This is a genomic window from Marinomonas sp., assembly GCF_965225885.1.
In the GTDB taxonomy this organism is placed as follows: domain Bacteria; phylum Pseudomonadota; class Gammaproteobacteria; order Pseudomonadales; family Marinomonadaceae; genus Marinomonas.
In genome coordinates, this window is sequence record NZ_OZ245329.1 from 1,550,516 (window position 1) to 1,608,186 (window position 57,671).

The window sequence follows — 57,671 nt, forward strand, 5'->3', positions numbered from 1 at the left end:
GGCAGTGGCTCATGCTGGTTGGCGTGGGCTTTGTGCTGGCGTCTTGGAATCTACTCTGGCGCAATTTGATGAAAAAGACAGTGTTATGGTCTGGCTAGGTCCTGCTATTGGCCCCGACGCTTTTGAAGTGGGGGGCGAGGTGCGAGAGGCGTTTATATCTATCACTCCAGATGCCGAGGCGGCTTTTAAGCCAGCACGAAAAGCGGGGAAGTGGTTAGGTGATTTGTATTTATTAGCTAAACAGCGTTTAGTGACCGCAGGCGTTACGCAAATATGCGGTGGCGACTATTGCACGTTTACCGAGGAGGCGCGTTTTTATTCTTATCGGCGGGATGGTAAAACAGGGCGAATGGCCTCTGTTATTTGGATTGCTGAGTAAATAATCCTCTGTTTTATTGATGGGTGTCAAAAAAATGACACTAGTGAGCTTGAAAAGTCATTTTTAAGAGCTATTAAGCTTTTAATTGAAATATTCCATCTTATTTTACAAAGGATGTCAGATCATGCGTATAGATCGTTTAACCAGTAAATTGCAGCTAGCACTTTCCGATGCTCAATCCGTTGCACTTGGGCAAGATCACTCTTATATCGAACCACTTCACTTAATGATGGCTCTGTTAGATCAGCAGGGCGGAAGTACTCGTCCAATCCTTCAGCAGGCAGGCATTCCTGTCGCTAAATTTCGTGAAAGTTTAAATGAGCTACTAACTCGTCTTCCAAAAGTGAATGGCCATGACGGCAATGTGCAGATGTCTCCAGAGTTGGGGCGATTACTCAATTTAGCGGACAAAGAAGCGCAGAAGCGTAAAGATCAATACATCTCCTCCGAGCTAGTGTTGATGGCGATGTTTGATGGCAAAGATGACCTTGCAAAAAGTTTAAAAGCAACTGGTGTGACGAAAGCCGATATCGCTGTTGTTATTGACAGTATTCGTGGTGGGGATTCGGTTAATGATCCTGATGCAGAAGAAAATCGTCAGGCGTTAGACAAATATACTGTCGATTTAACAGCAAGAGCGGCGGAAGGTAAACTGGACCCTGTGATTGGTCGAGACGATGAAATTCGTCGGACTATACAGGTTTTGCAGCGTCGTCGTAAAAACAACCCGGTTTTGATTGGTGAGCCGGGCGTGGGTAAGACCGCCATAGTGGAAGGTTTAGCGCAGCGAATTATCAATGGCGAAGTCCCTGAGGGTTTGAAAAATAAGCGTGTTTTATCTCTTGATATGGCCGCTTTGATCGCAGGCGCTAAATATCGGGGTGAGTTTGAAGAGCGTCTAAAAGCTTTGCTTAACGAATTAGCTAAGCAAGAAGGCCAAGTGATTTTATTTATCGATGAAATCCATACCATGGTCGGTGCTGGTAAATCAGAAGGCTCAATGGATGCTGGTAACATGCTTAAGCCGGCGCTTGCTCGTGGTGAATTACATTGTGTTGGTGCAACCACACTGAATGAATATCGCCAGTTTATTGAAAAAGACGCGGCGTTGGAAAGACGGTTCCAAAAAGTGTTGGTGGAAGAGCCAAGTGTGTTGGACTCCATTGCTATTCTACGTGGTTTAAAAGAGCGCTATGAAGTCCATCATGGGATTGATATTACCGATGCTGCCATTATTGCCGCCGCGAAACTTTCTCAGCGCTACATAACAGATCGTCAATTACCGGATAAGGCAATTGATTTAATTGATGAAGCGGGTAGTCGTATTCGCATGGAGATGGATTCTAAGCCAGAAGATATGGATCGCTTAGAGCGCCGTTTGATTCAATTGAAGATCGAAAAAGAAGCGTTAAAGAAAGAAAAAGATAAAGCGTCTAAGTTGCGCTTAGCTGAGTTAGATGTCGAAATTGATGGTTTACAGAAGCAGTTTTCTGATTTAGAAGAAATCTGGAATGCCGAAAAAGCGGCGGTTCAAGGTGCTCAAAAACTTAAAGAAGAACTTGAGTCTGTCCGTCATGAGATGGAAGAAGCTCGTCGTAGCGGAAATTTGGCGAAAATGTCAGAGCTTCAGTATGGCGTGATTCCGATGCTAGAGGCTGAGATTGAAAAAGCCAGTAAAGCCGAAGAAACCACAGAAACTCGATTGTTAAAAAGACGTGTGACGGAAGAAGAAATTGCGACAGTGGTTTCGCGATGGACAGGCATTCCGGTAGATAAAATGCTTGAAGGTGAGCGAGATAAATTGTTGCGTATGGAAGATGCGTTGCATGAGTCAGTGATGGGGCAAGACGAAGCTGTTCTGGCTGTCTCTAACGCGGTTCGTCGCTCTCGTTCTGGTTTGGCTGATCCGAATAGGCCTAATGGCTCTTTTCTCTTCTTGGGCCCCACAGGTGTGGGGAAGACGGAGTTATGTAAGTCTCTAGCGCGGTTCCTTTTTGATACTGAGCAGGCCATGGTTCGAATCGACATGTCTGAGTTTATGGAAAAACATTCAGTGGCTCGTTTGATTGGCGCGCCTCCAGGTTATGTTGGTTATGAAGAAGGTGGTTATCTGACTGAGGCAGTACGCCGTCGACCATATTCAGTGTTGCTGCTTGATGAAGTTGAAAAAGCGCATCCTGATGTGTTTAATATTCTTCTACAAGTATTAGATGATGGCCGATTAACTGATGGGCAAGGTCGCACAGTAGATTTTAGAAATACCGTGATTGTTATGACTTCTAACTTAGGCTCTGATTTGATTCAAGAATATCAAGCTGCTGATCAGTATGAGGAAATAAAAGCTAAGGTGATGGAAGTGGTTGGTATGCATTTTCGTCCTGAGTTTATTAACCGTATCGATGAGACGGTTGTGTTCCATCCGTTAATGAGATCCCAGATCAAAGGTATTGCTACTATCCAGCTAGCGCATTTGAATGATCGATTGAAAGAGCTAGGAATGACGTTAGCGTTGACAGAAGCGGCTGCAGATCAGTTGGCCGAAATTGGCTATGATCCTGTTTACGGTGCTCGTCCATTGAAGCGAGCTATCCAGAAGTTGATCGAAAACCCATTGGCGAATGAACTGTTATCAGGAAAGTTTGTTGTTGGTGATCACATTGTTGCTGATGTGTCTGATGGTGTGATTGGTTTTGCAAAGGCCAATTAATAATAGCTTCACTACATTAATAGATTGCCATTGATATAAAAAAGCCCGCCGAGTAAACGCTCAGCGGGCTTTTTATTAGCAATAACTGGTGCTTAGAAATCTACGAATGCGCCAATGAATACACCTTTTGGCTCAATCTTACCTTTAGATTTAAAGTCTTCTTTTACTGTTCTGTATCCTAATTCCAATCCAGCAAAGACTAGCGGCTGGAATTTTACTTTAAATGTTGTATCAGTAATGTCTGCGTCACTGCCGCCACCAGATTTAAGCTCACCACCAACGGAGAAAACAGTGCCTGGAATATCTAAAAAAGCAGAAACATACAATAATGGATAAGTGCCGTTGATAGATGAGTTGTTGTTATCAATTTTTCTAAACGTTGCGCCAACGTCTAGATTTAATAATGTAAGTCCGTCCAGTAATTCATAATAGAGCGTGTAATCGTTAAAGGATAGATCGTTATTAAATTTGTCTTCCATCGACTGATGTTGTAGGCGGATATTTGGGATAAGAGGAATTGGGTGCTCAATTGCAATACCAAAGTAAGAGTTTAAATCTAGGTTGTTTTCTCCACTGTTTGATGCGTAAGTCCCGGCTTCAGCGGTTAAGCCAAGTATGTCAGCATGAGCTGCACTGGCCAATAAAGCAGTAGATAGTAAAAGAGCTGATTTCATAATATGCACCCATGTATCAAGTAAGATAAATTTGCGCTAATTATAGGTCGAAGAGAACGAAAAACCAATGAAATAAGGATAATAGATGGAGATTGCTGGCGGTTATTTACAATAGATGGCTGGGGTAGAAGGATTCGAACCTACGCATGACGGGATCAAAACCCGTTGCCTTACCGCTTGGCTATACCCCAATAAAGGATTTTCTTTTTTTAACTGGTGGCTATGACTAGATTCGAACTAGTGACCCCATCATTATGAGTGATGTGCTCTAACCAACTGAGCTACATAGCCTTAACAGTAATTATTACTAAAAATGTGTCGATGGCTGGGGTAGAAGGATTCGAACCTACGCATGACGGGATCAAAACCCGTTGCCTTACCGCTTGGCTATACCCCAATATCGAATTGTGGTGGCTATGACTAGATTCGAACTAGTGACCCCATCATTATGAGTGATGTGCTCTAACCAACTGAGCTACATAGCCATTCGTCTGTTGGCTGGGGTAGAAGGATTCGAACCTACGCATGACGGGATCAAAACCCGTTGCCTTACCGCTTGGCTATACCCCAACAGACTGACACAAAAACAGTTTATATAAATCGATCTACTGCCTCTGTGGCGCGATATTATTCATATAACCTGTTAATGGGTCAAGTGTTTTCTTAAAATGTTTTATTATCTATTAAACATTAAAGCGGAAATGCATTACATCGCCGTCTTTTACGATGTAATCTTTTCCTTCAAGACGCCATTTCCCGGCTTCTTTAGCGCCACTTTCACCCTTATATTGGATGAAATCGTTATAACTGATGACTTCTGCGCGGATAAAGCCTTTTTCAAAGTCCGTGTGGATCACACCAGCAGCCTGTGGGCCTGTTGCGCCTTGTTTGACTGTCCATGCACGCACTTCCTTTACGCCTGCTGTGAAGTAGGTCTGAAGGCCTAGTAACTCATAGCCGGCACGGATCACTCGATCCAAACCTGGTTCTTCCATGCCCATTTCATCAAGAAATTCCTGCATCTCTTCCGTATCCAGCTCGGAAATCTCTGCTTCGAGCTGATTACAAATTGGAACGACCATTGCGCCTTCTGCTTCTGCGATTGCACGTACTTGGTCAAGATGTGGGTTGTTTTCAAAACCATCTTCAGCAACGTTGGCAATGTACATGGTTGGTTTTGTCGTCAAGAGGTGCAATGAACGAACTTCTTTCTTCTGTTCGTCAGACATTTCCATCGAGCGAACTGGCAAACCGTTTTCTAAGTGCTCTTTGATGTTTTCTAGAAATGCTTTATGAGCAATGGCTTCTTTATTGCCGCTTTTAGCGTTTTTGGCTGTGCGGAAGATTTGTTTGTCGATTGATTCAATATCAGCAAAGATTAGCTCAAGGTTAATCACTTCAATGTCTAGTTTCGGATTCACGTGGTTTGAAACGTGAATAACATTGTCGTCTTCAAAACAACGAACAACGTGAGCAATGGCATCCGTTTCACGAATGTTAGCTAGGAACTTGTTACCAAGGCCCTCACCTTTTGACGCGCCTTCTACAAGGCCTGCAATATCAACAAATTCCATTGTGGTCGCGAGAACGCGCTCAGGTTTTACAATTTCAGCTAGTGCGTCTAGGCGAGGGTCTGGCATGGCAACAACGCCAGCATTCGGCTCAATGGTGCAGAACGGAAAGTTTTCAGCGCCAATGCCTGCTTTGGTTAATGCATTAAATAGAGTAGATTTACCAACGTTAGGTAGCCCAACGATGCCGCAATTAAAACCCATAGTGAGATTCCTAATAATTAAGTGATTATGCTTTGAAGCTGTGCAGTTGATTCATCACGGCATTCAGATTGCCGCGAACAATGTCATCCACATAGCGTAATGATTCGTCGATTGTTTGTTCTATTTTTGTGTAATCATCTGGAGCTGCTTTTTTCAGAACGTAATTGGCTACTTGGCTTGCATGTCCAGGATGTCCAATACCAATTCTGAGACGACCAAATTCTCGACTGTTCGCCAGCTTTGAAATAATGTCTTTTAATCCGTTGTGACCACCATGCCCACCGCCTTGTTTTAATTTGACGGTACCTGGGGGAATATCTAGTTCATCGTAAATGACAAGGATTTCTTCAGGAGGGATTTTATAAAACTGGCAGACGGCCTGAACCGCTTTACCGCTTAAATTCATATAGGTGGTGGGAATAAGGAGATAACACTCTTCACCAGCTATATAAACTTTGCCAAATTGGCCAAAAAACTTTTTCTCAGAACGAAGAAGGCATTGGCTCTGACGAGCCAATGCCTCAATCCACTGAGCGCCTGCATTGTGGCGAGTGTTCTCGTATTCGCTGCCTGGATTTCCCAAGCCTACTAATAATCTGAAACCTGCCACAATACTGCCTTCAATGAGATCTTAACGTTTAGACTTACCGATACGAGCGATAGGTTGGTCGTGATCTTCGCCTTTAAGCAAAGACACAAGCTCTACGCCTTCAGGAAGGATAACATCAGACAAGTGGAAGATTTGATCAAGTTGGCCTTTGATTACATCTACTGTCAATACTTCTGGAAGGTTCGCAGGTAAACAACGAACTTCAGCCAATTTAGACTCAACAGTCAAACGACCACCTTGTTTGCTAACACCATCACTTTGTGCAGCGTTGATGAAAGTTAAAGGAACACGAGTAGTGATCACTTTATCCGCTTGAGCGCGCTGAAGATCCATGTGCATTACAGCGCCAGTTGATGGGTGGCGTTGTAGAGCTTTAACAAGAACTTGTTCAGTTTTGCCTTCAACAGTTACTTCAACTAGGCCAGTTAAAAAGCCAGGAGTAGCAACAGCTTTAAGTAGCTCGTTGTCTTTGAAAGAGATAGATACTGGAGCAGTTTCACCGCCATAAATAACAGCTGGCACTAGGCCTTCGTTACGAAGGCGGCGGCTCGCACCTTTACCTTCTTGAGTACGTGCTACGGCATTAATAGATAATGACATGGTATTTTCCTAATAATTAATAAAGTTTGTGCCCAGAAATGCGACCCGTTCCGAGCGTTAGTGTTTGGCTTAGGCCCCAAACATGGCACTGATAGACTCTTCGTTGCATACACGACGAACAGCCTCCGCCATAATGTCAGACATTGACAATTGGCGTATTTGAGGGCAATTAAGCGCCTCTTGTGTTAATGGGATGGTATCAGTCACGACCAACTCATCAAGCACGGAATTTTTAATGTTTTCAATGGCTTTGCCAGACAGTACAGGGTGAGTACAGTAAGCAAGTACTTTTGCCGCACCGTGTTCTTTTAGAGCTTTTGCCGCTGCGCACAATGTGCCGCCGGTATCACACATGTCGTCCACTAGAACGCACGTTTTGCCTGCGACATCACCGATCAAGTGCATGATCTGTGCTTCGTTAGCACGAGGGCGACGCTTATCTATGATGGCTAAGTCCGCATCATCTAGTAATTTTGCAAAAGCACGAGCTCGAACAACACCACCAACATCAGGAGAAACAACCGTGATGTTTTCATGGCCTTGGCGTTGTAAATCGTCAAGCAACAATGGGGTGGCGTAGACGTTATCAACAGGGATGTCAAAAAATCCTTGGATTTGGTCTGCATGAAGATCAACCGTTAATACGCGATTGATGCCTACTGCGGAAATCATATCGGCAACAACTTTTGCTGTAATTGGAACACGTGCAGAGCGTACGCGTCGATCCTGACGAGCGTATCCAAAGTAAGGGATAACTGCTGTTACGCGAGTAGCCGAGGCGCGACGTAATGCGTCGGCCATGACGATAAGTTCCATTAAATTATCATTACTAGGTGCACAGGTAGATTGGATAATGAAAACGTCTTTACCGCGAACATTTTCATTGATCTCGACCGTAATTTCACCGTCGCTAAATTTACCTACGGTTGCATTTCCGATAGGTAGCCCTAGGCGACGAACCACCCTGCGAGCGAGTTCAGGGTTTGCATTACCGGTAAAAACCATCAACTTGGACACTGTGTATACCTTTTGTATTTTGTAGCGATGACTATTTATTAGCCAAGAAAAGACTGGCTGAGGTAGTGTTGTCTATGTGGCACACCTCTATTTTGCTCAATCCACTGGTTTAGCGCAGCGTGTGTTGGAGAAGTGTTACAGCCACGGCAAACCCAACTCTGCCATTTTTTCGGTGTAAACGATCTTACTCGCTCAGCGTCGTGCAAATTATCGAATGCTAAAAAGAGACAAGCGCCAGTTCCTGTAAGTTTTGCGTCGCCATGATTTTTCAACCATAAATATGCTTCATTGACCTCAGGATTGTGCTTTTTTACCACGTCTAAGCAATCATTATGCCCACCCAGCTTCAAGGCGTGCGATATTCTGATGGGAGGGGTGTCTCTTGTCAAATATTTATCGGTAAAAATTTGACCAGTTGAAACATGACAATTGGGCTTTATGAGCAAAAAATACGGGGTATCTAACTCGACTTTTTGCAGCTTTTCTCCTACACCTTCTGCAAAGGCCGCAAAGCCCATCACAAAAACAGGAATATCAGCACCTAATTGCACACCTAATTCGGCCAGTTTTTCTAAAGAAAGATGGCATTCCCATAATACGTTTAGAGCTAATAAAGTGGTTGCTGCGTTTGAGCTACCGCCGCCAATGCCGCCACCCATAGGTAATTGTTTTGTTAAGGTTATATCTATGCCGAAAGTGGCGTCTTTCTTGAAGGGCGTAAGCAGTTTTGCCGCTTTATATATGAGGTTATCTTCGGTAGGAAGCTCTTCAATGATGGGTGAGATTGTGACTTGGTCATTGCGAGTTAGTGAAAAATCAAGCGTGTCACATAAGTCAATAAATTGAAACAGTGTTTGTAATTCATGGTAGCCGTCTTCCCGTCGACCCGTAATGTGTAAAAATAAATTTAATTTTGCAGGAGAAGGTAATTGCATCTTAGTTACTGAATAGTCCATTGGTTAATAATTAAATTCACTCTAAATGGCGGGTTCGACACCTGCATTTTTTGCGGTAACGACAAACCATCAATCTTAGTAAAGTTGCTGTAGATAATAAGCCAGCCATCCTGTTCTATTTTATTTGGTAATTGGCTGTCTGGATTTTTGCTTACTCTAGCGGCTGAGTCTGGAGAGGCGAGTCCTCTTATCCAGTAAGTAACTTGTTTGACTGGGAATTCCCAGCCTAATTCTTGTTGTAATAAGGTTGCAGGATCATTGCCAGTGATGACTTTATCCTCATAGGATAAAGTGACTTTGCCATCAGTTGCTTGGTTTAGGTTAGTGGCGCCTTGCCCGAAAGGACCAACAATACTGAGGTCAAAAGTTTTTGCATCTTTTTGCCAATTGAAATTACCAGAAACAGCGTCATTTTGGGTTCGTATACCGACTCTGCCAGATGTTTCCCATTTTGAAATGGCACTAACGCTTTCTGGAGGCGGTGTTATGGGGCCTGTTGGCCTTGTGCTACAGGCGCTAATAAGTGCGGTAAAAGCAAGAATACAGAGTGTGCGATAAGTCATGATGGTTTATCCTGTTTTCGTTCTTCAAGTAACGACGGTGACAGTCGTTTAATAGTGTCGAGTAAAAGAGGTGTATCGGGTGATGTCTTTAAAGCCGCTTCCCATACGGCTATCGCTTCTTTGTAATGGCGTTGTTTCCATAGTGATTCGCCGTAGTGAGCTGCGATTTCAGCGTCTGGCAAAATTGACCAAGCCTTTTTTAAGTAATAAGAAGACTGTTCAAACTCTCCCTTTAGAAAAAATCCCCAGCCTAAGCTATCAATAATGGCTGGATCGCTGTCTACTTTTTCATAAGCTGACTCAATGTACTTCATTGCCTCATCTATGCGCTTGGTCTGAGAGAGTAGCGTATAACCGAGGGCATTTAGGTACTGCGGGTTGTCTGGGTCTTTTTGTAGTAAGAACTTTAATTCTTTCTCGGTGATCTCCCAGTTACCAAGCGTGTCAGCGAGTAGCGCTTTGTGATAACGCAAGGCGTCAGATTCAGGCAGTGCGATAAGGGCATCGCTGACTAGCTCGAATGATAGATCAGTGTGACCTTTTTCTTCATGAAGGCGACTAATAGTATCAACTTGCTCTGGCATATTTTCTCGCGGTGTTCTGTTGAGGACCATGTTATTGATGTCATTTTCCTTGCCTTCATCATAAAACCACAGCGCCAGTTGGTTAGTTGCATTCGTGCGTAAATTACCGTCTACTTTTTTCATCAATTCTATGGCTTGTGCTTTTTTGTCTAATTGAGCCAGAGCAATAGCCGTTAAATATTGAATCTGATTCGATAGACCGAGTTGCTTTTCAGGAAGGCTGTCAGCTGTCGATAGTGTTAATCCTGGCTGATTGTGCTCCAATAAAGTTCGCATCAGGTTAATGCCGACTTGTAGTTTTTCTGCCGTTTCTAAATCTGCTTTTTGATAAGTTTCGGTCGCAACTTGTGATTGTCCATTTTCCACAAGGAAGTCGATTAAAGGTGTGAGCACTCTTGTTTTGCTTGGGAAGTGTTTCAATGCTGTGTATAACGTTTTGATCGCATCGTCTAGTCGGCCAAGGTTTTTTTGGCTAAAGGCTAAAATGAGATAAAGCGTTTCACTTTTGTCTGCATTGGTTTTTTTTAGCAGCTGCTCTGACGTGTCAATTGCGAGCTGGTACTTACCTGAAAGTAATAAAAGATGCGCATAGCTTACTTGTATATATTGGTTATTTTTTAATTCAGGCGACAGCGCAGATATTGCCACTTCAATGGTGTTAACTTGGTCATTATCACGGACATTATCTTCAAGATAAAGTGGCAGGAACCGCAGCGAAACTTTATGTCTTATTGCATTAGTGAGTAATGTGGTGACTTCTTCTGCGCGGTTATCTTTGATAAGAACCTGTAATTTTAACGAATAGGCAGCTTCTGATGTCGGGTCAGCAGAAAGCCATAAATTTGCACTTCTTTCTATGTAAAGATAATTCTGAGAAACCACAGCAATGTGTGTCAGTCGTTCGATTAATGTGATATCGCCGGATTGGCTGGCTAATTCATAAAAAGGTTCAAAAGCTTTGTTTGGGCCTTCTCTTTGTAAGATGAATTCGGCATTGAGCAATTCTTCAATTTTGCTCTCACTGACAAAAGTATCCGTGTTAGGCGTCTCTTCACTTGATGGTAAAATATTTTGTTGAGGCGTATTTTGGCTACACGCGTTCAATAGGGGCAGGCTTAGAAGGATGAAAAGCAACCAAGCCCCTTTTGTAATGGGCTTTGGATAATCTTTATTGTTAATAGAGCCTAAAATAGCATGCATGTTATTTCTCGATGCAAAATTCATATAACCCTTATGGTATCGCTAGCGGCTCGTTATGTCAGTTATAACTATAAATTAATCCTATTACTTTTATTGATCATTTGGGGTGCGAAAAAAAGCGAATTTCTCGTATAATGTGTCTTCTTTATGTAAAGAGTCATGTTGGAGCAATGCTTGCTTCTGTCATTACCTTAAGATCTCGATCTTTGAGAAGAGTCCTGAATGCCGCTAATTACTGTAGGTGTAAATCACAAAACTGCGCCGGTCTCGATACGTGAGCGCGTGGCCTTTGCGCCTGAAAAGATGATCGATGCCTTGTCTTCTCTGATATCGGAGAATAAAGCCAATGAAGCAGTGATAGTTTCGACCTGTAATCGCACTGAGCTCTATTGTTCTGTTGAGGATTTTAGCAAGGTAGATGAGGTAATTGCTTGGCTTGGAAAATATCACGGTATTGCTTTGCCTGAATTGCAGCAATATTGCTATACGCACGCTGATGACGAGAGTGTTCGCCATGTTATGCGTGTGGCGTCAGGCTTAGATTCTTTGATTCTCGGTGAGCCTCAGATTCTTGGGCAGGTAAAATCTGCTTATGCGGTTTCGCAAGAAGGTTCTTGTATTGGTCCGGAACTAGAGTCTTTATTTCAGCGTACTTTTTCTGTCGCTAAGCGTGTACGTACGGATACTGCCATTGGTGAAAACCCGGTTTCTATTGCGTTTGCTGCAGTGAGTCTGGCACAACGTATTTTCGCCGATATCAGAAACAGTACGGCGTTATTAATTGGCGCTGGACAAACTATTGAGCTGGTAGCGCGGCATCTTAAAGAAAATGGTATTAAACGCATCATAGTAGCCAACCGAACCTTGGCGCGAGCTCAGGTTTTAGCGGATGAGCTTAATGCTGAAGCCATCATGTTGGGGGAAATTGGCGATTATTTATCACAAGCCGACATTGTTATTTCTTCTACTGCTAGCCAATTACCGATTATCGGTAAAGGCATGGTAGAGCGTGCAACGTCGCAACGTCGTCACTCGCCAATGCTATTAATTGATATTGCTGTACCTCGTGATATTGAGCCAGAAGTAGATGAAGTGAACGACGCTTACCTTTATACCGTCGATGATCTTCATTCAGTGATTGAAGAAAATGTCAGAGCAAGGCAAGATGCAGCGAAAGCGGCCGAGCAAATGATCGAGGAAGGGGTTGATTCTTACCGACGCGTGGTTGAGTCGAGAAAGGTATCTGACCTGATAGTGACCTTTAGGCAATCTGCTGAGGCCATCAAAAACACAGAACTGGAAAAAGCTTTAAAAGGTCTTGAAATGGGGCAGTCTCCTGAGCAAGTGCTTAACAAGCTTGCTCATGGCTTAATGAATAAACTCATTCATGCTCCAACGCGTTATTTACGTGATGCTGGTGCCGACGCCGATCAAGATGCATTAATCATTGCCTCAAATGTATTGGGCATTTACGAAGAAAAAGATAATTAAAAAATGAAAGAATCCATAAAGTTAAAATTAGAAAGTTTATCTGATCGTTATGATGAGTTAGCTGCGTTATTAGGCGTAGCTGAAGTTATTATGGATCAAGATTTGTTCCGTGCTTATTCCAAAGAGTACGCAGAGCTTGAGCCTGTTGTTAAGTGTTTTAATGAGTTTCAGCAAATAGATGAAAATATTGCCGAAGCAGAATTGATGATGACCGATGCGGACCCAGATATTAAAGAAATGGGGGTGGAAGAATACAAAGCTGGCCAAGCTCAAAAAGAAGAGCTTCAGCTGGTATTACAAAAATTGCTTTTGCCTAAAGACCCGAATGATTCTCGAAACGTATTTTTAGAAGTTCGTGCCGGAACCGGTGGTGATGAAGCCTCTATTTTCTCTGGCGATTTATTCCGTATGTATTCTCGTTATGCAGAGATGCAGCGTTGGAAGGTTGAAATCGTTAGTGCGAGCGATGGTGAGCATGGCGGTTATAAAGAAGTGATTGCTCGTATTGTTGGTGATGGTGCTTACTCTAAACTGAAATTTGAATCCGGTGCTCATCGAGTTCAGCGTGTTCCAGCGACGGAATCACAAGGTCGTATTCATACGTCAGCTTGTACTGTCGCGGTTATGCCTGAAATGGATGAATTGGATGACATCATTATTAACAAATCCGATTTGCGTATTGATACTTTCCGAGCCTCTGGCGCAGGTGGTCAGCACGTAAACAAAACAGACTCGGCAATTCGTTTGACGCACATTCCAACTGGTGTGGTTGTCGAGTGTCAAGAGGAGCGCTCTCAGCATAAAAACCGTGCTAAGGCGATGTCTTTATTGGCTTCTCGTTTACAAGCGGCAGAGCAAGAAAAGGCGGCAAGTGAACAATCTGAAGCACGTAAATCTTTAGTCGGTAGTGGCGATCGTTCTGAACGTATTCGTACTTACAACTATCCACAAAGCCGAGTGACTGATCACCGTATTAACCTAACTTTGTACAAGCTGGATGAAATTGTTGCTGGTGAATTAGACTCTTTGATCAACCCGCTCGTGAATGAGTTCCAAGCGGAGCAGCTTGCAGCGCTAAGTGGCGACAATTAATCTGAATAAATAAAGGCAATCATCGCATATGCGAATTGATGAACTATTAAAAGGCGCTTACGAGCGCCTTACTTTTGTCTCTGATACTGCGCAGTTAGATGCGCAGTTATTGCTTGCTCACGTCTTGGCTGTGTCAACATCGTATTTTTATACCTGGCCTGAAAAACTAGTCAGTTCGTCAAACGTTGAGCAATTTAACGACTTATTGGCTCGACGTGAACTTGGTCAACCTATTGCTTACTTATTGGGGCAGCAAGCGTTTTGGAGTTTGGATCTGGAGGTCGCTCCTTGTACTTTGATTCCTCGAGCTGACACTGAGCGGCTGGTGGAGGTGGCTTTGTCTGTGCTTGATATAAGCAAGGCAAACCGTATTCTAGATCTTGGTACAGGAACAGGGGCGATTGCCTTGTCTCTGGCGTTAGAGCAACCTAAATCGACTGTTGTTGGCGTGGATCTAGTTGAAGAGGCGGTGGCTTTAGCCAAGCGTAATGCAGCACGCAATCAGCTTAGTAATGTGACGTTTATACAAAGCAGCTGGTTTGATGCGCTGGAAGGCTGCGAGCCATTTGATTTGATTGTGTCGAACCCGCCTTATATTGACCCTGATGATGTGCATTTGTCACAGGGCGATGTGCGTTTTGAACCGAAAAGTGCGTTGGTGGCGGATAATCACGGTATGGCAGACATTGAGCATATTGTTCAAATAGCGCCTAATTTCATGGCTCCAGATGCTTATTTGATGTTCGAGCACGGTTATGACCAAGCGACCCTTGTTCGAGCCTGTCTGATCAACGCGGGCTTTGTGGCCGTCGAGAGCTTTCAAGATTTAGGTGGCAATGATCGGGTAACTATTGGGCAATATAAAGAAAAGAAGTAAGCGCTAGCGTTAGTGTTAGTGCTTACTTCCATATGACTTGCTATTTTTTCGGTTGTGCGCTTTCTGGACGAATAAACACAGGAGTGTCTTTTGTTGATTGCTGAGGATCATAGTGATAGCCAGCAAGGTTAAATGCTTTAAGTTCATCTAGCGTTTCACAACGGTTTTCAATGAGGTAGCGAGCCATCAAGCCGCGGGCTTTTTTCGCATAAAAGCTAATAACTTTAAACTTGCCATTTTTTTCGTCGAGGAAATTCGGGCTAATTAATGGCGAAGTGAGCTTTTTCTTGTTAACCGCTTTGAAATACTCGTTAGACGCCAAGTTGACCAGTAATTCGCCTTCTTCGAGAGTTTCGTTAATTTTATCAACAATGATGTCGCCCCAAAACTGATAGAGATTAGTGCCTCTGTCGTTCTTTAAGCTAGTGCCCATTTCTAATCGATAAGCTTGCATCAAATCTAATGGTTTTAGTAAGCCGTAAAGACCACTCAAAATACGTAGAGATTTTTGGGCGTATTTCATATCGGTTTTACTTAATGAGTAAGCGTCTAGTCCTGTGTACACATCGCCCATAAAAGTGTAGATAGCTGGACGGCTGTTATCTTTAGTGTGATCTTTTTGCCACTCTTGGTAGCGTGACACGTTTAAGGTAGCGAGCTTGTCACTGAGTTTCATTAGTGAGGCTATCTCTGCAGGTGTGCTTGGCTTGATTGTATTAATAAGCTGTTGAGATTCGTCCAATAGCTCAGGCTCACTAAACATGTCGATGCTCGGTTTGGATGTTAGGTCTAATGTTTTCGCTGGGGATATTAAAAACTTCATAGGGATTCCATCTGCTTGATCATTGCGTTTGCTAAAGATTATCCATAGAGTGTCGATAGATATCCAGACAATGCTTTAATAGAGACAATTTATGAAGAATAATCTGATACCATTCCCTTCTTCTCGTCAGAGTAATGACGAAAAAGAAGTTTCTCTTGCATCCAAGGATGAATTAGCGGCACTTCGAGCGGCTTTTGATAAAGCCCGTGCTGATTGGGTGGTTGAGCTTGCTGAGTTACCAGAAAATAATAAAATTTGTAGTGGCTCAAAAAAATAATTAGATAACTTCTAATGTTTTAAATGGGCTGCCTGTCTAAGGTGTTCAACCCATGTTGCTTTTTCTTGTTCGAAACTCTCTTCCTTTCATGTTTGTGTTCGCCATACTTGGCTTTTTATTGCCGTCTGTCTCGTTAGCATTCTTCCCCTTTTTACCTATTGTACTGTTTGCCCTGATGTCATTGACGCTGTTGGGTATGAAACAAAATGAATTAATGAAGCGATTAAGCAGTAAGGAAATATGGCTGTATTCAGTCCTACATTCTGCTGTGTTTATGGGCGTAGTCAGTGTGATTGGCTGGTGGTTATCGTTTGATTCTGATCTTCTATTAGCCGTTGTTGCTGTGGCTGCGACAGGGTCTTTATTTGCGACGCCTGCCATTGTAAGAGCATTAGGCTTTGACAGCTTGCAGGCCATGGCAATGACGATTGCAACGACATTAGTTTTGCCTCTTTCAATTTTTATGACCTTGGTATTCTTTCAGACACAAAGTGTTGAATTGGATTGGGGAAGCTATTTTATCCGCTTAGTGGTTTTTATATTTGGTCCAATGTTGTTCTCATTTTTGGTTCATCGCTTTTTACCGGAAGAATCATTAAGCCGTTTTTTGATGAAGATCTCGCCTTATACCATTTTATTGGTATTTGCTTTTCCATTTGGATTGGTCGGTAGTTTTCGTGTGTTATTTGATCAAGATCCAATGATGGCGTTGAATTACTTTTTGATAGCAACAGGTTTATGCTGTCTATTTTTTACCCTTTCTTATCTTTTTTATCGCAAGCACGGTAAAGCGATAGCGCTTACTGCTGCGATTACTTCAGGTAATCGAAATGTTTTACTGACATACAGTATTGCTGGTGTTCTATTGGGACCTGCCTTTTTGCCCTTGGCTGGGGCATTACAAATACCTACATATTTATTACCAGTTTTTACTCGCTGGTTGAACAGAATCTTACTAAAGTAGTATTTAGATAAACTCATCTTATGCTTAAGTTAAGATAAATTAGTTTCTATTTAAAATCGCCTTTATTTCAAGTTTCAAGGATAGCTTTCCTATGCGCCAAAATATGCCAGTGACAAATCAAGAAAAAACATTTTCTAAGGATGAGAAGCTCATTACAACGACGGATTTGAAAGGGAAAATTCTTCACTGCAATGATGCATTTGTAAAAATCAGCGGCTTTGATAAAAGTGAGTTAATTGGCAGTCCTCATAATATTGTGCGCCACCCTGATATGCCTAAAGAGGCGTTTCAAATTATGTGGGATACCTTGAAGCAAGGTAAAGCTTGGATGGGCTTAGTAAAAAACCGCTGTAAAAATGGTGATTTTTATTGGGTGGATGCTTATGTGACACCTGTCACTGAAGGTGGCAAAGTCATTGGTTATGAATCTGTGAGGACCGTACCTAGTCGTGAAGATGTAAAAAGAGCAGAGAAAGTTTATCTACGAATCAATAATGGTAAAAATGTCATTCCAAGAGTTTTTATGTCATGGAAGCTAGTATTGCCTTTAATTGGTATTGTCTTAGCTGTTGCGGCAAGCAGTGTTAATATTCTTTATGGTGCAGGCGTTCTAGCCGTGACAAGTTTATTGGCTAATGGCTTGTTCTTACTAAATCATTCAAAATTGCAGACGACTTTAAGAAAGCGATTATCAACAGCTTTTCTACATCCACTGGCAGGTGTAACTTACTCAGACACTTCTTTGGATATTGCAACACTAGATGTCGGTGTAAAGAGTTTGATATCTAGAATGGACGCAGTATTGACTCGTTTTGAAGATGAATCTTTAAAAGTATCCGAACAGTCTAAAATTGGTTTGGCATTGACCATTGAAACGACAAAAGGCATGGTGAGCCAGCAGCATGAAACTCAAGATGTTGCTGCGGCTATGCAGGAAATGACGACTACCATCAATGATGTTGCTCAACACGTACAGATGACAGCTGATAGTGCAAAGTCTTCTTTTGAATCGGCTCAAAATGGTCAAAAATAGTCCAAGAAACGCGCCAGTCTATACACCAACTGAGTGAAACGGTGAATGATATTAGTACCACAGTTCAAGAGTTGGCGGATCACTCTGAAAAAATAGCGCAAGTTGCACAAATGATTGATCAAATTGCAGAGCAAACGAATTTATTAGCCTTGAATGCGGCGATTGAGGCTGCACGTGCTGGAGAGTATGGTCGAGGTTTTGCTGTCGTGGCGGATGAAGTTCGACAGCTGGCTCAAAGAACACAAGATTCTACAAAAGACATTCATCACATCATAGAAACTTTGCGCAATGGCACTCAAAATTCGGTGATCATTGCAAATCAAGGTAAACAGGATGCCGCACAAGGGTTGGAAAAAATTGTCGAGATGGAAAGTGCATTTGTGAGTATTGTTGATGCTGTCTCAAGTATCTCTGATATGTCGATACAAATGTCAGCAGCGGTCGAAGAGCAAGCTCATGTTTCTGAGGATATTAATCGCCAAGTTGTGCGTATTTCTGATTTGTCAGTTGAGAGTTCTGATAAATCGAATCAATCAAGTGATAGTATTCGGGCATTACAAGATGTAGCGAATAATATGCACGAATTGGTCGTTCGCTTTAAATAATATTTTTTTGGTTATATGTATAAAAAGCGCTGTTATTTTCATAATAGCGCTTTTTATGTGTCATGCATTTTGTTAATGAAATTGCTAAGGCAGAGGAAGTGATTTTAATTGATTGCTAGCATGGCTTAGATTAATCATCATTAGCTCTTGGCTTGCTTTTGTGTCGCCCATGGCTTTGAGTAAGCGGCTTAGTTCTGCCAACGCTTCACTGTGTGAATCGAGATATAGGGACTGCTCATAATAATCTCTTGCTTTACCCCATAACATCATTGATTGACTTAAGCGGCCACAGACAAGGTATAAGTTCGCACTTGCAGGTTCTTTTTTTAGCCAGTTCTCGCAATTGGTTAATAATTTTTTGGCGTTATCTTGTTTGATGTTGCCGTATTCATAGATCAGCTCTTCTGACCATTTCTGATTCAAACTATTACGAATGAAGTTTTCCGCTCTTGTGTCATCGTCAAAATAAATGAGTGTTTGAGCATAAAGCTGTCTCATTCTGTCGTCTTGAGAAAGGGTGTCTAATTTATTCCATAAGCTTTCCACTTCAGAAACTAATTCTTTGTTACTCTGCCCGAGCTTATTACGAAACTTGATTTTATCAAGCAGAGCTAAGAAAGCATTACGTTCTAATTGGAGCAGATTGTCGCCATCAAATATGCCGTCTTTTTTTAGTGTTGGGGTGAGAGCGAGTAACGCATCCCAATCTTTTAGTTGTTTATAAACGGTCACTAACATTTTTAATACTTGTTTGTGTTTTGGCTTTAGTTTTTGAAGGCGTAAGAGAGAGGCGAGAGCGCCTTCATAGTGTTCTTGTTTTATCTGAATTTGGCTTTGTGCAAAGCCAATGGCGAATTCGGCCTCTGGTGTCGATTTATGAGCAGAGCGTAGTAATGCTTTTGAACGTTCTTGTTCGTCTTGCTCGCTTGCAGCGTAGGCTGCACCAATGTAATTGATTAGTGGATAAGGAACTTTTTCGGCGCTGTTGGTTAGCAACTTTTCTGCTTTATTCCAATTGCCTCCAACCAGTTCTAACATGCCACGAATGGTGTTTCGAGAGGCTCTTTTTTGCGCCAAATTGCCGGTTACTTTTGCTAATGAATTACTGGGTCTTAGAAGGATAAATAAAATGCGCTTTACCCAACTTAAAGCAAATAGAGTAATAACAATGGCAGTAATCAAGACCCATAAACTGGTCTCGATTGTGACGCCATTATAAGCCACTAAAACATAGCCGCTGTCTTGGCGCATCAGTAGCCCTAAGACACCGCCTACCGCCATCATAATGACCAGCAAGAAAAGGAGTTTTCTCATGCCTTATCTCCTAAGTCTGTTTGAGGTGATGCGGACGTATTTTCATCTTCTATTGGAGATGGCTCTACGTTATCGATAGTGCTTGGTGTGTCTGGGCTGAGGTTATTCCATTCCTTCATTAATGATTTCATTGCCATTAATGACTCTCTAGGAAGTGGTAAATCTGGTGATGGATTCAGCTGTTGTAAGGCGGTTAAGCTAGCCAAGAATGTGGTGACACTGTTTGATTGGGTTTCAAAATGCTCCGTTGTAGCGTTTGCAACTCGAGATAGTGCTTGCTGATAAATCATCGACTCGCCTTTGATCAAAGCGACTTGAGCAATTTCCAGTTGCAGTTGTATACCGGTAATGAGCTCTTGGTATTCTGCTGGTGGTAACAAAGCGTTGATTGGCTTGTGATTGTAATTAATGACTACTAGAGAACGTATGGATTTCCATAAGTTTTCCAGAACCGAAGTGATTTTGCCTGTTGTAGAGTCGTCTGCCTGTTGTATTTTCTCTGTCGTATTGGCTTGCCATTCTTTTGATGGCTCTCGTTGAGGCAGAGTCTGAACATTATCATATAAAGCGTTTAGCTTAAGGTAAGCGCCTTCTAAATCAAATTGACTAATGGATTTTAACGCTTGGATATCTTTTGCTAAGGCTTTGCGTGTTGTGAAAACGATTGGATCTTCTAACTCATTGAGAATGTCGTCGGCATTTATAAGAAGAGTGGTGGCGCCGTTGTTATCTGACTCAAGTAATAAACGCTGATTGGCTAGGCGGATTAAATACTCGGCCTCGGCTAATTTCCAGTCTTCTTTGGATGTGTTGTTAAGTCTATTAAGTTTTGATTCAAGCGATAATAATTTTTCGCTCTGTTGAGATTGCTGAGCTACGAGCTCATTTTTCTGCATTAGAATGGTTTGTTCTGTCGTTTTTACTTGTTCAATTAACTGATTAAGCTGAGATCTATCTAGAGTATTGCTGTTGATTTTTCTGTCTAGGTTGGTTTGCTGTGCTGTTAATTGTTGAACGTCTTTATTTAGAGTGCTCTGAGTGCTTTGGAAATATAGCCAACCACTTGTTGCAATAGCGATGGCTGACAGTCCAAGGGATAAAATAGCAACAGTATTTATTGAGGATGTCGGTGACATTTTTTTATCTTGTGGTGTAGTTGGTTGTTCAGGTCGTTTTTCTGAGTTCTTTGGTGTTTTCTCAATAGCCTCGTTCGCTTGTGGTTCGTGCTTATTATTATCAGTCATGCTGTTTTCCTGTGTGAAATTCTGTCGCTTTGATTAAGCTGTTATCGTCAGCGCCATTTGCGCACGAGGCATTTATCCAACCCATTTCTTTCGCTTGCTGATTTACTCTAATGCTCGGTGTGAGTATAGGCAGCGTTTTCCACTCTGGTTTATGCAGTGATACGTATTCTGAAAGATTGAGTAAACTTTCGCCACTGGTTACCCATATTAAATTGATATCGGGCAGCATAAAGAAAGTTTGAGCAGAATAGCGCGGTTTTTTTCTATCGTAGAGCGAAAGGTAACTTACCTTTGCGCCTCGTTCTTCTAGTTTATTGCCGAGTTCTGGGCGTCCGCCTTCGCCACGAACAATCAATATTTTCTGATCTTTCATTTTGGCAGGTTTTAGCCATTCAAGTAATGCTTCTGTTGTGTGTCCCGGATTTGATAGAGCCGGAACGCCTTCATCTATGAGTGTTTGTGTGGTGCCTTGTCCTATGCCAATCCAATAAACGTTAGCGGGTAACATGGGCCAACAGTCATCCAACCAATCGCAAGCGAGCCGAGCAGCGTTTTTACTAACGAATATGACGTAGTCAAATGTGTCTATATCAAATACTTGTGCCCGAATAATCGCTTTCTTATCTGCGTCTTCTATAGGCGAAATTTCCAGCATGGGTAATGGAACGGCCGTCCAACCATGAGAGCTTACGCGCTCACGGCTTAACGTATTTTCTGGTTCCGGTCTGGTAATTAGGATACGACAGTCTTGCACTGATGTTTCGCCTTTTTATTTATTTGTATAAGGCGTCAAGGATGACATCTGCGCCACGCGCAAGTAAGTCATCCGCTAATTGCACACCAAGAGATTTTGCATCGTCTTTGTGACCGCGAATTTCACCCTCAATCATGGTTTTACCATCTGGGCTGCCGACCAAGCCTCTTAGCCAAATAGTGTCATCATTTAAGATAGCGAAGCAGGCAATCGGCGCTTGGCAACCACCATTAAGACGTTCGTTTACTGCGCGTTCAGCGGCAACACGAATAGCGGTTTCTTCGTGTTGCAATGGCGCTAATAAATTAATAGTTTGCACGTCATCTGAGCGGCACTCTATCCCCATTGCACCTTGTCCACCTGCTGGTAAGCTGGTTTCAGCAGGAATTCTTTGACGAATTCGGTCAAACATTTCGAGGCGAACTAAACCAGCGGTTGCCAGAATAATAGCGTCGTATTCACCGTCGTCCATTTTTCTTAAGCGAGTATTCACATTGCCGCGAAGGTCTTTGATGATTAAGTCAGGACGATTCATTTTTAATTGGCAGGCACGACGTAAGCTAGATGTACCGACAACGGCACCGCTCGGTAGCTGATCCAGTGATTCTACTTTATTAGAAACAAAGGCGTCGCTCGGGTCTTCGCGTTCACAAATAACCGCCAATCCTAGCCCTTCGGGGAAGGCCATTGGTACGTCTTTCATGGAGTGAACCGCAATGTCAGCACGTCCGTCCATAAGCGCACTTTCTAATTCTTTAACAAAAAGACCTTTGCCGCCAATTTTAGAGAGGGGGGAATCTAGAATCTGATCGCCTTTTGTCGTCATGCCTAGCAATTCAACTGTCATGTCTGGGTAGAGGCTTTCTAATTGCGCTTTGACGTTATTGGCTTGCCAAAGGGCTAACTGACTTTCTCTGGTTGCGATCACAATCTTATCTTTCACTTCATCTCCTAGCGACTTGTAGATGGACAAATATCTTCTGTTTTTCTTCGCCAATGATACTCGCTAAGAAGGAGTCCGTCATCTTTCAGTGCTTTATAAGTCGAAGCGCTTAATGTACTCTTGGCAGCTGTTTGAATTTGTGTGGGAACCAACCGAATGACTGATACTAATAAAACCACGAACCAGCAATGGGGTGGTCGTTTTTCTGAGCCTGTTGATGCGTTTGTTGCGCGTTTTACTGCGTCTGTTGAGTTTGATCAACGTATGGCCAAACAGGATATTCAAGGGTCAATTGCACATGGCAAAATGCTTGCTAGTGTTGGCGTTTTGACCGAAGAAGAACGAGATCAGATTATTCAGGGTCTGACCGAAATCGAGGGTGAAATTGCCCGTGGTGAATTTGAGTGGTCTGTTGAATTAGAAGATGTTCACATGAACATTGAGGCTCGTTTAACACAAAAAATCGGCATTACTGGTAAAAAGCTGCACACTGGCCGTTCTCGTAACGACCAAGTAGCCACAGATATTCGTCTTTATATGCGTGATGAAGTGGACTTCTTATTAGAGGAAGTCACTCGTCTGCAGCAAGGTATTTTGAGCTTGGCTGAAAAAGAAGCCAATACTATTATGCCTGGCTTCACGCACTTACAAACGGCTCAGCCAGTGACCTTTGGTCATCATTTGATGGCTTGGTATGAAATGATGCAGCGTGACTACGAACGTCTAGTGGATTGCCGTAAACGTATTAATATTTTACCACTTGGCGCGGCGGCTCTTGCGGGAACCACTTATCCAATTGATCGTCATATGACGGCAGAATTGCTAGGTTTTGAACGTCCGACCTATAACTCTTTGGATTCAGTAAGTGACCGAGATTTTGCCATCGAATTTACAGCAACAGCTTCTATCATCATGATGCATATGTCCCGTTGGGCGGAAGAAATGGTGATGTGGGTGTCTGCTCAATTCAACTTCATCTATTTGCCAGATCGTTTCTGTACTGGCTCGTCTATTATGCCGCAGAAGAAAAACCCTGATGTGCCAGAATTAGTTCGTGGTAAAACAGGCCGTGTCTATGGTCATTTGATGGGTTTGTTAACCTTGATGAAGTCACAATGTTTGGCTTACAACAAAGACAATCAAGAAGACAAAGAGCCATTGTTTGATACGGTTGATACGCTAAAAGGTTCATTGCGCGCATTCGCCGATATGATTCCTGCGATTGAGTCTCGTAAAGAACATATGTACGAAGCCGCACGCCGAGGTTTTTCAACCGCGACTGATTTGGCAGATTACTTGGTTCGTCATGGTGTTGCGTTCCGTGATGCTCACGAAATAGTGGGTAAGGCCGTGGGTTACGGTGTGAAAGAAGGTAAAGATTTATCCGAAATGACACTGGAAGAGCTTCAATCTTTCGGTAGTATGATTGAGGCTGATGTCTTTGATGTTTTGACACTTGAGGGTTCGGTTGCGGCTCGTAACCACATTGGCGGTACAGCGCCGGCTCAGGTTCTACAAGCGGTAGAGCGTGCGAAAGCGGATCTAGCGACTAGATAAGCTTGTTAGATTACTAAACTAAAAACATTTTAAACGGTTGCTCTGGATGGAGTAGCCGTTTTTTTTTATTTTGCAGGTTGATCTAAGTTGAATGGTGAATTAGGGCTTAATAATTCATTTGTAATTATGCTGGGTGAAATATTCAGCTCAAAATGAAATAGCTTTGATTTTACTCCACAACCGTCAAATACAATGGCCCAGCCTTCTTTGCTGCCTTCTTTTGGAAGTCGCCAGCAAACGCCTTTTATATTAACGTAACGTGTTCCATCTGCGTCTTTGGTTACGGGGTACTCTTCATCTTCCTTTTTTAAGCCTTGTAAATATTCTTTTTGCGCCTTCTTAGAGTCTGAGATTTTGTCTCTTAGCTCTTTAGAAAATACTTTTACTAATGACTCATCTTTTACATCTGGTGATAAAGATATTTTCGATAAATCAAGCAGGTCTGGTTTGTCAGTACTTAATTGGGTTGGGATAGAGCTTGAATCCTGCCTGTCATTTTGTAATGGGTTTTCTGAAAACGCCTGTTCATTGTCTATGTTGTTAATCACCTCTTGGGGATCAAATTCGTTGCTTCGTTCACTTAGTTCTTTGCCGGTAAGGCCTTCAGACTCAATGGCGGTTGGCGGCTCTGTCGGCTGTAGGGTTTCTATTTGCTCAGCATTGTCCGGTTGTACCATTTCTGTGGCTAAGGTTGCGTCTGCTTGCAGAGCTTCTTCCGTTTTAGCTTCTTCTTTCGGTGCAAAAGTTTCTGCTTCAGCTTTTGGAGGATCATTATTTGGCGATGTTTGAGTGGTTTGTGGTGCTGGCAATAAAAGCAATTCGAATGTTGACGGTTGTGCGTCTCTCTCAAACCAATGTTGGCTGTCTGACACTTCGATTACGAGTATGTGTATTGCGATGGCGCAGACAAGTGCGGTCACCCATGGGGCAATCCTGTTTTTCATTAAGCTTCTAGTTTTTTGTGTTTTGTTGAAGTTAGCGATATTTGAATCCAACTTAAGATTAGTGCCTTTATAGCTTGAGGTAAATATAGCAAATTCAAGTCAGGGCACGAGCTCATTTTGAGTAAAGAGTTCTAAGTAAAGAATATCCAGGTAATTGGCTTGCTGGGGTTGGGAAACGAACTGGCTGCAAGGTATACTGTCTCAATCAAAAATAGAAGAGATAAGATGATGTTTAAGTTACTTTCAGTATGTGTTTTGGCTGTTTTCCTTACGGCTTGCGGAAATAAAGGTGCGCTTTATTTACCGGATGACGCGGCTGAAACGCAACAAGAATCGTCTTTGTAACTGAGGATTCCCTTTTGGACTTTTTTAATTATTCTAATCAGACTCTGCATGCAGAGGATGTTGCTCTATCAGATGTTGCTAATCATTATGGTACGCCGTGTTACGTTTATTCTCGTGCTACTCTTGAACGTCACTATAAAGCGTATGCCGATGCTTTTGCATCACACCCGACTCTAATCTGCTATGCCGTCAAAGCGTGTTCAAATATTGCTATTTTGAATGTATTGGCGCGTCTGGGATCCGGTTTCGATATTGTTTCTATTGGTGAGCTCGAACGTGTTTTGAAAGCAGGTGGCGAGCCTTCAAAAATCATGTTTTCCGGTTTGGGCAAACAAGCGGTGGAAATGCGCCGGGCATTGGAAGTGGGCATTCATTGCTTCAATGTCGAGTCTGAAGCGGAATTGTATCGATTAGATCAAGTTGCTGGTGAAATGGGCAAAGTGGCTCCGGTTTCCTTGCGCGTTAACCCTGATGTCGATGCTAAGACTCATCCTTATATTTCAACTGGTTTGAAAGAAAATAAGTTTGGTATCGATATTAAAGACGCGGTTCGTATCTACAAAATTGCTCATGAGTTACCTAACTTAAATGTCATGGGTGTGGATTGTCATATCGGTTCGCAATTGACAGAACTAAAACCTTTCTTGGATACGTTTGATCGTTTGATGGGGTTAGTGGATGAACTAGCGGCAGTTGGTATTACTATCAAGCACCTTGATCTAGGTGGCGGCTTAGGTGTGCGCTATCGCGATGAAGTACCGCCAGAACCTGCAGATTACGCAAAGTTATTACTTGAGAAAGTAAAGGGTAAAAGCTTTGAACTTGCGTTTGAACCGGGTCGTTCCATTGCAGCAAATGCTGGTATCTTATTAACACAGGTCGAGTTTTTGAAATGCAATCCGCATAAAAATTTCGCCATCATTGATGGTGCAATGAACGATCTTATTCGTCCATCCTTATATGGTGCTTGGATGAATATTGTTCCTGTGTCTTTATTACCAACGCCTGAAGGTAAGCGTAATTACGATCTTGTGGGTCCTATTTGTGAGACGGGTGACTTTTTAGGTAAGGGTCGTGAGCTAGATATTCAGGCGGGTGACCTATTGGCAGTTCGCTCAGCGGGAGCCTATGGTTTCACCATGTCATCAAATTACAACAGCCGTAATCGTGCGGCGGAAGTTATGGTTGATGGCGATAAAACCTATTTGATTCGTGCCCGTGAAACGATTGAACATCAGTTAGCTGGTGAGCAAATTTTGCCAGACTGAGGAGTTCGTCGTGTTGTTAAAATTTACCAAAATGCATGGTCTAGGAAATGATTTTGTCGTAGTCGATGCGGTGTCTCGTAAGGTGTTTTTTAATAAGCAGCAAATCGAGAGACTGAGTGATCGTAACTGGGGGATTGGGTTTGATCAGCTTTTAGTGGTCGAGCCACCCACTAATCCTGATATGGATTTTCGTTATCGCATTTATAATTCGGATGGCAGTGAAGTTGAGCATTGTGGGAACGGTGCTCGTTGCTTTGCGAAGTTTGTTTTAGACCGAGAGTTAACGAATAAACGCATTATCAATGTTGAAACAAAGCGTGGTGCAATCCAATTGCGTGTTTTGGACGGCGGTTTAGTCACCGTCGATATGGGCGCACCAAGTTTTGAGCCAAAGGATTTACCATTTACGGCAGAGCCTTGTGATGGTCTTTACAGCATTATGGCTGGCGATACCGAGTATTTTATAACACCCGTGTCCGTTGGTAATCCTCATGCTGTCATTAAAGTCGATCAATTGCTGGACGACGAGGTTGCTAAAGTGGGAGCGCTGCTTGAGTGTCATGAACGCTTTCCGAGAAAAGTGAATGTTGGCTTTATGCAGGTTGTGAGCCCTGATGAAATCAATTTACGTGTTTATGAGCGCGGCGTGGGGGAAACTCAAGCTTGCGGAACAGGTGCTTGTGCAGCGGTTGTTGCTGGAATTAAACAGGGATGGTTGTCCCCTAAAGTGACGGTTCATCTACGTGGAGGAGATTTACATATTGAATGGCAGGGCGAAGGCTTACCTATTCTTATGACTGGTCCCGCTGAGAAAGTATTCGAAGGTCAAATCTACCTATAGAGGAATTATGAGCGAAGAAGAAGTTATTCAATATTTGTCAAAAACACCGGATTTTTTTATCCGGCATGCTGATTTGTTGGAGAGTCTGACGCTTCCTCATCCAGTTAATGGGAAAGTAATTTCGTTACTTGAATATCAAGTTAACTTATTGCGCAAAACGACGGCAGATTATCGTGCAGAGTTTGATCGCTTAATAGAGGTGGCTCGTGAGAATGAGTCTACTATGCAAAAAAGTCGTCGTTTAGTCTTGGCTGGGCTTACTTGTGGCTCCCTAGACGACCTTGCCGTTATTATCGATGACATGGTGAGAGACGATTTTGAAGTCTCTCGCCATGCATTAGTGTTATATGGTGAATTCCCAGATAGCGCTGTTAGGTCCCATAAGCTGGTGGAAGATGATGTGTTTTTGTCTCATGCCGCTGGGTTTACGGATTGCTTTTGTGGCATGTTGCCAGCAAATGAAATGAGCTTTCTTTTTCCTGATGATGCTGCCTCTATTCGCTCTGTTGCTGTGTTGCCGCTTTTGTCAAGAGAAGGCGGAGAGGTTAGGAAATGCGGTGTTCTTGTATTGGGATCTGAAAATAAATCGGCTTTTGATAAAGAAAAGGGCGCTTTATTTCTTCAGTATCTCGCTGATTTATTGAGTGCGATTCTATTGAGGCTGTTGCCGTGAGTGTACTTATTACTTTCGACCTTGATAATACTTTATGGGATGTCGCTCCGGTTATTATGCGAGCGGAGTATGCCATGGAGTCTTGGTTTGAAGAGCGTTTCCCTGGCTTTTCTCAGCAATATTCTCTTCTCGCTCGAGAAGAGTTAAAAAACAAAGTCTTATCTAAAAATCCTGAGCTGGCCTTTAATCTAACTGCGATTCGTTTAGCGGTGTACAAGCTTGCGTTAAAGCAATTCGGGTTACCTTCTGAAGAGGCTGAGTCAGTGGCTTGTGCTGCGTTGGCGCATTTCAGCGAATGGCGTCAAAAAGTGGACCTATATCCTCATGTCGTGGATGTCTTGGAAGCGTTGAGTCAGGAATACACCTTGGCGGTAATTACCAATGGTAATGCGGATGTATTTCATCCTTATATCGGTCTAGGACAGTATTTTGATTTTGCTGTTCGGGCTGATCAAGTGGGGGTGGCAAAGCCTGCTGTTGATGTGTTTTCTATTGCAGCCAAAAAAGCTGGTGTGGATATATCGGAACTTATCCACGTCGGCGATCATCCAGAGGATGATGTGTTTGGAGCCTCAAATGCTGGCGCAAAAAGTGTCTGGTTTAATCGTCATGGCGCGCAACGTTGGGGTGATGGCTGGGGCACTCGCTCTCATGCAGAGATCCACTCCTTACTCGAATTGCCAACGGTTATTCGATCTTTAATGTTATAGCGTTTTTCTATCGTTATAATTAAAGAGAACTCGTTTTTACCCCAATCATTTAGTGATACACTAGCCACATTCATTAGTTAAAAATAGAATTTTGAGGAATTATTATGAGTGAGAACACAATTCAAATCACTGATGCTCAATTTGCAGAAGAAGTGCTTAATTCAGACATCCCTGTAATTGTAGATTTCTGGGCACCTTGGTGTGGCCCTTGTAAAATGATCGCGCCTGTATTGGAAGACGTTGCAGCTGAATACGCTGGTAAAGTAAAAGTTGTAAAGCTTAACGTTGACGAAAACACTGAAACAGCGCCTAAATACAATGTACGTGGTATCCCTACTTTGCTTATCGTTAAAGGCGGTGAAGTGGTAGCAACTAAAGTTGGTGCCGTATCTAAATCTCAATTGGTAGATTTTGTAAACAGCGCTATCTAATATCTAATTAGGTAATCGCAGTAATAAAAAAAGCAGCTTGATAGCTGCTTTTTTTATTTGAGTCGACTGGGATTGTTAATCCTTTAGTGATGCCAGCTTTTGTGCAAACGAAGGTGAATGTGAATTTGTTAGTGTAGTGACTACTTCTTTTGCATAAGGTAGATAGTTTTTCAAATCGTTTTTAGGCATTGGATCGTCATTTGGTAGCTTCACCGTTACTGGATTTTTGTGAGTGCCATTTATCCTGAATTCGTAGTGTAGATGAGGGCCAGTTGCCCAGCCAGTTTGTCCTACATAAGCAATAATCTTTCCTTGCTGAACTCTGGCACCACGTTTTGTTCCTCTAGCAAAGCCTTTTAAATGGGCGTAAAGAGTTTGGTAGCCTCGACCATGATCAATAATGACGACATTTCCGTAGCCGTTTTGTTTTCCAGCAAAGGAGATTTTTCCATCACCAGCGGCTTTTACTGGTGTGCCACTTGCTGCTGCATAGTCAACGCCTCTGTGTGGGCGACTGGTTTTAAAAATGGGGTGCAATCTGTTGGGGTTAAATTTAGATGAAATCCTAGTGAAATCGACGGGAGTTCGTATAAAGGCTTTACGCATTGCTAAGCCATCAGGAGTGTAATAATTTACTCCTTTATCTGTTTTATAACGGATGGCCTGATAAGTCCTACCGTTGTTGATGAATTGAGCTGCAATTATATTTCCATGCCCTATTTTTTCGCCGTCAAGGTAGTTTTCTTCGTACAGCATGCTTAGACTGTCGCCTTTTCGTATATCCAGTGCAAAGTCTATATCCCAGCCAAAAATATTTGCTAATTCAATTAGAAGGGGTTGGTCTATTCCTGATTTTAGTCCATCAACGAATAAAGAGTTATTGATTTCTGCTTCTTTATAAGTCTGGACTATTTCCGGTGTTCTAGAGTTTTCTGTTCTATTGAATGCATCGTTATTACGTTCAAAAGTTACGCTGTCTAAGCGATTAAGGATTAGTGTGAGTTTAGTGAGTTCGCCGGATGTTTCATTCTTTGTGAAGTTTATTGTTTGTCCTGGCTTCATTTGGAGTAACGTTTTTTGTTTTTTGTCGGCAAGAGAAACTTTGTATATATCTTGTGCTGAGATCCCCTCACTTGCTAGTAGTTTTGATAGTGAGTCTCCAGATTTTACTTCAAGAGATTGTTCTTTAAAGGTTGCTGGGCTGTTCTTTTTTACTAGTGTGTCGGGTGCGGGGATATCATAGGTAGAACTTGTGTCACTAGGCGATAAGGCCGTGAATGGGGCTTTAGGTGTGAGTTTTTGTAAGTCCTGAAGCATAAGCTTAGACTGGTCTATCACCTCAAAGTTCGCTTCGAGAGAAATTAGGTTGTTCTCGATGGTTTTCTCTTCAGGGAGTGCGATAAGCACTATGGCGAGGAGTGCGCTTACCCCTGAAATTAGGAGTAAATGCTTTGTTGGTAATAGCTTGATCAAAATGCGTACCTAAAAAATCTTTAATAAAAGCCTTATAATCCTACCAATATTACTTTTATAATTGAATGCTTAAATAAGATAAACTAACTAGGATATGGATCAAAATAATGACTGTAAGCAGTAAAGACCTGTTGAATGACTTGCAAGCTCGCGGACTTATCGCCCAAATGACGGCAGAAGATGAGCTAAAAAAACATCTAGATGGTGGAAGTCGTACTCTTTATTGTGGTTTTGATCCAACCGCAGACAGCCTGCATTTAGGTCATCTTGTGCCTCTTCTTGTATTAAAACGCTTCCAAGATGCTGGGCATAACCCGATTGCTTTGGTTGGTGGTGCAACTGGCCTTATTGGTGATCCAAGCTTTAAAGCGGCTGAACGCCAATTGAATACATCGGATGTGGTTGCGAGTTGGGCTGAAAAAATTCGCGGACAAGTTAGTCAGTTTGTGAAATTTGATGATGTTCCTAACCCCGCGCGAGTCGTTAATAATCTCGATTGGGCTGGCGAAATGAGTGTGCTGGATTTCTTACGAGATATTGGTAAGCACTTTTCTGTTAATGCAATGATCAATAAAGAATCGGTTCAGCAGCGTCTTAATAGAGAAGGTGCTGGCATTTCTTTTACTGAATTCTCTTATGCACTACTGCAAGGAATGGATTTTGCTGAATTGAATCGAACCTATGATTGTACTCTGCAGGTTGGCGGTAGTGATCAGTGGGGTAATATCGTTGGTGGTATCGATCTTTCACGTCGTCAAAATCAATCTCAAACATTTGGTTTGACGGTTCCTTTGGTAACAAAATCTGATGGAACAAAATTTGGTAAAACGGAATCGGGCGCAGTTTGGTTGGATTCTTCCAAGACAAGTCAGTACGCTTTTTATCAATTTTGGATGAATACTGCAGATGCAGATGTGTATAAATTTTTGAAGTTTTTTACCTTTTTAGATCTTGCTGATATTGATGCAATTGAAAAAGCCGATAAAGAAAGTGGTGGTAAGCCTCAGGCCCAGTCTATTCTTGCTCGTGAAGCAACTAAGTTAGTGCATGGTGAAGAAGGTTTGCAAGCGGCGGAGCGTATTACTAATGCTTTGTTTAGTGGTGAAGCTGATCAATTAAGTGAGCAAGACCTTGAGCAAATCCAGCTTGATGGTTTGCCAAGTAGTTCTTTGGCTGGAATTAATCTTTCTGAGATTCCACTTACTAGTCTAATGGTCGATGCTGGATTGGCTGCTAGTGGTAAGCAGGTTAAAGATGCGCTTCAGCGGGATTCTGTTTTTGTTAACGGTGTGGCGAAAGGGTTGATTGACAATATGGCCGCTGCGGATATCTTTACTGCTGGTAACGGTTATTTCGGTAAATACTTCCTAGTTAAATTAGGTAAGAAAAAGCATCATCTTTTCGTGTTGTAGTGCAAGATGGCTGATGACTAACGAATGAGATATACAAAAAGACACTTCGGTGTCTTTTTGTATATCTAGGCCTTGTGGAATGAAATTTAAATTAATTAAAAGAATTTCAAAAAAGGGCTTGCGCTAAAACTTCTAGGCTGTATTATACGCCTCCACTGACACGGACAACGAAGCAAACAAGAGTTTGCGACTTACTTAGGTAGGAACGTTGAACGAAGTATCAGACGCTCTTTAAAATAGATAATCAGATAATTTGTGTGGGCGCTCGCTGGAGGCTTCAGAAGATTGTCCGGATTGGTTTTTGACTGATTCGAGATGATCAAAAAAATTGAAGTCTTGCGAAACGTCTAACACGTCAATTCGCTTTATGTTGTTTTGTTATCTTTCGGGGTGATGAAATGATTAAGTTATTGTTAGTGTAATAGATTTTGAGCAGGCAAACTCATACTTTTAAGTATGAGTTTAAAAATTAAACTGAAGAGTTTGATCATGGCTCAGATTGAACGCTGGCGGCAGGCTTAACACATGCAAGTCGAGCGGTAACAGGGGAGCTTGCTCCTGCTGACGAGCGGCGGACGGGTGAGTAACGCGTAGGAATCTGCCTAGTAGAGGGGGACAACATGTGGAAACGCATGCTAATACCGCATACGCCCTAAGGGGGAAAGGAGGGGACTCTTCGGAGCCTTCCGCTATTAGATGAGCCTGCGTAAGATTAGCTAGTTGGTAGGGTAAAGGCCTACCAAGGCGACGATCTTTAACTGGTCTGAGAGGATGGCCAGTCACACTGGGACTGAGACACGGCCCAGACTCCTACGGGAGGCAGCAGTGGGGAATATTGGACAATGGGCGCAAGCCTGATCCAGCCATGCCGCGTGTGTGAAGAAGGCCTTAGGGTTGTAAGGCACTTTCAGGGGTGAGGAAGGGTAACTAGTTAATACCTAGTTATTTTGACGTTAGCCCCAGAAGAAGCACCGGCTAACTCTGTGCCAGCAGCCGCGGTAATACAGAGGGTGCAAGCGTTAATCGGAATTACTGGGCGTAAAGCGCGCGTAGGTGGTTTGTTAAGTCGGATGTGAAATCCCAGGGCTCAACCTTGGAATGGCACCCGATACTGGCAGGCTAGAGTATGGTAGAGGGGTGTGGAATTTCCTGTGTAGCGGTGAAATGCGTAGATATAGGAAGGAACATCAGTGGCGAAGGCGACACCCTGGACTAATACTGACACTGAGGTGCGAAAGCGTGGGGAGCAAACAGGATTAGATACCCTGGTAGTCCACGCCGTAAACGATGTCTACTAGCCGTTGGGTTGTAATGACTTAGTGGCGCAGCTAACGCAATAAGTAGACCGCCTGGGGAGTACGGCCGCAAGGTTAAAACTCAAATGAATTGACGGGGGCCCGCACAAGCGGTGGAGCATGTGGTTTAATTCGACGCAACGCGAAGAACCTTACCTACTCTTGACATCCAGTGAATCCAGAAGAGATTTTGGAGTGCCTTCGGGAACACTGAGACAGGTGCTGCATGGCTGTCGTCAGCTCGTGTTGTGAAATGTTGGGTTAAGTCCCGTAACGAGCGCAACCCTTATCCTTATTTGCCAGCACTTCGGGTGGGAACTTTAAGGAGACTGCCGGTGACAAACCGGAGGAAGGTGGGGACGACGTCAAGTCATCATGGCCCTTACGAGTAGGGCTACACACGTGCTACAATGGCGTATACAGAGGGCTGCAAGCTAGCGATAGTGAGCGAATCCCACAAAGTACGTCGTAGTCCGGATTGGAGTCTGCAACTCGACTCCATGAAGTCGGAATCGCTAGTAATCGTGGATCAGAATGCCACGGTGAATACGTTCCCGGGCCTTGTACACACCGCCCGTCACACCATGGGAGTTGATTGCTCCAGAAGTAGCTAGCTTAACCCTTAGGGGATGGCGGTTACCACGGAGTGGTCAATGACTGGGGTGAAGTCGTAACAAGGTAGCCCTAGGGGAACCTGGGGCTGGATCACCTCCTTAAACGATAGAAACCTCTGGTGAGCGTTCACACAAATTATCTGATGTCTAATTTATAAGAAGCACAGAAAGTATTTGGGTCTGTAGCTCAGTTGGTTAGAGCGCACCCCTGATAAGGGTGAGGTCGGCCGTTCAAATCGGCCCAGACCCACCAATTCTTAAGAATTGGCTTTGGTTGAAGTCGAAACGAAGTTGGTTAGAGCGTCACTCCATTCTCTTAATAAGAGTGGTGAGGTCGATGTCTTTCCGTTCAAATCGGCCCAGACCCACCAAATACGATCTAGTTAGTAATGGGGCTATAGCTCAGCTGGGAGAGCGCCTGCTTTGCACGCAGGAGGTCTGCGGTTCGATCCCGCATAGCTCCACCATTTACTGATCATTCTGTGCGAAAGATTTAGAGAGAGTTCTAAGCAAGACGCTAAGCATCTTACATTTAATCATGTTGGGTGATTTTTAGTCTCTGACTTAGTGCTTTGCACTAAACTTGCTCTTTAACAATTCGAATTTTGAAATAACGATGAATCAAGCGTTAAACCGGTGGAAGTTTACTTGCTCTTATTCTTTAAGGATAACAGCTTGGTGACTTCTATTATCGTAAATCCAGAGGGGTACAAAAGCCCTTTGGTATGTGATTCTTAATATTACACTCTTTTGAGTGGAAACTATTTTGGGTTATATGGTCAAGTGACCAAGCGTGCACGGTGGATGCCTTGGCAGTCAGAGGCGATGAAGGACGTGGTAATCTGCGAAAAGGTTCGGGGAGTCGATAAACAGACTTTGATCCGAACATGTCCGAATGGGGAAACCCACTCTACTTGTAGAGTATCCCACAGTGAATACATAGCTGTGTGGAGGCGAACCCGGGGAACTGAAACATCTAAGTACCCGGAGGAAAAGAAATCAACCGAGATTCCCTAAGTAGCGGCGAGCGAAAGGGGATTAGCCCTTAAGTGGTTTTGGTGTTAGTAGAAGGCTCTGGAAAGTGCCGCGATAGAGGGTGATAGCCCCGTATACGAAAACACCCTAATCATGAAAACGAGTAGGACGGGACACGTGTTATCCTGTCTGAATATGGGGGGACCATCCTCCAAGGCTAAATACTCCTGACTGACCGATAGTGAACCAGTACCGTGAGGGAAAGGCGAAAAGAACCCCTGTGAGGGGAGTGAAATAGATCCTGAAACCGTGTACGTACAAGCAGTGGGAGCGGACTTGTTCCGTGACTGCGTACCTTTTGTATAATGGGTCAACGACTTATTTTCAGTAGCAAGGTTAAGCATGTAGTGGAGCCGTAGGGAAACCGAGTCTTAATAGGGCGTTTAGTTGCTGGGAATAGACCCGAAACCGGGCGATCTATCCATGAGCAGGTTGAAGGTTGAGTAACATCAACTGGAGGACCGAACCCACATCCGTTGAAAAGGCTGGGGATGACTTGTGGATAGGAGTGAAAGGCTAATCAAGCTCGGAGATAGCTGGTTCTCCTCGAAAGCTATTTAGGTAGCGCCTCGTATCTCACCATTGGGGGTAGAGCACTGTTTGGGCTAGGGGGTCATCCCGACTTACCAACCCCATGCAAACTCCGAATACCAATGAGTGCAATTACGGGAGACACACGGCGGGTGCTAACGTCCGTCGTGGAAAGGGAAACAACCCAGACCGTCAGCTAAGGTCCCAAAGTTACAGTTAAGTGGGAAACGATGTGGGAAGGCTTAGACAGCTAGGAGGTTGGCTTAGAAGCAGCCATCCTTTAAAGAAAGCGTAATAGCTCACTAGTCGAGTCGGCCTGCGCGGAAGATATAACGGGGCTCAAACTGTACACCGAAGCTACGGATGCTTAATTTATTAGGCATGGTAGAGGAGCGTTCTGTAAGCCGTTGAAGGTCAAGCTGTAAGGCAGGCTGGAGGTATCAGAAGTGCGAATGTTGACATGAGTAACGATAAGGGAAGTGAAAAACTCCCCCGCCGGAAGACCAAGGTTTCCTGTCCCATGTTAATCAGGGCAGGGTGAGTCGGCCCCTAAGGCGAGGCAGAAATGCGTAGTCGATGGGAAACAGGTTAATATTCCTGTACCGATGTATATTGCGATGGAGAGACGGAGAAGGCTAGGCCAGCACAGCGATGGTTGTCTGTGTTTAAGGCGGTAGGCAAGTGACTTAGGCAAATCCGGGTCACTCTTTAAGAGAGAATGCCGAGAACTGATGACGAACCCTCTTTTGGGTGAAGTGGTTGATGCCATGCTTCCAGGAAAAACTTCTAAGCTTCAGATATACATTGACCGTACCCCAAACCGACACAGGTGGTCAGGTAGAGAATACCAAGGCGCTTGAGAGAACTCGGGTGAAGGAACTAGGCAAAATGGTACCGTAACTTCGGGAGAAGGTACGCCGGCCGGTGTGAAGGACTTGCTCCGTAAGCACTAGTCGGTCGAAGATACCAGGTGGCTGCGACTGTTTATTAAAAACACAGCACTCTGCAAACACGAAAGTGGACGTATAGGGTGTGACGCCTGCCCGGTGCTTGAAGGTTAATTGATGGGGTTAGCGCAAGCGAAGCTCTTGATCGAAGCCCAAGTAAACGGCGGCCGTAACTATAACGGTCCTAAGGTAGCGAAATTCCTTGTCGGGTAAGTTCCGACCTGCACGAATGGCGTAACGATGGCCACACTGTCTCCACCCGAGACTCAGTGAAATTGAAATCGCAGTGAAGATGCTGTGTATCCGCGGCTAGACGGAAAGACCCCGTGAACCTTTACTATAGCTTCACAGTGAACTTTGAACCTACTTGTGTAGGATAGGTGGGAGGCTTTGAAGCGCAGACGCTAGTTTGCGTGGAGCCACTCTTGAAATACCACCCTGGTATGTTTGAGGTTCTAACTCAGGTCCCTAATCGGGATCGAGGACACTGTGTGGTGGGTAGTTTGACTGGGGCGGTCTCCTCCCAAAGAGTAACGGAGGAGCACGAAGGTGTGCTCAGCATGGTCGGAAATCATGCATAGAGTGTAAAGGCAAAAGCACGCTTAACTGCGAGACAGACACGTCGAGCAGGTACGAAAGTAGGTCTTAGTGATCCGGTGGTTCTGTATGGAAGGGCCATCGCTCAACGGATAAAAGGTACTCCGGGGATAACAGGCTGATACCGCCCAAGAGTTCACATCGACGGCGGTGTTTGGCACCTCGATGTCGGCTCATCACATCCTGGGGCTGAAGCCGGTCCCAAGGGTATGGCTGTTCGCCATTTAAAGTGGTACGCGAGCTGGGTTTAGAACGTCGTGAGACAGTTCGGTCCCTATCTGCCGTGGACGTTTGAGATTTGAGAGGAGCTGCTCCTAGTACGAGAGGACCGGAGTGGACGAACCTCTGGTGTTCCGGTTGTCACGCCAGTGGCATTGCCGGGTAGCTATGTTCGGACGGGATAACCGCTGAAAGCATCTAAGCGGGAAGCCTCCCTTAAGATAAGATCTCACTGGAACTTAAGTTCCCTAAAGAGCCGTTCGAGACTAGGACGTTGATAGGTTGGGTGTGTAAGTGCTGTGAGGCATTGAGCTAACCAATACTAATTGCTCGTGAGGCTTGACCATATAACACCAAAGTGGTTTTACTGGAGATTGTTCCTGACAATCCCAGCACTTCCTCCATCCATGGAGGTCGTAAAACGTTAAAAAGACACATAATACGATCCGGTTTAATACTTGATACACGTTATTTCAAAACAGAATTGTTAAAGATCCAAGCACGTATTCGCGTGTTTTGAGACAAGCTAACGATAAAAAGTCAGCGCACAACACAGTGCACCTCAGAACAAACGCAACAGAATTGCTTGACGATCATAGAGGCGTTGAACCACCTGATCCCATCCCGAACTCAGAAGTGAAAAGCGCCATCGCCGATGGTAGTGTGGGAGATCCCATGTGAGAGTAGGTCGTCGTCAAGCTTTAAATTAAGAAGGCCCTGATAGCCATGCTGTCAGGGCTTTTTTTCGTCTGAAGAAAATATGGTGATAATTAGTTGTAAACTCAATATTCTTCTATAGCTTTATCAGAGCATTTGATAAAGCTATTACTGTTAGAGTGAGATATTTTTATTTGTCGTTATTCTGCTGTTTCTAGAGGCAATTTTTAGTTATTGGCCTTCAAATAATTTTATAAATAGAGTGATGTGATGCTAGACAAAGAAGTCGAGAAAACAGTAGACCGAAGAAATATTGTTAAGTTGGTTGTTTCTCAGTTTTTAATTAACTTAGGCGATGTCCTGATTAACCCAAAAGTCACGTTGCCATGGCTGTTACAAAGTTTAGGTGCTCCCTTATATTTGTTGGGCTGGTTGGTGCCAATACGTGAATCTGGATCCCTATTGCCGCAGTTGGTTATTGCGCATTTTATTTATAAGGTGAAAGTCCGAAAGTGGGTTTGGGTGTTGGGGAGCTTGATTCAATCTTTATGTGTGGTAGTTATAGGCTGCGCTGCTTTGTTGCTGGAAGGAGCAAGCGCAGGTTGGGTAATTATTGCTGCGTTGATGGTATTTAGTGTGGCAAGGGGGCTTAATTCTGTTGCGTCGAAAGATGTACTTGGTAAGACTGTTGTTAAGAATAAGCGTGGAAGGGTCACTGGGTGGTCCTCTAGTGCTTCAGGGCTTATAACAATAGGTATTGCTGTTTGTATGTTATTTTTCTTCGAAAGCCTTCAAGGTAATGTGGGCTTTTATGTTTGGGGGATTGTTGCTGCTACGCTGATTTGGCTACTTGCTGCTTTAATTTATTCTTTTGTACAAGAGCCTTTAAGTGAAGTTGGGGATAAAGGTACGAATTTAAGCTATGTCTTTAAAGAGCTTAGTCTATTAAAAACGGATTCGGTATTTCGTGAATTCGTTATTGCTCGTTCATTATTTTTATGTGCGGCTTTGAGTGCTCCTTATTATGTATTGATTGCCCAGCAAGATTCTGAAAATAGTGTATTGATACTAGGTTTATTTATTTTGGCGAGTGGTCTGGCTTCTCTGTTATCTTCTCCTTTTTGGGGGTTATTTTCCGATTATTCTAGTCGAAAGGTGATGGCTTCGGCTTCTTTATTGAGTGCATTCACTGGCGTGGCTCTATTTTTTACAGTTAAGTTATTTGCTGAAACGAGCTTTGCTACATTACTGGTTGTTGTTCTGTATTTTGTTTTAAGTGTTGCGCATCAAGGTGTGAGAATTGGTCGTAAAACGTATTTAGTGAATTTAGGCGAGGGTAATAAGCGTACTAGCTATGTATCAGTGAGCAATACTATTATCGGTTTTGTATTATTAGCCATGAGTGGTATCAGTTTACTGACTTACTCGATTTCTTTAGAGTCGCTTATTCTGGTGTTTTCGCTAATTACGCTAGCAGGAGTTTATGTGGCGATTCGCTTACCTGAAGTTTAAAAAGCGACAGCCATACTGACTGTATGTGGGATGTCGCTTCTATGTGATCTTGGTTAATTAGGTAGTGGGATTGAGGGGGCGTGTTTTACGCGGTTGAGAACAACGGTTGAGGTCAGGTCTCTGACGCAAGGTAAATTGGCAAGGGATTCACTTAAAAATGTTGAGAGTGTTGGTAGGTTTTCGCTAATAATTCGTAACCAGTAATCAGCTTCGCCGCTCACGGAGTAACATTCTAATATTTGGGGGGTGGCTTCAATAGCGTTTTTGAATTCTTGATCTGAATTTTTTACGCTCTTATCAAGAGTAATGTTCACAAAAGCGGTTATTTGGTATCCCAGCTGACTTGCGTTAAGTTGAGTAAAGTAAGCTTCAATTAAGTTGTTTTGTTCGAGTCTTTGCAGTCGTCTTGAGCATTGGGAAGGAGATAGATTAACTTGTTCTGATAGTGCTACATTGGTGAGTCTCGCATTGGTTTGCAGCGCTCGAAGCAAGCGCCAATCATAACTGTCTAGTTCAAGGTGGTTCATTCAAGGTTCCTTATCAGCATCTAAGTGTGCTGTTTTCTTATATTGAATAAGCTGATTTCAGCTAGATCAATTAGAATAAGGAGTTTTCTAAAGTAAACAAGTTTTAAAATATTATATTTGCTATTTTTAAGACATTTTTTTACACGTTTATTTCTTTTTTCTCTCTTCGGGTCGAATTAATTCACATTGTCCTCTGAGTAATAAAAAATGCCGCTTATCATAATAGATAGCGGCGTTTAGCTGTCAGGTTAAGGTGTATCTAACTTTGGGTGAATATTTATAGTTTGGGTAAATTTTTAGCTAACCACTGTAAAGCTTCTGGATAAGGCTCTGGAAGATCTAATTTTGTTAACGCTGACTCTAATACAGAATGGCTACCAGAACAAAAGTTTAGGTGTCCTACCTTTCTTCCTGGGCGAACTTCCTTTTTGTACCAATAAAGCTCTAAGCCTTGTACGTTGAGCCAATCATAGTTGAGGTCTACACCAATTAAGTTGACCATCATGCTTTGATTTTTAACTTCCGCTGGCGCTAATGGAAGGCCTGTGACGGCGCGTACGTGATTTTCAAACTGACAGATACTTGCGCCAGCTTGTGTCCAGTGGCCGCTGTTGTGGACTCTTGGAGCAAGCTCATTGATGAGTAGCTCATCGCCTACACGGAAACATTCCATTGCCATGACGCCGACATAGTCTAAGGCGTCCATTAGTTTGCTCAGCATTGCTTCTGCTTTGCTCTGCAAAGGCTTTAGACGTTCTAGAGGAGAGATGGAAGCGTATAGAATGCCATTAATATGAAGATTAAGTGTTAGGGGATAAAAATATGTTTCACCATTTTTGCCTCGAACACCTACTAATGAAACTTCTTCATCAAAATTAATGGCTTGTTCTGCAATCGCTTGGCCTTTCCAATCTTCAGGGATCTCAATGCCTTCTGATTTTTTTAACCAGTATTGACCTTTGCCATCGTAACCACCCCGACGACGTTTCATTAGAACGCGCTCGCCTAATGTCTCATGAGCTTTTGTTGCTGTGGATTCAGCTTCAACAGGAAACCATGGTGCAGTTGCTAGCTCAAGCCGATCTAACCATTGTTTCTGTGTTAGACGATCAGCAAGCTGTGGGAAAGTGGCTAAGTTGACAAAGTTGCTGTGCGTAGCGAGTTGTTTAGTCGCCACGGTTTCTGGCCATTCTTCTCTTTCTGCTGTCACAATATCTGTTGGAGAAAGGTCTAGTGTCTCAGTCGATTCAATATCCACTGGACGAACATCAAGACCAAGTGGTGTTCCTGCTTGTTTTAGCATAGCGCCTAATTGACCGGCTCCTAATACCCATAGAACTGACATAGTTTAAGCCTCTCTCGGGTCTGGATTTGCTAATACTGTTTCTGTTTGATTGGCTCTGAAGGCTTCAATTTTCTTAGCAAGCTCAGGATTTGAAATAGCTAGAATTTGACAAGCCAGTAAACCTGCATTAAAAGCCCCAGCACTGCCAATAGCTAATGTTCCAACAGCAACACCTTTTGGCATTTGTGCGATTGACAGTAAGCTGTCCATGCCATTTAGGGCTTTACTTTGTACTGGCACACCTAGTACAGGCAAACGAGTATGAGCAGCAACCATGCCAGGCAAATGAGCAGCGCCGCCAGCGCCGCCAATAATTACCTTAAAGCCTTTGTCTGCAGCGCTTTCTGAGAATTCTGCAAGTTTGACTGGTGTGCGGTGAGCGGAGACAACTTCGACGTGGTAGCTTACGCCAAGAGCGTCCATTATTTCAGCGGCACCTTCCATTGTCGACCAGTCACTTTTTGATCCCATTATTAGGGCTACATCTGCTTGCAAAACTCTTCTCCTATGGTGGTGTTCAACGTGGTGCTGAGGGGCTTATACGTTGAGTCTAATCAGTAAGTTTGCCCTGTCTAAACGTGGCCTAACACATTTTTGCATGACAATAATGGCGGCTAATATAGCCGATTTTGAAGAAAACCGCGAGCTTTGAAGAGTGTTGAAATACGCAAGTTGAAAGATAGGTAGAGACAAAAGAAAAGAGCGACTAGAGTCGCTCTTGAAGGTATTTTTCATAATCTGGTATTTGTCGTTCAAATTCGCTTTCGAACAAGGGTGACGTCACCAAAAAATTGGCGGAAGAAACGCTACAAGCAATCGGAATATTCCAAACAGCAGCGACTCGAAGTAGAGCCTTGATGTCAGGATCATGAGGCATTGGCTCGAAAGGGTCCCAGAAAAAAATCAGCACATCAATTTTGCCTTCGGCAATTAGACCACCAAGTTGTTGATCACCACCGAGAGGGCCACTAATGAGAGACTGTACTGGAACTTTTAATTGCTTCTGCATTAAATTTCCAGTGGTTCCAGTCGCCATTAAATTGTGCTTAATTAGCTTTTCTTTATGCTTTTCAGCCCACTCGATAAGAGCTGGCTTCATATTGTCATGAGCAACCAGAGCGACGTTTTTTCGCTCTGGTGTCGTGATCGTTTTTTGCTGTAGTGTAATGCTCTTCACTGTGACTTATTCCTCTACAGCGCCGACTTTTACGACTTTCATCATATTGGTTGTGCCGTAGCTCACCAAGTGATCACCTTTTGTCACAATCACAAGATCACCGTCTTTGATTAGACCAAGAGACTTAACGTGGTCAACTAAGCCTGCAACAATCGTGTCTACGTTAAATTCTTGTGAAGAAAAAGCAACCGGTGTTACACCGCGATAAAGAGTGACTTTATTCAGCGTTGCTTGGTTTGGAGACAATGCATAGATTGGCAAGCCAGAACTGATGCGAGACATAAGTAGCGGCGTTGTACCGGAATCGGTCAAGCTGATGATCGCTTTCACGCCTTCCAAATGGTTGGCTGCGTACATTGCTGACATTGCGATCGTTTCATCAATGTTGGTAAAAGTCACATCGATACGGTGCTTAGAGCGATTGATTGCTGGCTGCTTTTCGGCGCCCAAGCAAACGCGGTTCATGGTTTTAATAACTTCTTCAGGATACGCGCCAGCAGCAGTTTCGGCAGAAAGCATTACTGCATCTGTGCCATCTAGAACCGCGTTAGCAACGTCAAATACTTCTGCGCGAGTTGGCATTGCGCTGGTGATCATAGTTTCCATCATTTGAGTCGCTGTAATCACAGGGCGGTTCAACTGACGGCAGCGTTTGATCATGTGCTTTTGTACGCCGATCAATTCGGCATCACCAATTTCAACACCTAGATCACCACGAGCAACCATCACAGCATCGGAGGCAAGAATGATTGCATCCAATGTTTCGTTATCGGCAACGGCTTCGGCACGTTCTACTTTAGAAACGATGCCTGCTTTAAGACCAGCGGCTTCAGCTAGTGCACGAGCTTCATGAAGATCAGCTGCACAACGTGGAAAAGAAACGGCTAAGTAATCTGCTTTTAATACAGCAGCAGTTTTAATATCTTCGCGATCTTTATCGGTTAATGCCGCAGCAGATAGCCCACCACCTTGGCGGTTAATGCCTTTGTTATTAGACAAAGCGCCGCCAACGATGACTTTAGTAATAACTTCTTGGCCTTTCACTTCTAGTACTTCAAGAACAACGCGTCCGTCATCAAGTAGCAGAATATTTCCAGGCTGTGAGTCTTTTGCTAGTTGTGGATAGTCAATACCAACGCGTGTTTCATCGCCGTTGTTCTTGTCAAAACCAACATCAAGAATAAAAGTTGCGCCGTCTTTTAGTTCGACTTTGGTGTTTTTGAAACGCGCGATGCGAATTTTAGGACCTTGTAAATCACCAAGAATAGCAACATGACGACCATTTTTCTTCGCCATTTCACGAACAACCTCGGCACGGTTGATGTGATCTTCTGGCTGACCGTGAGAGAAATTTAAGCGGAAGACATTAGCGCCTGCCAAAATTAATTTTTCGATCATTTCTGGGGAGCTGGAAGCTGGGCCTAAAGTGGCAACAATTTTAGTTCTACGAGTCATTTTAAATACCAAAGATTAAAAAGCGTGAAGTGAAGTATAAGAGACGACGAAGGCTGCGTCAGCAGCCTTCGTGTATTTTGACTATTTAGCAGCCATTAATGCGATAGTATTATCAAGCATTCTGTTTGAGAAGCCCCATTCGTTATCATACCAAGCCATCACTTTTACTAATTTACCTTGTACGCGAGTTTGTGTCGCATCGAAGTTAGATGTGTAAGCATTGTGATTGAAGTCAGAAGAGACAAGTGGCTCATAATTGACATGCAATACTTGCGCAAGAATTGGGTCAGCTTTGATAGCGTCTTCAATAATTGTGTTTATTTCTTCTGCTGTGGTTTCACGAGGTGCTAAGAAGGTTAAATCTACTAGCGAGACGTTAATAGTCGGTACGCGAACAGAAAGACCATCAAACTTGCCTACAAGAGCTGGGATAACAAGACCAACCGCCGCTGCAGCGCCTGTTTTACTTGGGATCATGTTCATTGCTGCCGCACGTGCGCGGTATAGATCTTCGTGATAAACGTCTGAAAGACGCTGATCATTTGTGTAGGCATGGATTGTTGTCATCAAGCCGCTTTCAATGCCAAGCTTTTCACTTAATGGTTTAGCGAATGGCGCAAGGCAGTTAGTTGTACAAGAAGCATTAGAAATGACTGTCATTGCTGATGTTAGTATATCTTGGTTTACGCCATATACAACCGTCGCATCCACTTCTTTACCTGGTGCAGAAATGATAACTTTCTTCGCACCAGCAGTGATGTGAGCGCTTGCTTTTTCTTTGGTTGTAAAGAAGCCTGTGCATTCATAAACAACATCAATACCTAGCTCAGCCCAAGGAAGGTCTGCTGGATTGCGCTCAGAGAAAGTGCGGATTTTATCTTTGTTAATGTAAAGTGCTTCTTCATCAAAGGTAACTTCTTCGTTGAAGCGACCGTGGACTGTGTCGTATTTCGTTAAATGAGCATTGGTTTTTGAATCGCCAAGATCATTAATGGCTACGATTTGGATTTGATCACGCTTGCCTGATTCATACAAAGCTCTAAGCGTGTTGCGTCCAATGCGTCCATAACCGTTGATAGCTACCTTAATCGTCATACTCACCTCTAACATAGTGCGAAAGTTGCCTGATGTTCGAATTCGAACAACACGCGTTCAATTTTGTTCTTTACGTAAAAATACTACATAAGTAATTTTTTAAGCAAGGATTAGTAACAAATTCCTGTCAATATGGCTGTTTTTTGATCATCTATTGATCTAAGACTAACATTGTACAGAATTATGTTACAGAAGTTCGGGTATATTAGCTGAGACAAAGCCTTTTTCGAATTCTTTTTGTAAAAAAATTACATGATTTTGCGGATTTATTGGTTTTTTATCAGTTTTAGGCGTGAAATAAATTAAAAATGTAGTAATATTACATGATATTATAGTATCAGGCAGTTTGCTGAGATAGCTGAATTAAAAACGGAGATAAGCATGAATCCGATTGTTGCTAAGGTAACGAACGACATCATTGAACGAAGCAAAGCGTTGCGCGAGCAATACCTTAAAGATATGAAAAAAGCGCAAGAGCAAGGTCCCCATAGAGGCAAGTTGTCCTGTGGCAACTTGGCTCATGGCTTCGCGGCATGCCAACCTCAAGATAAACAAAAGCTGACTCTAATGGAGGAAGCAAATATAGGCATCATATCGTCTTACAATGATATGTTGTCTGCTCATCAGCCTTACGAAAATTACCCAGATCAAATTCGTGCAGCGGTTAAAGAAATGGGCTCTATGGCTCAGTTCGCTGGCGGTGTTCCTGCCATGTGTGATGGTGTCACTCAAGGGCAGGACGGCATGGAGTTAAGTCTATTTAGTCGTGACAATATTGCACAAGGAGCGGCAATAGCGCTTTCCCATAATATGTTTGATGCCGCTATTTATTTGGGCATTTGTGACAAGATTGTTCCTGGTTTGTTGATTGCTGCGCTGCGTTTTGGTCATTTGCCTGCTTTGTTTATTCCAGCGGGTCCAATGCGTTCAGGTATTACTAATGCGGCTAAAGCGGCGGTTCGTCAGCGTTATGCTCAAGGCCAAGCTACTCGTGAAGAATTGCTTGAGGCCGAATCGGCTTCTTATCACAGTGCGGGTACTTGTACCTTCTATGGTACAGCTAACTCGAATCAGCTATTAGTCGAAATTATGGGGCTTCAGCTTCCAGGATCTTCTTTTGTTAATCCAGATGATCCACTAAGAGGCGCATTAACTAACTATGCTTCTCAGTTGTCTACCAAGATTACTGCATTGGGTCGAGATTACCGACCTTTATATGAAATAGTCGACGAACGTAGCATCGTTAACTCAATTGTTGGCTTGTTGGCAACGGGTGGCTCAACCAACCATACTATGCATATTGTCGCTTATGCTCGTGCGGCTGGCATTATTATTACTTGGGATGATTTCTCCGCTCTTTCTAAAGTAGTGCCATCATTGACTAAAATTTACCCGAATGGTCAAGCCGATATAAACCATTTCCACGCGGCGGGCGGCATGGCGTTTTTGGTTAAGCAATTGCTTAAAGGTGGCCTAGTTCATGAAGATGTAAACACCATTGTAGGTAAAGGCTTAACTCATTACACCAAAGAGCCTTTCTTAGAAGGCGATAAGCTTGTGTGGCGCGATGGTACCGATGAAAGCTTGGATCTGAATGTCGTACGACCTATTGATAATCCGTTTAGCAAAGAAGGCGGGTTAGCTTTATTGAAAGGTAACCTTGGTCGCTCAGTTATTAAAGTCTCGGCCGTGAAAGATGAAAATCGCATTATCGAAGCGCCTGCAGCTGTCTTTCATAGCCAAAATGCATTGGCCGACGCCATCGCAAGTGGTGAATTAAAACGTGACTGTGTTGCGGTTGTGCGTTTCCAAGGCCCTAAAGCATTGGGTATGCCAGAGTTGCATAAGCTGACTCCATACCTTGGCAATTTACAGGATCAGGGCTACCGAGTGGCATTAGTCACTGACGGTCGAATGTCTGGTGCATCAGGTAAAGTGCCTGCTGCAATTCACTTGACGCCTGAAGCTTTGGCTGGCGGTCTGATCGCTAAAATTCATGATGGCGACATGATTCGCTTGGATGCAATTGAAGGCACTTTGTCTGTGTTGGTCTCAGATGAAGAACTCAATAAGCGTGAAGCGGCTCAGCAAGATTTAACCGACTCTCATCAAGGCATGGGACGTGAACTATTTAGTGCGCAACGTATTTTGGTGAGTGGCGCAGAGCAAGGTGCTTGCAGCTTGTTTAATGATTAAACCTTTCCTCTGACTACTAACATTTGTTAGTAAATGGTGTTTAGGGGCTTGTTTCAAGCCCCATTTTTTTGCCTGGAATTTACCTTCTAATTTGTCTCATTTGCTCTTCGTATCTCCGATAAAAGACTAAGTATCTTTTTATATCTAATCTCTATATCTCAAAAATAAAAAAAAGGCCCAAATCTTTGTTGATTCGGGCCTTCTTAAGTAATGAGCTTGAAGAGCTAGTTACTTAGTCCATTGTCTTTAGTGCTTTTTCGTATTCATCAAAAGATTCTGTTACAGACTCTTCTGGAGCACCTGTTGCTAGGCTTACAGCAAAGATAGCGATAGTCGAGAACAAGAAGCCTGGAACGATTTCATAAAGATCGAAAATGCCACCAGTTAGTTGTTTCCATACCACAACAGTAACGCCACCAATAACAATACCCGCTAGAGCGCCGTTACGGTTCATGTTGCGCCAGAACAAGCTTAGAAGGATTGCAGGGCCGAATGCTGCGCCAAAACCAGCCCAAGCATAAGATACTAGACCAAGTACTGAGCTTTCTGGGTTCAGCGCAAGTAATAATGCAATAATAGAAATGGCTACAACTGCAAAGCGTCCAACGTTGACGATTTGTTTTTGAGTCGCTTCTTTATTGAATAGTTGCTTGTAAAAATCTTCAGCTAGTGCAGAAGAAGACACCAAGAGTTGAGAATCCGCTGTACTCATGATTGCAGCTAAGATAGCGGCAAGAAGAATACCAGCAACCACTGGGTGGAAAACGGCATTAACAAGAATCATGAAGATTTTTTCTGGATCAGCTAAGTTACCCGCTAGGCTGTTATCAACAAATGTAATGCCGACTAAGCCGATAAGTAGTGCGCCTGCCATTGAAATGAAAGTCCAGATTACCGCAATGCGACGAGCTGTTTTAATGTCTTTGTTAGAGCGAGACGCTTTAAAACGCGCTAGGATATGTGGTTGACCGAAGTAGCCTAGACCCCAAGCAACGAGAGAAATAATTCCGATTGCAGTTAAAGGTTCACCACTTACGTTGGTCCAAATATTTAGTAATTCAGGGTTTTTTGCCATTAAAGTACTAGATAGCTCTGACCAACCACCGTCAATAGCAACAAGAGGAACAATTACTAGTGCTGCGCTCATCATCAAACCTTGAACAAGATCAGTCCAAGCAACAGCAAGAAAACCACCAAAAAGCGTGTAAGAAACAACACATACTGTGCCGATAATCACTGCATAGGTGTAATCCAAGCCGAATACGGTTTCAAACAATTTACCGCCTGCAACCAAACCTGAACTTGTATAGAACAAGAAGAACAGCAAAATAAAAAGAGCTGAGATGGTTTGAATGAGCTTTGATTTGTCATTGAAACGAGTAGACAGGAAGTCTGGAAGTGTTAGTGCGTTATTGGCTTTGATGCTGTACGTTCTTAGGCGTTTTGCACAGATTAGCCAGTTAAGCCATGTGCCAACAAAAAGGCCGCCAGCAATCCAGAATGACTCTAAACCTGCTGCAAAAGCGTAACCTGGTAAACCAAGTAGTAACCAGCCACTCATATCAGAAGCGCCTGCTGACAGTGCGGTAGGCCAAGGTCCTAAAGAGCGTCCACCAAGAAAGTAATCTTCGGAGCTAGAAGTACGTTTGTAAGCATACAGCCCAATTCCTAGCATAACTACTAGATAGGCTAGGAATGTAAAGCTGATCGCATAGCTGCTTTCTATCATTATTATTGTCCCCTAATGAAATTATTGCGGGTGAAATAACCTTGGATAGATAAGGTTATTTATCAGTACGGATAGTACTTATCCTTGTATTGCACTGTTCAGCAATACTTACCGATAGAAGGGCGGCGCTTAAGAAGCGGCGTCTAAATCACACCCGAAAGATTTATAATTGTTAAATCGTTATTGTGATAGCCATTGATTTAATATGTAAAAATAATCAAATTCTCGTAAAGAGAATGAATCTCATTATGACACATTTCAAGACCTGAGCCGATTCTAAGTGGCTGGAGTAGGATAATCTTTCAAATTTCTCTGACAAAATTACGAAATAATCTGATGTTCTGACTAAATTATACGGATTGTTTGATTTCTAATCAGTTAAGGTAGCTACAAAAAAGAAAGGCACATTTAATGTGCCTTATACAGAGATATTATTTCTTCTCGACTTTAGGTAATCGAGTATCTTGTACGCTTTGTTTGAGCTTTTTAAGATGCGCATTGAACTCTGGGCCGCGCTTCAAAAGTACGCCTGTCGCTAGAGCATCTATCAATGTTAGATAAACAATACGTGAACTCATTGGTGTATAGATATCGGTGTCTTCTGTTTCTTCAATCGGAAGTACGATAGAGCAGTGCTCTGTGAGAGGAGAATCCGGGTTGGTGATACCAATAACCGTTGCACCAGCTTCACGAGCAACTCGAGCTGTTTCGATTAACGGTAAGGTGCGACCAGTGTAGGAAATGATGACGATAGCATCGCCTGAATGCGAGCCAGCAGCAGCCATTCGCTGTACTAAAATATCTGTATAGGCAACAACAGGCATGTTTAAACGGAAAAATTTATGATGTGCATCTTTGGCAACTGGGCCAGATGCGCCTAAACCATAAAATTCGATTCGGCGAGCTTGTGCTAATACATCAACCGCTCGGCTTATCAATGACTCGGGTAAAATATCCTGAGCACGGGTGAGGTTGTTTTTAGCGGCTTCAAAAATCTTCGCCGTAACGGCGCCAGGAGCATCGTCAGGCTCTACGTTTAAGTTAACGTAAGGCGTACCTGTCGCAAGGCTTTGGGCAAGTGATACTTTAAAATCAGGAAAGCCACTACCTATTAAACTACGACAGAAACGGTTAACCGTAGGCTCACTCACTTCCGCTCTGGCGGCTAATTTAGCAATACTAGAATGGATGGTCGTTTTCGGATCAGCAAGAATGGCTTCCGCTACTTTTCGCTCGGATTTACTTAACGTGCTCAGTCGTTCTTGTATCTTACGAATAATGTCTTCGTGTTTAATCATTGATCTGCTTCAAAGTTGACTATTGACTCGGATTGTTCAGTTGTTCATTCTGACAGCCGCTTCCAATTCTGGCAATAAAAAAGGATTTAAAATGACGAACTTAACCGCCTATTTCGATAAAATGGCGAAGATTTTGCCCGAATTCAATAAAATTCAAGTAACGTCGTTTGAGGAAGGGTTCTCCAACAAAGTATATCGCTTGGATTGGAACAAGGTTCCTCAAATGGTGCTTCGCGTACCCGCTCTAGACGAAGTGGCTTTTGGTATTGATAGACAAAGTGAAATAGCGGTATTGCTTGCCGCCGCAAAAGCAGAAATTTCACCGCCTGTTTTATGGCATGATGATCAAGGCATTTTTGCTTGTCAGTTTGTGGTTCAAGCTTCCTTAGGTTGGGATGTTAAGCATTCCAATAGCAGTATCAAGAGAATTGCTAACGCTTTGGCGCAAGCGCATGCTCTGCCAAAGGTCGATCATCCTTTTTGCATTTATGATTTGATCGAACATTACCTGCAGTCAATCGAGTCTTTTCTGCCGACTCGTCCTGATGTTCGAGAGGAACTGGCGTATTTGCGAGGACTGTTTTCTAACTTACCTCGTGTGGAGTCAAATTATGCTCCTGTGGTTTGTCATAATGACCTTAATCCGAAGAATGTTTTAATAGACGATGATGCTATATGGTTAATTGATTGGGAATACACAGGCATGGGTGACCCCTTATTCGATTTGGCGGTAGTGACACGCTCTCACAACTTAACTCGCGAGCAGCAAATTTTCTTCATAGAAAGCTACGATGCTTCCTTAGATATAGAAGGAACTCTGAATAAAATCGCTCAATACAGTTTGGCGTATTCGTTAAGAGAAATGATCTGGTTATTGTTGAAACATTTAACAACACCCGATGACCCAGATGCTTGGCCGTTTTATGTGGATTTCAAAGCCATGCCGTCGCTTAATCCTTTTTTGGAAATCTCTGCAAGTCAATAACCTTTTTATAAGGTCTCATTTATAAGAGTAAAAAATGATGTTAACTCCAAGTTGGCAAATGCGATTAGCTGACGAATTTAATAAAGACTATATGCTCGCTTTGCAGCAGTTTCTCTCTTTGCAGCAAGAGCAAGGCAAAGTGATCTATCCGGTTGAAGATGAGCGTTTTACAGCATTAAACAAAACGCCTTTTGAGAAAGTTCGAGTGGTGATTCTTGGGCAAGATCCTTATCACGGAGAAGGTCAAGCTCATGGTTTATCTTTTTCAGTAAAGCCCAATGTTAAAGTGCCGCCTTCGTTGGTGAATATTTATAAAGAGCTCGAAATGGATTTAGGTATCGCGCCTGTCTCTCATGGTTTTTTAGAACAGTGGGCGGAACAAGGCGTGTTGTTGTTAAACAGTGTATTGACCGTAGAAGCAAGCAAAGCGGGCTCTCATCAAAATAAAGGCTGGGAAATATTTACCGATAAAATCATCGAGCTAATTAACAACGAACATCAAGGTGTCGTTTTTATGCTGTGGGGAGCTTATGCTCAGAAGAAAGGCCGCCATATCGATCGTGATAAGCATTGTGTGTTGGAAAGTGTGCATCCATCGCCTTTGTCGGCTTATCGCGGATTTTTAGGTTGTCAGCACTTTTCTAAAGCCAATGATTACTTAGTTGCTCTTGGCAAAGAGCCGATAAAATGGGCATTAGAGCCAGTGAAAAGCGCTGATGAAGTTGAACAAAGTTTGCAGATTGGTTTACCATTTTAAATTAATTTTATAGCGCCTATCTGGCGCTATAAAATATCTTAGATACAACTGCTATTTTTTGCTATCTAGCGGGTAGGGAAGCGGAAGTAAGGTGATTTCTTTATTATCCAAAAGAAGCTGTTCTACTTCACTTGGTTCAATGTTCAAAATGATTTGCGCATAATGAGTCTCTTGAATACAAGTAGCAGCAAAGATTTGACCTATGCTCTTTCCTTGCCCATCGACAATGTCTTTTGTAGTATCTAAATTGCCTTCCCAAGTCACTAACGCCAGCTGCTTCTTCGATTTGCCTTTGTATTGCATGCGAGCAACGATCTCTTGTCCTGTGTAACAGCCTTTTGTGAAGCTGATGCCACCTGTGCTTTGCATGTTAAGCCATTGAGGTAAAATCGTTTCGCTTTGCTCTAGGTTAATCAGTGGGCGAGCAGTAAGAACCGCCAAGGCGGACAATTCTTGGTTCTTTTCTTCGAGTACGGTTTGGTTTGCAGGTGCAATAAGTAACTGAACTTCTAATGGCTCTTGGCTGACTGTCAATGTGATGGTTTCATTGTTTTGAGTGATTGCCAAATTATTCTGTGCGGTACTTAAATCCGTTTTAATGTGCTTAGTCGTTAACTTGGTGTAAACCGTCAAGTTATCTTGCTCATCGGTTAATTCTGTCTTGAAAAACACCGCGTACTTTTTTAAATGTAATAAGGTTTTTTCGACCAGATCTTTTGCCATTACCATCAGTACATCGTCATTACTCTGAACGATATAAAAACTGCTGATTATGCGTCCTTTAATGCTACAGATTGCGCCATATAAACCAGTATCTTGCGACAGTTTGTTCATATCGCAGGTTGTCTGACCTTGAAGGAGTTTTTTTGAATCTGGGCCAGAAACTCGCAAAACGCTGATATCTGGCTGTTTCATCACAACGTCTTTGTTTTGCAGTGTTGAGTCAATAATATCGTGAAGCGAAGTCATAAAAGGTTCCATAAAATAGATCTGGCATAGAATAGGTTGCAGTTGCTCTGCATTATCAGCCTATCAGTAATGCCGAATTTTTACTTTTCAATGGTTAGGTAGATAATGATTTTTTTACTACTACAAACTATTTTTATTCTCTAATGGTACTAAAAAGGCTGATTCATAGAATTTCATTGACTCCCTTGTCTATTATTTCGAATATGAAAAAAACAAAGAATTCATGAATTTTGAAAAACGAGTAACAAAATGTATTTAGGTCTTGATCTTGGAACCTCTGGTTTGAAAGGCGTCGTTATTGACGATAAAGGTAACGTTTTGGCACAGGAGTCTGTGCCTTTATCCGTAGAGAGTTTACATGCTACTTGGTCGGAACAAGATCCGTTGTCATGGTGGCAAGCTTGTAAGGACGTTGTTAATCAATTGCAGCAACGCTTGGATCTGAGCAAGCTGAAGGCGTTAGGACTTTCTGGGCAGATGCATGGCGCTACCTTGCTTGATGCTCAAGGCAATGTTTTACGCCCTTGTATCTTGTGGAATGACGGTCGAAGTCAAGCTCAGTGCGAAGCCTTGATGACGCAATATCCTGAATTAATTGAACGCTCCGGCAACCTTTATATGCCAGGCTTTACCGCGCCTAAAATACGTTGGGTACAAGAAAACGAGCCTGAAGTATTTACCAATTTGGCACATGTATTATTACCGAAAGACTACTTGACTTATCGATTAACAGGAACCATGTCTTCCGACTGTTCAGATGCCGCCGGTACACTTTGGTTAAATCCTGAAACACGTCAATGGGACGATGCTTTATTGGCCGCAACAGGATTAACGCAAGCCAATATGCCAAAAGTGTACGAAGGCTGTGATGTCGTCGGTAGTTTGTCTGAAGCGGTTGCTCAAGAGTTAGGGCTTCTTCTATTGCCTGTTTTAGCAGGTGCTGGTGACAATGCTGCAGGGGCCGTTGGCATGGGCGTCATTAATCCTGGTCAAGGTTTTATCTCATTAGGCACTTCTGGAGTGTACTTCACAGTGAGCGAGTCCCATAAAGCCAATCCTCTCAATACGGTACACGCTTTTTGCCATGCTTTGCCTAATCGTTGGCATCAAATGGGTGTCACTCTTAGTGCAGCAAACTCGTTAGCTTGGTTCGCTAAGCTGGTGGATAAGTCTGTTGCTGAATTACTGGATGCTCTTGAAGACAGTGAGATCAAGCGTACCAATGTATTGTTTTTGCCTTATCTTAGCGGCGAGCGAACACCATATAATGATCCGTTAGCCAATGGACAATTTGTTGGTTTAAGCAATACAAGTAATGTTGAGGTTATGACATTGGCAATATTGGAGGGCGTGGCATTCTCTTTATTGGATTGCCAAAATGCCTTGGATAGCGCAGGCAGTGCAGTTGATGAGTTGTCTTTAATCGGCGGTGGTGCGCGTTCTGCTATGTGGCGTCAAATTATCGCTGATGTATTGAACAAGCGTCTTATTTATCGTGATGGTGGCGATGTGGGGCCAGGTTTGGGCGCGGCACGTTTGGCTCTGTTAGGTGAGCAACACAGCCAAGGCAAAGACATTGAGTTACTGATTGCTGAATATTGCACCATGCCTGACGTATTAGAAGTGCATGAACCAGAATCGGCTTTGTGCGCTTATTATCAAGAAAAGTACGCTTTGTACCAATCCCTTTACCAATCGACAAAAGATCTAAACGAAAAACTGATGCAACTGTCGTCTTAATAACGACAGTTGCTTTTTAATGATTCTAAGGCCAGTCGTATTATGAAACAGGCGCTGTGCCTTCAATGTGAATGTTGCTCTGTGTGCGAAAGTCTCTAGGAGTGACGCCTTTTAGCTCATGAAATCGGCGGTTAAAGTTAGCGACATTGTTGAAGCCAACCTGAAAGCAAATCGTCGCGATCTGCTGATCTGTTTCGGTTAGCAAACTACAGGCACGGCTGACTCGAACGCGATTCACAAATTCAATAAAGCGGTTGCCTGTTGCCTTTTTAAAGAAGCGCGAAAAATGGCTGTCTGACATACCAATCAAATTCGCTACGCTGGAAAGTGTAATGTCATTACTGTAGTTCTGTGACACATAATCAACCACAGTATTGATTTTTCGTTGCAATGTTTCACTGGATTTTAAATCGATTTGTACCGTAGAAAGTAAGCGGTAACTTCGGCTATACGCCAGTTTTTGTAAGAGAGGAAGGGCAATAATTAACCTTGATAAGCCACTAGAATCGCGAACCTTTTGGAAAGTATCTTTTAGGTAATCATTGTCTTGTTCAAAAAACTCAATACCTGATTTTGCTCTGGCTAACATAGGTAGAATTTCGGCTAACTCAGGAATAATTTTCATGCCATTCGAAAAAGACTCATGGTCGAAACGAATTACCATGTCTCTGAGTTGAACATCTTCTTGGTTGTGTTGGCAGATCCAGTTATGAGGGAGTCGAGGACCAGTTAAAATGAGTTGGCCTGGTGAGTAATTGCCAATGTAATCGCCTACAAAGACTTTGCCCGATGTGGCAACAATAAAATGCAGCTCGTAGTCATCATGGGCGTGCCAGCGAATAAGGTCACACGGATAGCCGTGTTCTAAATAACGAATGGTTTCGTTATCTTCGACAATTTCGTATTCGGGGGTGATGCGTTTGGCGGTATTAGGCATAATCTTCTCGCTCAGCAGATAAAATGACCACTCACTGCTTATTTTTTATTTTTAATAAAAATATACTCAAGAAACCAAGGTAGAGACAACTTTATCCACCTTGTTTTCTTGAGTTAGACCCTCTAATTAATGATAACTATCTAAGCATACTTTGCCATGCTTGTCTGAATTGCTTCAGAAAGCTGAGTTACAAAGTCAGGAAACTCTGTTGGCACATTGCCCCATAAAAAGCGATCTGTTGCAAAAGCTCGAATGCCCATTTCGTCATTGCTGAACGACGCTAGAGAGGCTTTATTTGGCTCATGGTAAGGCGTGTTGAGCTTACCTTTAGCAGATAGCTGAATAAAGGTGAACCAGCTGGCGATGCCTTGGATAGTCTTAACGGGGGTACGGCCTTTGCGATAAGCACCTTCTAATGTGGGGAAAACAAAAATTGGAAATTTTGCGTAGCCATCGGTGCAGATGCGTTCTACTGTATCGCCAATGTTTGCGTTGCTAAAACGCTGCGCAATAATGTCAAAATAGGCTGGTAGATCAACCACAGAATCCCCAATAGCAGGAATCGAATCTTGCAGAATGAAGTCCGTAAAATACTGCTTTAATTCGTCATCACGCATGGCTTCATCAAAGTAGGTGAGGCCTTTTAATGCTGCTTGATACGTTACGCAAGTGTGACCTGCGTTTAAAATACGAATTTTAGCTTCTTCAAAAGGCACGACGTCTTTGACAAATTGCACACCAACGAGATCAAGAGCGGGTTTTTTACCGGCAAACTTGTCTTCTACGACCCACTGAATGAAGTCTTCTCCCATCACTGTCATGTTGTCATCAACACCAAAGCGTGAGCGGACATCGTCTACATGTTGCTGGCTTGGCTTAGGTGTTATTCGATCCACCATAGAGCAAGGGAAAGACACGTTTTCTTTTACCCATCCTGACAGCGCTGAATCTTGCTTAGCATCTAAAAACTGCATTAGGCCAGTTTCGAGTAATTCACCGTTATGGCGAAGGTTGTCGCAGCATAACAGGGTGATTTTTGCCTTAGATGTTTTGCTACGCAGTTTAAGACCAGCATACAAAAAAGCATAAAGTGTATTACGAGCACCTTCTATATCGGCCTTAATCGCTGGATGCTCTAGCATCAAGCGACGATTTTCATCAAGGTAGTAGCCGCCCTCTGTCACTGTCGATGTGACGAGCTGAATCTTCGTATCGGCGAGCACCGAGTCAACTTTTTCTGGCGCTTGAGCGCCATCAATTTGCTGAACAATAGAGCGAATATGCTCGTACTTTGTCTTGCCATCAGCCGCCATGGTTTTTAAAACATACTCGCCTTCTTGCTTGATAAAGCGAGCAAAAGCTTGGCTGTCTTGTGGGCGAATATTAACGCCAATAATGCCCCAGTTTTTCTGCGTGTCATGAGTGAGTAGGCGGTCGATGTATACGGCTTGGTGAGCGCGGTGGAAAGCACCGACACCCAAATGTACTATGCCTGCTTGAATTGCTTTTTTTGAATAATTCTGAACAGAAAGCTGCTCTACATTTGAAGCAGCTTGTAAATAATTAGCCATATTAAGCCTCCTCTGGAATCACAGAGATGACTCGATCATTTTCGTTAAACAAAATAATTTCTGAAATATCAATTTTGAGACTGACTTCTTGTCCGTCTTTAAGCTCAGTTCGAGCCGGAGCTTTGACAATAATGGTTTGATCACTAGACAATTGAAGATGCGCGTAGGCTTCAGAACCTAGGTGCTCAACCAACTCGATGCGTCCAGATAAATCGCCGCCTTCTTCGACCAATGACATGTGCTCTGGGCGAATGCCGACAACCACGGAATCTGGCAGTGGGCCTTTTAAACGATTCGCAGGGAAAAGAATTTTCTGTCCAAGTAATTCAATCGCTAGATTGTCTTCT

At 43.1% G+C, this 57,671-nt stretch carries 49 protein-coding genes, 7 tRNA genes and 3 rRNA genes (2 of these 59 running past the window's edge); 27 read left to right on the forward strand and 32 right to left on the reverse strand.

The window, feature by feature from the left end; all coding sequences use genetic code 11:
- Both pgeF and clpB read left to right on the forward strand, forming a co-directional pair.
- Positions 1-379: the 3' portion of a peptidoglycan editing factor PgeF gene (pgeF, locus tag ACO05V_RS07315; protein WP_421849030.1), read on the forward strand. It extends 368 nt beyond the left edge of the window; the window shows 379 of its 747 coding nt (coding positions 369-747); its start codon lies beyond the left edge, outside the window; it ends in the stop codon at positions 377-379.
- A gap of 124 nt (positions 380-503) precedes the next feature.
- A complete protein-coding gene (gene clpB / locus ACO05V_RS07320; protein ID WP_421849033.1) occupies positions 504-3,086 on the forward strand; it encodes an ATP-dependent chaperone ClpB in 2,583 nt (860 codons plus the stop codon).
- Between the two features lie 92 nt (positions 3,087-3,178).
- On the opposite strand, the gene ACO05V_RS07325 is transcribed toward clpB, so the two are convergent.
- The 13 genes from ACO05V_RS07325 to ACO05V_RS07385 form a co-directional block, all read right to left on the reverse strand.
- The gene (locus ACO05V_RS07325; RefSeq protein WP_421849036.1) at positions 3,179-3,760 is read right to left on the reverse strand and encodes a TIGR04219 family outer membrane beta-barrel protein; all 582 of its coding nucleotides are present in this window, start codon (positions 3,758-3,760) and stop codon (positions 3,179-3,181) included.
- 116 nt (positions 3,761-3,876) lie between these two features.
- Positions 3,877-3,951, reverse strand: a tRNA-Gln gene (locus ACO05V_RS07330).
- Between the two features lie 23 nt (positions 3,952-3,974).
- A tRNA-Met gene (locus tag ACO05V_RS07335) sits at positions 3,975-4,051 on the reverse strand.
- 31 nt (positions 4,052-4,082) lie between these two features.
- Positions 4,083-4,157: transfer RNA gene (locus ACO05V_RS07340), tRNA-Gln, on the reverse strand.
- 11 nt (positions 4,158-4,168) lie between these two features.
- Positions 4,169-4,245: transfer RNA gene (locus ACO05V_RS07345), tRNA-Met, on the reverse strand.
- A gap of 10 nt (positions 4,246-4,255) precedes the next feature.
- Positions 4,256-4,330 (reverse strand) — tRNA-Gln (locus ACO05V_RS07350).
- A 113-nt stretch (positions 4,331-4,443) separates the two neighbouring features.
- On the reverse strand, positions 4,444-5,535 hold the full coding sequence (gene ychF / locus ACO05V_RS07355; protein WP_421849039.1) for a redox-regulated ATPase YchF: 1,092 nt from the start codon (positions 5,533-5,535) through the stop codon (positions 4,444-4,446).
- A gap of 25 nt (positions 5,536-5,560) precedes the next feature.
- The gene (gene pth / locus ACO05V_RS07360) at positions 5,561-6,145 is read right to left on the reverse strand and encodes an aminoacyl-tRNA hydrolase (RefSeq protein WP_421849042.1); all 585 of its coding nucleotides are present in this window, start codon (positions 6,143-6,145) and stop codon (positions 5,561-5,563) included.
- A 21-nt stretch (positions 6,146-6,166) separates the two neighbouring features.
- Positions 6,167-6,745: a 50S ribosomal protein L25/general stress protein Ctc gene (locus ACO05V_RS07365; protein ID WP_421849045.1), complete on the reverse strand. Its 579-nt coding sequence runs from the start codon at positions 6,743-6,745 to the stop codon at positions 6,167-6,169.
- A 69-nt stretch (positions 6,746-6,814) separates the two neighbouring features.
- Positions 6,815-7,762 (reverse strand): ribose-phosphate diphosphokinase, encoded by a 948-nt coding sequence (locus ACO05V_RS07370; RefSeq protein ID WP_072842118.1) that lies wholly within the window; start codon positions 7,760-7,762, stop codon positions 6,815-6,817.
- A 38-nt stretch (positions 7,763-7,800) separates the two neighbouring features.
- The gene (gene ispE, locus ACO05V_RS07375; protein ID WP_421849048.1) at positions 7,801-8,718 is read right to left on the reverse strand and encodes a 4-(cytidine 5'-diphospho)-2-C-methyl-D-erythritol kinase; all 918 of its coding nucleotides are present in this window, start codon (positions 8,716-8,718) and stop codon (positions 7,801-7,803) included.
- A complete protein-coding gene (gene lolB / locus ACO05V_RS07380) occupies positions 8,703-9,281 on the reverse strand; it encodes a lipoprotein insertase outer membrane protein LolB (protein WP_421849051.1) in 579 nt (192 codons plus the stop codon). The genes ispE and lolB overlap by 16 nt, the downstream gene beginning before the upstream one ends.
- The gene (locus ACO05V_RS07385) at positions 9,278-11,065 is read right to left on the reverse strand and encodes a tetratricopeptide repeat protein (protein ID WP_421849054.1); all 1,788 of its coding nucleotides are present in this window, start codon (positions 11,063-11,065) and stop codon (positions 9,278-9,280) included. The genes lolB and ACO05V_RS07385 overlap by 4 nt, the downstream gene beginning before the upstream one ends.
- Before the next feature lie 222 nt (positions 11,066-11,287).
- Here ACO05V_RS07385 and hemA point away from each other — a divergent pair, with 222 nt between their 5' ends.
- The 3 genes from hemA to prmC are packed head-to-tail and all read left to right on the forward strand — an operon-like array spanning position 11,288 to position 14,525.
- Positions 11,288-12,556 (forward strand): glutamyl-tRNA reductase, encoded by a 1,269-nt coding sequence (gene hemA, locus ACO05V_RS07390; RefSeq protein ID WP_421849057.1) that lies wholly within the window; start codon positions 11,288-11,290, stop codon positions 12,554-12,556.
- Between the two features lie 3 nt (positions 12,557-12,559).
- Complete coding sequence (gene prfA / locus ACO05V_RS07395; RefSeq protein ID WP_421849060.1) at positions 12,560-13,648, forward strand: peptide chain release factor 1; 1,089 nt, start codon at positions 12,560-12,562, stop codon at positions 13,646-13,648.
- A gap of 28 nt (positions 13,649-13,676) precedes the next feature.
- Positions 13,677-14,525: a peptide chain release factor N(5)-glutamine methyltransferase gene (gene prmC / locus ACO05V_RS07400; RefSeq protein ID WP_421849063.1), complete on the forward strand. Its 849-nt coding sequence runs from the start codon at positions 13,677-13,679 to the stop codon at positions 14,523-14,525.
- 40 nt (positions 14,526-14,565) lie between these two features.
- Here the strand turns inward: prmC and yaaA are convergent, their stop codons facing one another.
- On the reverse strand, positions 14,566-15,348 hold the full coding sequence (gene yaaA / locus ACO05V_RS07405; protein WP_421849066.1) for a peroxide stress protein YaaA: 783 nt from the start codon (positions 15,346-15,348) through the stop codon (positions 14,566-14,568).
- Positions 15,349-15,439: 91 nt separating this feature from the next.
- On the opposite strand from yaaA, the gene ACO05V_RS07410 reads away from it, so the two are divergent.
- The 4 genes from ACO05V_RS07410 (at position 15,440) to ACO05V_RS07425 (ending at position 18,227) form a co-directional block, all read left to right on the forward strand.
- Complete coding sequence (locus tag ACO05V_RS07410; RefSeq protein WP_421849069.1) at positions 15,440-15,625, forward strand: hypothetical protein; 186 nt, start codon at positions 15,440-15,442, stop codon at positions 15,623-15,625.
- A 52-nt stretch (positions 15,626-15,677) separates the two neighbouring features.
- Positions 15,678-16,589, forward strand: a complete 912-nt coding sequence (locus ACO05V_RS07415) for a hypothetical protein (RefSeq protein WP_421849072.1) — start codon at positions 15,678-15,680, stop codon at positions 16,587-16,589.
- A 109-nt stretch (positions 16,590-16,698) separates the two neighbouring features.
- Entirely contained in the window at positions 16,699-17,622 is a 924-nt protein-coding gene (locus ACO05V_RS07420; protein WP_421849074.1) for a PAS domain-containing protein, read from the forward strand.
- Positions 17,623-17,663: 41 nt separating this feature from the next.
- Positions 17,664-18,227, forward strand: coding sequence for a methyl-accepting chemotaxis protein (locus ACO05V_RS07425; RefSeq protein WP_421849076.1), 564 nt, complete (start codon positions 17,664-17,666; stop codon positions 18,225-18,227).
- A gap of 84 nt (positions 18,228-18,311) precedes the next feature.
- Here ACO05V_RS07425 and ACO05V_RS07430 read toward each other — a convergent pair whose 3' ends face one another.
- From ACO05V_RS07430 to hemC, 4 genes are read right to left on the reverse strand one after another with little or no spacing between them, the layout of a single operon-like run.
- Entirely contained in the window at positions 18,312-19,541 is a 1,230-nt protein-coding gene (locus ACO05V_RS07430; RefSeq protein ID WP_421849079.1) for a heme biosynthesis HemY N-terminal domain-containing protein, read from the reverse strand.
- Positions 19,538-20,785 (reverse strand): uroporphyrinogen-III C-methyltransferase, encoded by a 1,248-nt coding sequence (locus tag ACO05V_RS07435; protein ID WP_421849082.1) that lies wholly within the window; start codon positions 20,783-20,785, stop codon positions 19,538-19,540. The genes ACO05V_RS07430 and ACO05V_RS07435 overlap by 4 nt, the downstream gene beginning before the upstream one ends.
- The gene (locus ACO05V_RS07440; protein ID WP_421849085.1) at positions 20,778-21,539 is read right to left on the reverse strand and encodes a uroporphyrinogen-III synthase; all 762 of its coding nucleotides are present in this window, start codon (positions 21,537-21,539) and stop codon (positions 20,778-20,780) included. The genes ACO05V_RS07435 and ACO05V_RS07440 overlap by 8 nt, the downstream gene beginning before the upstream one ends.
- A 19-nt stretch (positions 21,540-21,558) precedes the next feature.
- A complete protein-coding gene (hemC, locus tag ACO05V_RS07445; protein ID WP_421849088.1) occupies positions 21,559-22,482 on the reverse strand; it encodes a hydroxymethylbilane synthase in 924 nt (307 codons plus the stop codon).
- Between the two features lie 156 nt (positions 22,483-22,638).
- Here hemC and argH point away from each other — a divergent pair, with 156 nt between their 5' ends.
- On the forward strand, positions 22,639-24,039 hold the full coding sequence (argH, locus tag ACO05V_RS07450; RefSeq protein WP_421849091.1) for an argininosuccinate lyase: 1,401 nt from the start codon (positions 22,639-22,641) through the stop codon (positions 24,037-24,039).
- A 65-nt stretch (positions 24,040-24,104) separates the two neighbouring features.
- On the opposite strand, the gene ACO05V_RS07455 is transcribed toward argH, so the two are convergent.
- Complete coding sequence (locus tag ACO05V_RS07455; RefSeq protein ID WP_421849094.1) at positions 24,105-24,983, reverse strand: hypothetical protein; 879 nt, start codon at positions 24,981-24,983, stop codon at positions 24,105-24,107.
- Between the two features lie 225 nt (positions 24,984-25,208).
- Between ACO05V_RS07455 and lptM the strand changes: the two genes are divergently transcribed.
- From lptM to trxA, 6 genes are all read left to right on the forward strand, one after another.
- Entirely contained in the window at positions 25,209-25,328 is a 120-nt protein-coding gene (gene lptM, locus ACO05V_RS07460) for an LPS translocon maturation chaperone LptM (protein WP_421849097.1), read from the forward strand.
- A 14-nt stretch (positions 25,329-25,342) separates the two neighbouring features.
- A complete protein-coding gene (lysA, locus tag ACO05V_RS07465; protein ID WP_421849100.1) occupies positions 25,343-26,596 on the forward strand; it encodes a diaminopimelate decarboxylase in 1,254 nt (417 codons plus the stop codon).
- Between the two features lie 10 nt (positions 26,597-26,606).
- Positions 26,607-27,437 carry a diaminopimelate epimerase gene (dapF, locus tag ACO05V_RS07470; protein ID WP_421849103.1) on the forward strand — a complete coding sequence of 277 codons (831 nt, stop codon included), beginning with the start codon at positions 26,607-26,609 and terminating at the stop codon, positions 27,435-27,437.
- 7 nt (positions 27,438-27,444) lie between these two features.
- On the forward strand, positions 27,445-28,110 hold the full coding sequence (locus ACO05V_RS07475; RefSeq protein WP_421849106.1) for a DUF484 family protein: 666 nt from the start codon (positions 27,445-27,447) through the stop codon (positions 28,108-28,110).
- Positions 28,107-28,820 (forward strand): HAD family hydrolase, encoded by a 714-nt coding sequence (locus ACO05V_RS07480; RefSeq protein ID WP_421849110.1) that lies wholly within the window; start codon positions 28,107-28,109, stop codon positions 28,818-28,820. Before ACO05V_RS07475 ends, ACO05V_RS07480 begins: the two co-directional genes overlap by 4 nt.
- A gap of 104 nt (positions 28,821-28,924) precedes the next feature.
- A complete protein-coding gene (trxA, locus tag ACO05V_RS07485; protein WP_421849114.1) occupies positions 28,925-29,251 on the forward strand; it encodes a thioredoxin TrxA in 327 nt (108 codons plus the stop codon).
- Between the two features lie 75 nt (positions 29,252-29,326).
- On the opposite strand, the gene ACO05V_RS07490 is transcribed toward trxA, so the two are convergent.
- Positions 29,327-30,724, reverse strand: coding sequence for a peptidoglycan DD-metalloendopeptidase family protein (locus ACO05V_RS07490; RefSeq protein WP_421849117.1), 1,398 nt, complete (start codon positions 30,722-30,724; stop codon positions 29,327-29,329).
- A gap of 107 nt (positions 30,725-30,831) precedes the next feature.
- Between ACO05V_RS07490 and tyrS the strand changes: the two genes are divergently transcribed.
- The 7 genes from tyrS (at position 30,832) to ACO05V_RS07525 (ending at position 39,543) form a co-directional block, all read left to right on the forward strand.
- The gene (gene tyrS, locus ACO05V_RS07495; RefSeq protein WP_421849120.1) at positions 30,832-32,136 is read left to right on the forward strand and encodes a tyrosine--tRNA ligase; all 1,305 of its coding nucleotides are present in this window, start codon (positions 30,832-30,834) and stop codon (positions 32,134-32,136) included.
- A gap of 471 nt (positions 32,137-32,607) precedes the next feature.
- Positions 32,608-34,147: ribosomal RNA gene (locus ACO05V_RS07500) — 16S ribosomal RNA — on the forward strand.
- A 74-nt stretch (positions 34,148-34,221) separates the two neighbouring features.
- Positions 34,222-34,298 (forward strand) — tRNA-Ile (locus tag ACO05V_RS07505).
- Between the two features lie 138 nt (positions 34,299-34,436).
- Positions 34,437-34,512: transfer RNA gene (locus ACO05V_RS07510), tRNA-Ala, on the forward strand.
- A 310-nt stretch (positions 34,513-34,822) separates the two neighbouring features.
- Positions 34,823-37,721: ribosomal RNA gene (locus ACO05V_RS07515) — 23S ribosomal RNA — on the forward strand.
- A gap of 238 nt (positions 37,722-37,959) precedes the next feature.
- Positions 37,960-38,074, forward strand: a 5S ribosomal RNA gene (gene rrf, locus ACO05V_RS07520).
- The 16S, 23S and 5S rRNA genes sit together here with 2 tRNA genes alongside, the layout of an rRNA operon.
- A gap of 227 nt (positions 38,075-38,301) precedes the next feature.
- Positions 38,302-39,543, forward strand: a complete 1,242-nt coding sequence (locus ACO05V_RS07525; RefSeq protein ID WP_421849123.1) for an MFS transporter — start codon at positions 38,302-38,304, stop codon at positions 39,541-39,543.
- 53 nt (positions 39,544-39,596) lie between these two features.
- On the opposite strand, the gene ACO05V_RS07530 is transcribed toward ACO05V_RS07525, so the two are convergent.
- The 6 genes from ACO05V_RS07530 to gap form a co-directional block, all read right to left on the reverse strand.
- Positions 39,597-40,070, reverse strand: a complete 474-nt coding sequence (locus ACO05V_RS07530) for an Lrp/AsnC family transcriptional regulator (RefSeq protein WP_421849126.1) — start codon at positions 40,068-40,070, stop codon at positions 39,597-39,599.
- Positions 40,071-40,347: 277 nt separating this feature from the next.
- Entirely contained in the window at positions 40,348-41,415 is a 1,068-nt protein-coding gene (purK, locus tag ACO05V_RS07535; RefSeq protein ID WP_421849129.1) for a 5-(carboxyamino)imidazole ribonucleotide synthase, read from the reverse strand.
- A 3-nt stretch (positions 41,416-41,418) separates the two neighbouring features.
- Positions 41,419-41,910: a 5-(carboxyamino)imidazole ribonucleotide mutase gene (gene purE / locus ACO05V_RS07540; protein ID WP_421849132.1), complete on the reverse strand. Its 492-nt coding sequence runs from the start codon at positions 41,908-41,910 to the stop codon at positions 41,419-41,421.
- Between the two features lie 211 nt (positions 41,911-42,121).
- Complete coding sequence (locus ACO05V_RS07545) at positions 42,122-42,592, reverse strand: methylglyoxal synthase (RefSeq protein WP_421849135.1); 471 nt, start codon at positions 42,590-42,592, stop codon at positions 42,122-42,124.
- 6 nt (positions 42,593-42,598) lie between these two features.
- Complete coding sequence (gene pyk, locus ACO05V_RS07550; protein WP_421849138.1) at positions 42,599-44,047, reverse strand: pyruvate kinase; 1,449 nt, start codon at positions 44,045-44,047, stop codon at positions 42,599-42,601.
- Positions 44,048-44,128: 81 nt separating this feature from the next.
- A complete protein-coding gene (gene gap / locus ACO05V_RS07555; RefSeq protein ID WP_421849141.1) occupies positions 44,129-45,142 on the reverse strand; it encodes a type I glyceraldehyde-3-phosphate dehydrogenase in 1,014 nt (337 codons plus the stop codon).
- A gap of 381 nt (positions 45,143-45,523) precedes the next feature.
- Here gap and edd point away from each other — a divergent pair, with 381 nt between their 5' ends.
- A complete protein-coding gene (gene edd / locus ACO05V_RS07560) occupies positions 45,524-47,338 on the forward strand; it encodes a phosphogluconate dehydratase (RefSeq protein WP_421849144.1) in 1,815 nt (604 codons plus the stop codon).
- Positions 47,339-47,570: 232 nt separating this feature from the next.
- Here the strand turns inward: edd and putP are convergent, their stop codons facing one another.
- Positions 47,571-49,067 carry a sodium/proline symporter PutP gene (gene putP, locus ACO05V_RS07565; RefSeq protein WP_421849147.1) on the reverse strand — a complete coding sequence of 499 codons (1,497 nt, stop codon included), beginning with the start codon at positions 49,065-49,067 and terminating at the stop codon, positions 47,571-47,573.
- A 431-nt stretch (positions 49,068-49,498) separates the two neighbouring features.
- Positions 49,499-50,365, reverse strand: coding sequence for a MurR/RpiR family transcriptional regulator (locus ACO05V_RS07570; protein ID WP_072839495.1), 867 nt, complete (start codon positions 50,363-50,365; stop codon positions 49,499-49,501).
- 91 nt (positions 50,366-50,456) lie between these two features.
- On the opposite strand from ACO05V_RS07570, the gene ACO05V_RS07575 reads away from it, so the two are divergent.
- Together ACO05V_RS07575 and ung are read left to right on the forward strand one after the other, a co-directional pair.
- Positions 50,457-51,350, forward strand: coding sequence for a phosphotransferase (locus ACO05V_RS07575; RefSeq protein WP_421849150.1), 894 nt, complete (start codon positions 50,457-50,459; stop codon positions 51,348-51,350).
- A 34-nt stretch (positions 51,351-51,384) separates the two neighbouring features.
- Positions 51,385-52,107, forward strand: coding sequence for a uracil-DNA glycosylase (gene ung / locus ACO05V_RS07580; RefSeq protein ID WP_421849152.1), 723 nt, complete (start codon positions 51,385-51,387; stop codon positions 52,105-52,107).
- A gap of 51 nt (positions 52,108-52,158) precedes the next feature.
- Here the strand turns inward: ung and ACO05V_RS07585 are convergent, their stop codons facing one another.
- Positions 52,159-53,076 carry a YgfZ/GcvT domain-containing protein gene (locus ACO05V_RS07585; RefSeq protein ID WP_421849155.1) on the reverse strand — a complete coding sequence of 306 codons (918 nt, stop codon included), beginning with the start codon at positions 53,074-53,076 and terminating at the stop codon, positions 52,159-52,161.
- Positions 53,077-53,325: 249 nt separating this feature from the next.
- Between ACO05V_RS07585 and xylB the strand changes: the two genes are divergently transcribed.
- Complete coding sequence (xylB, locus tag ACO05V_RS07590) at positions 53,326-54,816, forward strand: xylulokinase (protein ID WP_421849158.1); 1,491 nt, start codon at positions 53,326-53,328, stop codon at positions 54,814-54,816.
- Between the two features lie 40 nt (positions 54,817-54,856).
- Here the strand turns inward: xylB and ACO05V_RS07595 are convergent, their stop codons facing one another.
- The 3 genes from ACO05V_RS07595 to ACO05V_RS07605 form a co-directional block, all read right to left on the reverse strand.
- Positions 54,857-55,753, reverse strand: coding sequence for an AraC family transcriptional regulator (locus ACO05V_RS07595; RefSeq protein ID WP_421849162.1), 897 nt, complete (start codon positions 55,751-55,753; stop codon positions 54,857-54,859).
- Between the two features lie 140 nt (positions 55,754-55,893).
- Positions 55,894-57,324: a mannitol dehydrogenase family protein gene (locus ACO05V_RS07600; protein ID WP_421849165.1), complete on the reverse strand. Its 1,431-nt coding sequence runs from the start codon at positions 57,322-57,324 to the stop codon at positions 55,894-55,896.
- Position 57,325: 1 nt separating this feature from the next.
- Positions 57,326-57,671 carry the 3' portion of an ABC transporter ATP-binding protein gene (locus ACO05V_RS07605; RefSeq protein ID WP_421849168.1) on the reverse strand. 749 nt of this gene lie beyond the right edge of the window, so 346 of the gene's 1,095 nt are visible here — the last part of the coding sequence; the start codon falls outside the window, past its right edge; the stop codon is at positions 57,326-57,328.

Excerpts from the sequence above, each read along its gene's own strand:
- clpB (WP_421849033.1), top strand. The coding sequence starts at position 504 with ATGCGTATAGATCGTTTAACCAGTAAATTGCAGCTAGCACTTTCCGAT.
- ACO05V_RS07325 (WP_421849036.1), bottom strand. The coding sequence starts at position 3,760 with ATGAAATCAGCTCTTTTACTATCTACTGCTTTATTGGCCAGTGCAGCT.
- ychF (WP_421849039.1), bottom strand. The coding sequence starts at position 5,535 with ATGGGTTTTAATTGCGGCATCGTTGGGCTACCTAACGTTGGTAAATCT.
- ACO05V_RS07365 (WP_421849045.1), bottom strand. The coding sequence starts at position 6,745 with ATGTCATTATCTATTAATGCCGTAGCACGTACTCAAGAAGGTAAAGGT.
- ispE (WP_421849048.1), bottom strand. The coding sequence starts at position 8,718 with ATGGACTATTCAGTAACTAAGATGCAATTACCTTCTCCTGCAAAATTA.
- lolB (WP_421849051.1), bottom strand. The coding sequence starts at position 9,281 with ATGACTTATCGCACACTCTGTATTCTTGCTTTTACCGCACTTATTAGC.
- ACO05V_RS07385 (WP_421849054.1), bottom strand. The coding sequence starts at position 11,065 with ATGCATGCTATTTTAGGCTCTATTAACAATAAAGATTATCCAAAGCCC.
- hemA (WP_421849057.1), top strand. The coding sequence starts at position 11,288 with ATGCCGCTAATTACTGTAGGTGTAAATCACAAAACTGCGCCGGTCTCG.
- prfA (WP_421849060.1), top strand. The coding sequence starts at position 12,560 with ATGAAAGAATCCATAAAGTTAAAATTAGAAAGTTTATCTGATCGTTAT.
- prmC (WP_421849063.1), top strand. The coding sequence starts at position 13,677 with ATGCGAATTGATGAACTATTAAAAGGCGCTTACGAGCGCCTTACTTTT.
- yaaA (WP_421849066.1), bottom strand. The coding sequence starts at position 15,348 with ATGAAGTTTTTAATATCCCCAGCGAAAACATTAGACCTAACATCCAAA.
- ACO05V_RS07410 (WP_421849069.1), top strand. The coding sequence starts at position 15,440 with ATGAAGAATAATCTGATACCATTCCCTTCTTCTCGTCAGAGTAATGAC.
- ACO05V_RS07415 (WP_421849072.1), top strand. The coding sequence starts at position 15,678 with ATGTTGCTTTTTCTTGTTCGAAACTCTCTTCCTTTCATGTTTGTGTTC.
- ACO05V_RS07430 (WP_421849079.1), bottom strand. The coding sequence starts at position 19,541 with ATGAGAAAACTCCTTTTCTTGCTGGTCATTATGATGGCGGTAGGCGGT.
- ACO05V_RS07435 (WP_421849082.1), bottom strand. The coding sequence starts at position 20,785 with ATGACTGATAATAATAAGCACGAACCACAAGCGAACGAGGCTATTGAG.
- argH (WP_421849091.1), top strand. The coding sequence starts at position 22,639 with ATGACTGATACTAATAAAACCACGAACCAGCAATGGGGTGGTCGTTTT.
- ACO05V_RS07455 (WP_421849094.1), bottom strand. The coding sequence starts at position 24,983 with ATGAAAAACAGGATTGCCCCATGGGTGACCGCACTTGTCTGCGCCATC.
- lptM (WP_421849097.1), top strand. The coding sequence starts at position 25,209 with ATGATGTTTAAGTTACTTTCAGTATGTGTTTTGGCTGTTTTCCTTACG.
- ACO05V_RS07475 (WP_421849106.1), top strand. The coding sequence starts at position 27,445 with ATGAGCGAAGAAGAAGTTATTCAATATTTGTCAAAAACACCGGATTTT.
- trxA (WP_421849114.1), top strand. The coding sequence starts at position 28,925 with ATGAGTGAGAACACAATTCAAATCACTGATGCTCAATTTGCAGAAGAA.
- tyrS (WP_421849120.1), top strand. The coding sequence starts at position 30,832 with ATGACTGTAAGCAGTAAAGACCTGTTGAATGACTTGCAAGCTCGCGGA.
- ACO05V_RS07525 (WP_421849123.1), top strand. The coding sequence starts at position 38,302 with ATGCTAGACAAAGAAGTCGAGAAAACAGTAGACCGAAGAAATATTGTT.
- ACO05V_RS07530 (WP_421849126.1), bottom strand. The coding sequence starts at position 40,070 with ATGAACCACCTTGAACTAGACAGTTATGATTGGCGCTTGCTTCGAGCG.
- purK (WP_421849129.1), bottom strand. The coding sequence starts at position 41,415 with ATGTCAGTTCTATGGGTATTAGGAGCCGGTCAATTAGGCGCTATGCTA.
- pyk (WP_421849138.1), bottom strand. The coding sequence starts at position 44,047 with ATGACTCGTAGAACTAAAATTGTTGCCACTTTAGGCCCAGCTTCCAGC.
- gap (WP_421849141.1), bottom strand. The coding sequence starts at position 45,142 with ATGACGATTAAGGTAGCTATCAACGGTTATGGACGCATTGGACGCAAC.
- edd (WP_421849144.1), top strand. The coding sequence starts at position 45,524 with ATGAATCCGATTGTTGCTAAGGTAACGAACGACATCATTGAACGAAGC.
- putP (WP_421849147.1), bottom strand. The coding sequence starts at position 49,067 with ATGATAGAAAGCAGCTATGCGATCAGCTTTACATTCCTAGCCTATCTA.
- ACO05V_RS07570 (WP_072839495.1), bottom strand. The coding sequence starts at position 50,365 with ATGATTAAACACGAAGACATTATTCGTAAGATACAAGAACGACTGAGC.
- ACO05V_RS07575 (WP_421849150.1), top strand. The coding sequence starts at position 50,457 with ATGACGAACTTAACCGCCTATTTCGATAAAATGGCGAAGATTTTGCCC.
- ung (WP_421849152.1), top strand. The coding sequence starts at position 51,385 with ATGATGTTAACTCCAAGTTGGCAAATGCGATTAGCTGACGAATTTAAT.
- ACO05V_RS07585 (WP_421849155.1), bottom strand. The coding sequence starts at position 53,076 with ATGACTTCGCTTCACGATATTATTGACTCAACACTGCAAAACAAAGAC.
- xylB (WP_421849158.1), top strand. The coding sequence starts at position 53,326 with ATGTATTTAGGTCTTGATCTTGGAACCTCTGGTTTGAAAGGCGTCGTT.
- ACO05V_RS07595 (WP_421849162.1), bottom strand. The coding sequence starts at position 55,753 with ATGCCTAATACCGCCAAACGCATCACCCCCGAATACGAAATTGTCGAA.
- ACO05V_RS07600 (WP_421849165.1), bottom strand. The coding sequence starts at position 57,324 with ATGGCTAATTATTTACAAGCTGCTTCAAATGTAGAGCAGCTTTCTGTT.